This window comes from Bacillus sp. 17RED48 (assembly GCF_019837545.1).
GTDB lineage: Bacteria > Bacillota > Bacilli > Bacillales > Bacillaceae_G > Bacillus_A > Bacillus_A wiedmannii.
This window is the reverse complement of the sequence record NZ_JADAXG010000013.1, coordinates 1-56,628: the sequence shown is the minus strand read 5'-3', so window position 1 is coordinate 56,628 and position 56,628 is coordinate 1. Positions and strand designations below refer to the sequence as shown.

Genomic DNA, 56,628 nt, shown 5'->3' with positions numbered 1-56,628 from the left:
AAAATGAGGGGACGGAACTTTTAAATGATTATTTCCATAGGGTAAAGGTGTATCTTATAGAAGATGAAAATGAAAGAGAATCATATGAACACGAACTAATTAATGAGTTACTTCCATTGTTCAATGTTGCAGGGAACGACAGTATGCATAGAGATTTTTTAAGTCGCATTCGTTTGTTTATAAAAGAAATGATTTTAGAGCAAGGGGAGAAAATAAGAGAACTTGAAAAGCCAACAGATGAAGAGATAGTTCTTTTAGATGTTTATGATAACGTAAATAGTAAAAAAGTAGAATTTGATATTAATAAATTTGATATTAACGATTTATCGGGTGATAAATAATTTCTAAAAAACTAATGTTTATTAGAAATTGAAAGAAGGTGTGAAAACACCTTTATTTTTTTGTTTTAATCTCTAAAAACTATGCCAAAAAACAACTTCCAAGAACGAACGAATGTTAATGTTACCGAATCGATTAGTAAGGTTAATCCAAAACGGTAATCACCACCTATTTAGCATAATTTGTATTAATATCCCTGTTCGGGGGACAGTCAAAGATACCAAATCAATATGGAAAATAAAAAAAGTTTAGTTTAATAGCACCAGGCCTCTGTTATTTGTCGAAAATAAACGAACAAAAATAAATAAAAACACTTGATTTAAGTAACTTAAAACTTTAAAATAAAAGTAACTTAAATCAAGAAAGGAGCTACAATGCAAAAACATGGAGGGAAAAGAGAAGGCGCTGGTCGTCCATCTCTTGGAATTACAAAAAAAGTTTCCATTACTTTACCAGAAGAATCCTGGAAACGTATTGAAGATAGCGAAAAATCCTATTCACAGTTTTTCAGGGATGTAACGCTAAAAGAATTAAAAAAGTAAAAGTGTATAAGAAAAAGCCCTTCCCAGGTCTGCCAACTTAGTAAGGACTTTTCCAAAACCTATAAACTTTGATTCAAGAAAGGATGAATTGTGTTGACAAAACCCTTTTTAAAAATCAAAAGTGGTGAGTTAATTTTAACACAACCTCGCCACAAATTTAAATCCTTCAAAAAATTTTACTCACCTATTTCAGAATATTGCAAAAAAATAAACCGTTATTTTGGTATTGAAGAAAATGTTTCGGATCAGATTTGGTTTTATGGTTTCTTTGCAACCTCAATTTTTATGATGCTTTTCACTTACTTATTTTCGGGTATCCTATTTGGATTTTAGAAGGAAGGCATATGGAAGAACGCCTATTTTTAAAATCATCCCTCTAGAAAGGAGAGAAAGCATTGATCCAATCATTAAAAAGTACCATGCAATTTATTGGTTTGATCTTAATTAGTGCGTTGATTGCTGTCAGCTTAGTGAATTAGTCCTTTAAGAGAGAAAGGAGCAATCACATGGAAGATTACAAATGTAGGGCGTGTGGAGAGATTGCCGCCGAAGGATTTGCGTTAGGAAGACTATGTTATTACTGCATTGAAGAAGTTGTAATTCACATGAAAAAACAGATAGAAGAAAAAGAAATTTCTTGTACGCATGTAGATAATCAAACAATCGAAATTAAAGGAACAGATGAATCTATAACGGTTTGTCATGAGTGTGGAGAAGAATTATAAAAGGGAGGCAAGAAAATGAAAATTGGTGTATCTGTATGGAGAGTTCTTTGCAAAGAAACAAAGTTGAAATTACTTCAAAATGCTATGCAAGAGAGTAAAAGCCGCTTTACAAAACAATCCCTTTCCATTGCTATAAAGCAACAGAAAGGGGAAGTGTGATGAGTGATCGTATTGGTGAAGGGCACAAGAAATAAGATGCCTTCAAAAATATTTTAGCATGTTCGTTTAAGAAATAAAGGGGGAATTGAATGTGATGAAAACAGTCCAATTGTTGAAAAGTGAGGAATTTGAAATTGGTACAACAGATAAAAATGGGCACAAATTAAGACAGTCTGACTTTGTTGTCACACAAGATGATTTTGAAGGTATTAGTATCTGTCAAATCCTATACAACAGTATTGCAAAAGAGTTTGTGGCCATGAGTGATTCTAATTGGTGGATACCGTATCATGATTTATCTGTTGCAACAGAAAGGCTAGATTATGTCATTGCAAAAGAGTTTTTGGGTCTAGAAACATGCGGTACATATTGGGGTAAGAATCGTACGCCATTTATTAGAATGCCGATTGAATATTTCAATCCTGTTGAGGAATCCACTTTTATTCTAGAAAAATTAGGGAGGCAATATGACGATCTATTGAGTATAAAAGAAAATGGGTGCTGGTACCTAACAGTGAACAAGAAAATATATAGTGAAAAGCGTCTTGGGATAGCCGCTTGTTTAGCCGCAATTGATACCGTAAGAAACAATAAGTAGGGATTTGATTTTAAGGAAGAAATACAAATTCAAATTATAAATAGGGGGAATCAAAATGTTACATGCAGTTATGCAAGAGCAAAATTACTGGAAAGGCCAGAAACAGAAATTCCGAAAAAATAATAAGAAGTTATTAATTTCATTAGAACCACATTTGCATGAAAGACTGGAAGAGTTCGCATTGTATAACGAAAATTTAGATCAAATTGCATCGGAGTTAGTAACAGAAGGTTTAGACTATATCTATATGGAGGATATACCTGTAAGGCAATCTCATGCTTTTCAGCATTTTGTAGAAATTGAATTATCACCATTTCAGCAAAAACTCTTACAACAATTGGCGCTCAAACGAGGATGTTCAACTAGAAAAATGGCATATACAGTATTACATTTTATGCTCAAAACAAAGTAAAAGAATCCAATCATTAAAGAAGGATTCTTTCACCAGGTATTCGTTGGCAAATGACTTCACCTAAGGAATTGAGTCTCGTACACTCAATTCCTTTTTATGTTATAACAAATCCAACATATTGTTCAAGTATATTATTTGGAAGCCTTAACATAAGAGCGTTCTCTAATTTCAGCGCAAAGTTGATCCAATTGTTGTTCTGTAAATTCTTCTTCTTTTATGTCTCCAAATGTTGCTGAACCAAGAAATACTTCATCATCACAGTTGATGTCCCAGGATTCAAAAGGTTCTTCGCCTCTTGAAACTTTCTTAGTGAATCGCTTCCATTCACCATCAATGTTCACTAAATCATTCCAGGGTTTATTATGTAGTATTCGAAGCGTAAACTCTTTTTCAGAGTAATAGAAATCGTATATTTTCTCTTTTTCAATGAATTTGGACCAATCAATTTTAATTTCTTTTTCTTTCTCAGGTATCTGTCTTGGAGTCGTTTCTTGAAGTGTATACAAATGGAATGGGAATGAGACTAATTCTTCTCCTTCGATGTCTTCCATAATCCAAAAGTTATTTTTAATGTCACCAGCATAATATCGGTACCATTCACCGGTATGTGTTTTGAATACGTGTTCAGTATGGTTTTTTGTTTCTTTGTAGTATGTTTCTACAATACACATGTTTACAAAGCGTCTTGTAGTATCATATGTAATTGATGTACAAGGAAGTTCTTCTTCCCCTATAAACCACTTTGCTATTTTACCGTTACACTCAAATTCATATCCTTCATAACGTGCGAAATCTAAAGGATTAGAATAGTCGTTGGCGTATTTTTCTGAAGTGAATAATTCTTTTAATTCTAGGGCCGCTTTTAATGGTAGCTCATTTATTGATAATAACTTTTTGATGTCATTATCAATTTGAATATTATAAGGCGATAGAATTTTTTGGATTGCTTCTTTTAATCCTAAATCATCAAAAAACAAGCATTCATACTCATCTGGATTAAAAGAACTTTCAAGTACCAAACGATCCATGTCTGATGCATCTTCCATGTTAATCCATTTTTTAGGGTGTTGTAAGTCACCTTTTTTAATAAGATAGCCATTTAATTGTATATATGTTTGAATCTTTTCAGCAGGAAATACCACATAGTCATAATTAGGATTTTCTACTTCAAATATTCTTTTTCCATCTAGTAAAATTTCCATCGTATTGCCCCCTTATATTTTTATAATTTTCTATTTTATTTTACCACTTAATGGTGTCTTGGTACTTTCTTATACAAGTTTTTTTATAGGATATAAAGAGCATGTTTTTTTCAAAGGGTTTCTTTTATTTTTTTGTAGACAACAGATGACAACGTATATCAGACAATCAGTGATGAATATTATTTACCAAAGTAATTACCAAAGTGGATATCAACCTTATAACCAAAGAATCTATCATGATAGCACTATCAAAAGAAATCTTCGATTATCACATGTTTTTAGGGGATTTTGAGTTTTGTTTATAGTAGGAGGAATGGAATGAGAAAAAGGAGGGGGAACAATGAATAATTCTTATGAAATTATCGGTAATCAAATTAAATATTATTTGAGGGATGATCCAACGAGAGAATGGAACAACATACCTAGTCCGCAATTTCGAAGTGTGAAAGAAATTACAGAATGGTGTGGAAGTTCAACAAACGAAATTATGTGTGAGTGGGATGCGCTCAATCAAAATGCAATGAGCGTAACGGATACAACAGATTTCTTATATAGGTGGATTAGTTGGTATGTGACAGAACCCTTAAATAGTACAGCACAAGAAATACGAAAGTTACCAGATGAACTTGCGAGTTTCATAACACATGTACCTGTTGATACATTTGAACTCATTAAGAATACCTCTCATATGGTGTTAGATTGTATATGCTTTGTATTGGACTGGATACCAAATTTGTTAACGATATTCTTTTTTTAGGAGGGGAAACATGCTAAAGCGAAAAGAAACAATTTCTTTTCAAGCCTTTATGGATCAATCTTATAAGAAGAAAAAGCAAACAAAAATATATAGTATTGGCCCTATTAGTCCGTTCGCATTTTTTCATATGTCATCACCGCTTATTCATACGTATGTAGCCCTGGGAATAGTAGGCGGTCTTACAATTGGAGGTGTTTTGTTGGAAAAATACTTAGTACGAAATGATTATGTTTTTGCATCCAACCTCCTTTCTAATGGTCTGTATTACGGTGTAAGAATTGGAGGAATTGGGTTCATTGGTTATGTATTTATTCGCATTTTACTCATGTTATAAGGAGGGTTACCAATGAAAAAATGGTTAAAAAAGAAAAAATATAAATATCAGTTAGAAGAAGTATTTAAGAAAGCGAAGCTATATGATGAGCACATTACACGAGGTGGAAAGGTCCCCATTTATCCTACGATTCATGATGTTTACGAAGGAAAGGAAAGTGTACGGTACACTTTTACGCTACCTAATGGCGTTGATCCAGCCCAAATTCATAAGAAATGGTTCTGTTTTCAGCAGGTACTAGGTGAAAATCTCATGATTGAGGGGGATATAAAGAAGTTCGTACTCCATGTATTTCATTCTAATGCAAGTTTACAGCCTTACGGTTACAGTTATAAACAATGGCAACCATTATTGAGACAATATCGTCTTCCTGTGGTAGTAGGACGGGACCAATTCGGAAATGCAATTGTGTATGATATGGTGGATTCAAATACACCTCATTTACTGATTGCGGGAGAAACAGGAAGTGGAAAAAGTAGTATGGTGCGTGTGATTTTAGCCACATTAATTCAACATATGTCACCAGAGCATTTACATTTGTACCTGGGGGACTTAAAAAATTCAGAGTTTCATTTTTTTAGAAGAGTGAAGCATGTGAAGTATGTTTGCATGGAAGAACACGAAATGATAAGTATGTTATCAAAATTATGGAAAGAGGTATTGCATAGAAGAAAGATAATGGAAGAATATGAGCTGAGTCATATTGATGAATACAATCAAAGCACAAAAGATAAACCTTTACCCTATATTTTTATTGCTATTGATGAAGTAGCAATGCTAAAGGACGAAAAGGAATGTGTCACCATAATAGAAAAAATATCAGCTGTCGGCAGATCGCTTGGTATTTTCCTCATGCTAAGTATGCAACGTCCCGATGCAAAAATACTTGATGGTAAGTTAAAGCTCAATTTGACGGTAAGAATGGGCTTTAAATGTGCAGACTTAATTAACAGTAACATTGTGGGGACGCCTGGATCAGAAAATTTAAGTCAATCGGGCCAAATGATTTTAAAATTAGATGGTTTAAAAAAGGTGCAGGCTCCTTTTTTGGCATTGGACCAGGCAAAAGAAATCATAGAACCGTATCGTTTATCTAAAGGGCAAAGTGTACAAAAGGAAGAACAGGAGCATCGAGAAGATAAAATCTTTGGGGTGTTAGATGATGCTAACGAGTAGAGACAAGCAAATTATAGGCCATTTACAGCAATTTAGATGTATGTCACGTGATGATATTATTGATCTTCATTTTAGAAATGTGAAAAATGCAGTAACATGCTGTAATACTGTTACAAAGCGGTTAAGCCGCGAAGGGTATATTGATGTAGATACATCACAACGTCCATACGTGTATTTTCCTTATCCAAATACGATTCGTAAAGGAAGCCAAAAGATACGTCATTTTTTAGCGATTGTAGATGTATATAAGCAGTTATTACGAACCGAAAGACCGAAGATATTTCAAGTAGAACCTAAGTATAAGAAAGGATATATGGAACCCGATATATTTACCATTTGGCGTAAAAGCCCATTTTTTATAGAAGTCCAGAACTCCATTTATAATAAGGCTACGATCCAAACGAAAATAAAACGTTATGAATCGTATTTTCGTAGTATGGAATGGAAAAAAGAATCCTGGCAACCGAAACATAATATGGTATTCCCCTCACTTTTAATCCTTACTGACCTCAAATATCCAATCTCTAGTTCTAATTTCCGTATTTTTCAAGCACCCTCTATTCAGCATTTTCTTACACAAGTACAGCAACCTAAAGACATTTCGGTTCAAATAGGTTCAGTCAAAGCAAAATTATGAAAGCACAAGATACTGTTTCTTGTGCTTTTTACATATCCCAAAAATCATTAATTCTAGCGTGAGGATCAATTTTTCTAATAGTATGTAATAGTTTTTTCATGATTTCAGGTTTGGGGATATAATCTGTGTCTCTACATGCTTTACTAATTGTTTTTGTAGACACTTTAGATTTCTTTGCTAGCTCTTGTTGTTCAATTCCTTGCCGATCTAACCACTTTTTTAGTTTGGTCCTATTTTTGCGGAAAAACATTCTTCTCACTCCCATAGCTATAATTTTTTATTTACAATTATGGACAGGAATGAGAACTTACATACATCCCAATTTACCCTAAGGTAAATTAGAATGTAAAAAGGTTCGATTTATACATCATTCACACGAACGATTTATTGATAATTTCACTTGGAATGAGGTATACATACAATGCAAAGATTTGACTTACGCATCATACAACAAATCTTTGCAAAGCACTTTCCAAAGAAATTTAACTTAATCTGTGTCTAGAGAATATGAAAAAGGACTGTTTTGTTTTATTCGTATAAGATAAGTAAATGGAAAAGGAATAAATAGAAAGACTTTGGGCATATTACGTTTTGGGCATTGACTCAAAATTGTTATTGGAGTGGAAAAAATGATAGGTTTATTGGTTGTATTAGGTTGCACAATTATATTTTTTCTTTTAGCACAAATTCTCACTCCTTCATCTACTTATGATCCCAATACTGATTCACAACGGGCGAAATGCTCTAACAAATTAGAGAAGAGAGTATATGATGCATTGCGCTTCAAAGGTTATTATCCAATTGTGCAATATAAAGTACCGAATAAACGTTTTAAGTTAGATTTTGCTTTTTTTTCTCCAAATGGTTTAAAAATAGACGTAGAAATTGATGGACCTTTTCATCGAACGCCAGAAGGAGTCAAACGAGACAGTAGACGGGATAAATACATGAAAACAAACGGATGGAAAGTAATTCGTATTACTGACATTGCATTAAATAATGGGTTTGAAAAACAAATACTTTTGTTAGTGGCAACATTAAATGAAATAGGGATAGAACCTTCTAAGGAAACCGATTTTGTAATGTTAGAACAGGAATAAAGACGTATGATGAAAGTTACATCACACGTCTTTATTTTTTGAAAAGAGCCTAGACCAGAATCCTTGTTTTTGTTCTTGAGTGGATGCTATAAGTCTTTGTGATGATTCACGCATTTTATCAAAAGCTCGTTTTAAAGGTATATCAGTGCTATAGCACAAGGTGAATGCGTGGTTATTAAAGAATAAACTAAAGTAATGGGGAGACAGAAAAAGATACTTTAAGAATTAACAGAGTAATTAAATGGAATTAGGGATCCCTGTAACAAAGATCAAAATTAATATGTGATATAGTATCGATACAGGTACGATGAATCATTAAAGCGAAGACTAATAGAAAAGAATGTGGAGCTTCATGGGATTCCCTTGTAAGTATTAAGCAGAAATTGAGAGATGAAAAAATCTTGCTTGCAAGCATAATAAAAAGTGTACAATGGGTATTAAGGATTAGTAAAATGATAATGTGGTAAGAGTGTAGCGATACTATAATGGAGGTGGTTGAATGGAGAGAAAAGATGATGTTGTAAGTGAAGTGTACTTAAAAACAATTGATGTCTCCCGTATCACCAATCTAGCAGAAAGTACAATCAGAAAATATAGCTTAGAACTCGAAAAACAAGGCTATGAGTTTAATAAAGATGGCGATACAAGATTGTATCATACCGATGATGTAACGGTTTTTAATACTCTAAAAGAGATTAGAGAAAAAACTAAGGTTTCATTGAATCACGCTGTTAGTGTGTTGATGACACAGCAATCTCGTACGACACAGGGTGTAGCGCGTTCAGAAGTTGCTGTTACAAGGTCTCAGAGTGAAGAGGAGCAATACGCGCTACACTCTATATCGAGCGAAATTCGAAATTTCTTAGAGGATATCAAGACTGAGTTTATAAGTTTTCGAAAGGAACTTGAAATTGAACGTCAAGGCAATGATTTATTTAAACAAGAGCTTGAAGCAGAGCGTAAAAAAAATCAAGAATTAGAAAAGAAGCTGGATCTTATTATGACGGAATTAGAAAAACTTAATGCTAAAGCTGATATTTCTAACCAAGAACCCAAAAGGAAGAAACTATTTGGGATATTTTAAGTTTATACAAAACAAAAAGAGTTGCTCGTATGAGAGCAACTCTTTTTGTTTTAGAAATCTGGATCTTCTAAATCGTCTTCATCTAATGATCCTGTAATGTTAGTATTAGTTATTAATTGTCCCATTTGACCTACGTCTTTTAATAAATCGTCTGCCAGGGAATTATGGGTATTATCATCGCTTTGCATAAGAATAGCAGATACAGGAGCCACCTGGAGATCTGAAATGGTTTGTGTAATTTGTTTTATAGCGTTCATCATGTGTTCTTGATTTTTTGAGACTTTTAGAAGTTCTTTTTTTGCATCAAAGGGCTCTTTTTGTGCTAAGTCTTGTGCAACTAATTGAATAATATAAGTTGCAAGCTTTTTTGAGCGGGCCTTTTGTTCAAGGTGATTATAAACTTCTTCGCTCATATGATCTGTTCGAAGTCCAAAGACTGTTTGTTTCTCGGTCTTTTTAGTACGCCCCATAATGCGGCTCCTCCTTTCTGGCTATACTTATTTCTCTGTTTTTTGTAGCATTTCACCACGACTTTTTACTTCAAGACCATATAAATTTAATTTACGTGAATCTGGTAAGAAAATATGATTTGCTTGAGCAATTTCAGCTCCGTACATTTCTTCAATGACTTCATGAATGCTAGTTTCTAGTATTGGGGCAACACCACCGAAATAAACATATTTATAAACTTTATCAGCTGGTGCAGGCATTACATCTTGAATTTTTAAAATTAGAAACTTAGCAAACTCTTTTAAAGAAGAGCGAATTTTGTCCGTTAAATCTACACGCTGGCCAGTGTTTCCGTCAACTAATTCCATTTTTGGTTTTTGGAAATTGCTCACTATAAATGTTTCAAATGAACGTAAATCAGAGAATTTTTCTAAGAACTTTTCTTTTCTTAATTTTTCAATATGAGATAGATAAGATAATTTGTCTATCGGTTGCATTGAATCACGATTTTTAGGTGATTTTAAACCGGCTGGTGATAATACTAGATCAATCGTTCCGCCACCAATATCAACAAGTACTGTATCGTTGTTATCGAATTGTCTTGCTTCTTCACGATTTTCTAATTCAAAATTCTTTTTAATTGCTAAACGTGCAATTTCTCCTTCAATACGACAAGTTGCCTTTTCTATAGTTATTTTTAATGTTTTTTCCATTCCTGGTGTATGTATTGTAACTTCATGCTCTCCAGCAAATCGTTCTGCCATTGCATTTTGGGCTTCACTAAATTTGGCTGTTCGTTTCAGTAGCCATATAGGTAACATTGTTTGGAAATATTCAATTTCAACTGTATTGTCATCCGATTCGCGAGCTTCATTAATAGCATGATAGAAAGAAACAGCTGATAAAAACATTACGTAAGGGATAGGACTTGTAATTTTATCATGAAGTTTATTTACATGATTGTTAGCTAATGCATGTTTTGCAGCTTCGTCGCCAACTAAGAAGAATCGTTCAGTGTCTTCTCCTGGGATTGTTGTTGAAATAAGTAGGCGAGATAATAATTCTTTAGGATTAGTAATGGTTGCTACAAAATGAGAATCAGCTTCGTCTTTACTGATTTCTACAACGTTTGTAGGAGTTTCGATATAGAAACCATCAATTAAGTTCATATCAAGTGAGTTTCCAGAATCCTTATTCATCATAGTAATTTTCATTAACTATTCACTCCTTTAGTTATCTTGTTAACAATATAACATTTTTTCGTCTTTGTTGGAAGGTATTTTTCGGTATTAGTTAACAAAAGTAAAGTATTATTAGCCTTATATTTTTAAGGGTTTATCATGATTTATTTTTGCTATATTGCATTTATGTTAACTATAAAAAACATTGTTAACTTTTGTTTTAATGTATATGTATTCTTCACAAGATATATGTTTGTACCTGTAGGAAGTAAAAGCAAACCTTTCCTATCCAAAAGAGGTTTATTCTTTAAACAGTTGCTTTGATCAGCAATTGTATTAGTTGATTCAGCACTTATACCTAAAAATAAAGGGAAAATAGCATGATAAAACATTTTTACACCTTAGAATCACGTTATTATAAAGAAATTTGGTAGTCTTTAATTAGCCTTTAACTTAACCTCAAACTTAAGGGAGATGTATAGATGAACATTGGTAGACAAATACAATATTTTCGTAAACGGGATAATATGTCCCAAGAGAAGTTAGCAGAGAAGATTCATGTTTCCAGACAATCTATTTCTAATTGGGAAAATGAAAGAAACTATCCAGATATTCATAATTTACTAATGATGAGTATTCTCTTTAATGTCTCCCTGGATAATCTAGTTAAAGGAGATGTAAAGATCATGAAAGAAGAACTTCAAAAATCAACTTTCTTTAAGTGGAGTTACATCATGTTAGCATCAATGATTATACTTCCTATTTCTATTGCACCTGTATTTTACTTTTTTGGTTATTATGGTCTTATAATACCTTTGGTACTTACGATTTTGCTTATGTTTTCATTACAGCAAGTTGAAAACATAAAAAAAGAGCACAATTTAAAAACTTATCGTCAAATAGTTGATTTTATAGAGGGAAAACCTATAAGTGAAGTAAAGCCGAATATAAAAGACAAATTATTAAAAATAGGTTTGATGCTTGCAAGTGCTTTAATTAGTTATAGTTTGATTTATTTAGGATTGAGTGTATTTGGAAGATAACTTAAAAAACTATTAAAAGTCCTCCGGATTGTTTAACTGGAGGACTTTTGTGTTTACATAATTATCGTTAGCGGAAGTATAAGAAAATCACCTATGATGGTAGTCTATTTTTAAAATAGTAATGGAGTTAAATGTAATCATCTTAAAAGTGCATCTTAACAAGGCGCATTAAAATATGACGTTTTAATTTAACGCTTTTATGATTTCATCTACAAATATTTTATCGATTTCATGTCCTTGGTTCGTTTGTTCTGAATCCATAATTATTCCTTGTGATTTCTCTTTATCAATCCACAAATAGTATGTTTGAGTTGTTCCACTTAAAAAGTGAACATTTAATTTGAAATTTGGCTTGTGTGTACTGGATATATTTGAATGTGTATGCCCGATATGGGTGATAGCGTTCACGAATGCTCCAACATCTAATTGTTTTACGAATATGTAGGTTTTATCCCCCTCAACTTTAATATATTCAATAGACTTATCTTTTATGGAGTGTACTCCTTCACCGTCCTTCGCTGTATTATGAAGTATAATACCATCTTCTGACTGTTCACAATCTCTTAGCATATATGCTATATCATGTGTTTCTTGAGGAGTAACAAACTTATTACATATATCCTTTCTATAGTCGTTTTTGTACTTGTAAGTAAAAGTGAATTTTTCATTTTGATAAGTTACAGTTTGTAAAGTTGGTACTTTTGCTTCCTCGTCAGTTAAATAATTTTTAATTTGTATTTCATCATTTTTCTTATCTTTTACATTTTGAGAAAATGTTTCAAATCGTTCTAGGTTTCTAGATTTTTCTTTAGGTATATGTATAATAATCTCATTTTTGTTAGCTTCAGTGGATGCCTCTTCACCGCCATTACTACATGCAGTTAAAGCAGCGATCGATAAGCATAATCCTCCAACAATTAATGTTTTCTTCAAATTGAGTTCCTCCCTAAAAAATATTATAAATTTAATCATAACAATAAATCACTATTCTTATTAAAAAACTTAGTACCTCGAATAAGCTAAGTTTAGATCACATATCTCTAATCAGGTAATTAATAAACATGCATGTAAAGTTAACATAACGTCCTATTATCGGTAGCAAGAACAAAGGCGAATCCCTTCTGAGAGTAGGGATTCGCCTTTGTTCTTTTCTATAACGTTATGCATGATTTTATACATTCCTATTCTAAAGCGCCTTTTGGCTTCCCTATGTCTCCCTATTTTTTGCATAAAACTTTGTCTACTTTTAGCGTAGTTTTTTTCCGAAATGCTGGCGGTATCCCTAGAATGTGTCCCCTACTATGACAATTAGAGAAGTAATCACCCAAAAAAACCAAAGTTTAAACATTGGTTTTTTCATGCGTTTTTTCTCCTGAGAATACTTGTTGATTTAGGCAAACCAAAAGTACCCTTTCGAGTGCTCTCGTAATTAATTCTTAGATAAATCCACTTCATCTCTAAAATATATAAATGTATGATTTCTAGAACATAATAACAGATTAAGTTACATCATTTTTGTCATATTTTGTCGGATGTATAAAAAAGTCCCTAACAAATTGTTAAGGGGTGTGGCATTTACTCGCGATCTAGGGAGTCTACCCTAGCTGTGGATGATTAACTGCAAACGTTAGCAATGACATGAGCTTTCGTAGCAGTTAGACAAAGCGGATTATGGCACTTCTTTACACTAGTTAACACCTATCATACTAGTTCAATTTCACCAACCTAAAAAAGACCATCATTGCTGATAGCCTTTTTTAGGTAGTTTTAGAAAACGTAATTATAACACATGTATATTATGATTAACAAATAAGAGTTTTTCCTTAGAAACTATTACATAATTTATGTTTTTTTATACCATGCTTTATTAATACATTTAACCTTAGCAGATGCTGAAGATTTAGGTTTATCTAGTATAGCCATATTATTGAAACACCCTGTAATATTTAAACTCAATATAATTAATAAAAACAATAAAATTATTTTTTTCAAATCAATCACTTCTAACTCTGTTTTATCATCACTATTTTCATAAAACAAATATCATACTAATTTTACATTAAATTAAAGATAAAAAATATTCTTATATTTATGGGATTCTTTTTTTGTTCCTGATAATATTGTGTTAATTGAATATGGAAGGTGATTTAGTAAGAGTTTGAATATGTGAACCATTAGTTTACATGTATTATATTAATGGTTTCTTTATTGATTAGGGGTTTATATGTAATGATTTCTTAGAGGTGAATAATATGAATCTAGGTTCGCAATTGAAAAGGTTTCGTGAATCAAAAAGCTTTTCACAAGAAGAGGTGGCTCGAAAGGTTGGAGTGACTAGACAAGCTGTTTATAAATGGGAGAGCAATAAAAGTTATCCTGATATTGATAATTTGATTTTACTTAGTGAATTATATGAAGTAACAATTGATGAGTTAATAAAGGGATCAGAGGATGCTAGAGAGGAGTTAAATAAAAAAGATAAGGATGAGTGTGAAGATGATGAGGATGAAAATGATTTTGGCTTTTTTATAGGTATTGTTCTTATATTTATAGGCATTGAAGGAATTTCTTTATTTATAACTATATTGGGAATGCTGATAATGGTTTTTTATAGTGATGTAAAAAAGGCAATTATTACTGAATTTAAAATAAAAAGAAGACCAAACTAGAAAAATTCTAGTTTGGTCTTCTTTTTACTGCTGTTTATTCCAGAATTGAATGTATCTATGCAGGGCCTCAACGCTTTTTAATCCCAAAAACGCTTTAATTTCAATGGGCTTCATGCCATTCTGTAGGCATTTAGTATAAAACGGTTCCGTAGCATAGTTGGTGTTATATGGATTTCAGCTTGTTTCGCTTCTTTTTGTAACATGCGTTGTACAGCGATCCGAGTTAAAGCGGCGTGTTGATCGTTTTCATAGTCCCAGCGGAATGTTTGCGGGCCGTAATCAAAAGCCACAAAGAAGGGATCACCCGTTTGTTGGCGGGGCCCCAATAGAATGGCGCATTCCTTAATGGACTGCTGTCAATTTTAAGTAACTCTTGAACATCAGTAGGAGAATAAACTTTATCATGTTCTAGCGTCATAACGTTACACCTCCACTTTTTGTTATATAATTGATTAAAAGAATATACATAGGAGTGAGTTTATGGAACTTCAAAAACGTTTGGAGCTTATAGATCAATTAAAGACAGATGAACATATGAAGTTATTACTTGCTGGCATTAGGTCTATCGGTGGTTTAGATAAGCTATCTAGAGATTTGTGTAAACTGCATAAAGTAAAGAATGAGACAATAAATGAAAAAATTAGGAAATACAGTGGTAATTTAGTAGATGAATTTGAAACTATGTCGAATGATTTTTATGAGTCTGCTGTTAAAGAAGTTGTTGAATTTTTTGGTTCAAGATATGAAGATGATGACGAAGTTACAACCTATGTTTTTAATTATGGAAGAGGTCGATATGACATCGATAGTTTGATTGTAAAATTAAAATATTTGTACATTGAAATTGATCAAATACCTGAGGGATATGTGGGCTTATCTGCTAACAACGGTAAAGTAGTTCTTGTTCCTGAAAATGAATTTGATGCTATGTTTTTTGAGAATAAGAAGGAAAAATAGTATAAATTTAAGTTAACATTGCCCATCCTTCGGGGAATGTTAACCTTTATAGAACCAATAGCCGAAGGTTTTACGCATGGTGTGAGTCCCAATGGATTCTACACCGGCAAAATCTCCGGCTTTTTGTAGATGGAATACTTTTTTAACTCAATCTTATAAGTTGTAATTTTTATATGTTTTTGGTGCGAAATCTTTTGAGAAGTTTTGCACTTTTTATGGTATTTTATTGCCGTTTATTCCAAAATTGAACGTATCTATGCAGGGCCTCAACGCTTTTTAATCCCAAATATGCTTTAATTTCAATAGTTTTCATGCCATTCTGTAGCGCATTTAATATAAAACGGTTCCGTAGCATAGTAGGCGTGACATGAATTTCAGCGCGTTTCGCTTCTTTCTGTAGCATGCGTTGTACAGCGATTCGAGTTAAAGCGGCGGGCTGATCGTTTTCATAGTCCCAGCGGAATGTCTGCGGGCCGAAATCAAATGCTACAAAGAAGGGATCGCCTGTTTGTTGGCGTGGCCTTACAAGATTAGGAATCTTATTGTAATAGGATAAGGCAAGTTTTACATGCTCTTTTGAAAGAGTAATAGATCGCTTGTAGGCGTGTAGTCCTCCTGGGGTAATGGTATTCGTTCCAAAGTGTATATCATGCATGGATAACGTTAAAATGTCCTGGATAGATAGCCCATAGTCTAACATGAAGTGGATCAATAAAAGGTTACGTTCTAGAATAAACTTTCTTCCTGACGCCTGGTAGTCGGTTAACCCGTTATAACTACGCATGACGCGGAATAGCTTAGTAATTTCTTTGTCTGATGCAAAGTGTTTAGAAGTCAGTCCAGGAGGGGAGACGTCGCTTTTTAAATCCTGGGCCGCACCATGAAATTGTAAAAAGTTAATCAGAATGCCTCGTACACGTTTCACATTAGAAACCGACGCTCCACGTTCTTTTTTAAGCGCCTTTAAGTACCTATCTAATATATTTACATTAAAAGAGCAAAAAAACGATTCTGGAGGCAATTTGGCGTGTTTCTGAATCCAAGATGTAAAAAGTGTGAGATCGTAGCGGTATTGTTTAACTGTGGAGGATTTACGTCCATGTTTTAACAAATCAGAAAGGAAAACATCAACAGAAAGTTCCCAAGTCATGTTTATATACTCCTTTGCCCTAAAAATTGTGTACCTCAATTATATACGAGAACCATACAAACAAGCAATAGGGGATTCTAGGGCCAGGACATTGCGGGGCTATGCGGAGACATGTGGGCCTGGCTAGACAGGACGCGAGATTATGATATAGGGGGATATAGATGTGTTGGAATGAGCGGAAGGCGAATGATGGGCCGATGTTGAGGGAGGAGGATATGCGAGGAATGGGAATGGCCGCCGCCCGCCTACGTAGTTTTTTGAAAATCTGCCTGTCAACGGAATCTGATTCATAGCTGAATCAAGATACCCTTAACAGGAGAGCTTCGTTTTTCTTTTTCTTTATGCTTGTAGAATAAAGCTAGTGTTTATGTACAGTAACCTTAATTTGCACTTATGCCGAAATGATGCTGCGTTTCATCATGTATACATTACATAGACATCATATTTACATCACTTTGGGATAACATAGACATCAGTATTTTGGCTGTATGCTTAGTTAAAATTAAGATTGATAATAGATATACGATTATAATGATATGTAGGAATAGAAACGAATAAAGCTACTAATTAGTAATGTGTTTGTTCGGAAATAGGATGAATAACTGAAATACTGTATATTTATATATTAAGTGAAAAGAAGATTTTTATTTTCATATTTTAATCAATTTTGGGATGTTATGTAGAAGTTTATAAAAAAAAACTGCCGATATAGGAAACTCCTATAATTAAATCTTGTTTTAAAAAATTAAAACCATTAAATACATTAGGATTTATTTTTGCTCAATGAGCCTTACTCTCACAAGGGATTAGAAAATTTTTCTTATTTAATTACTGATTTAAAAGCAGGTTCAATTCGAGTTTAAATTTATAGTGGATTTGTTGTGAAAAACGCCCTTAATTTATAAAAGTATAATAGTTTGATAATATGTTTAATCTATTAAAATAAAGAAGGGCATGACAAAAAGCCTTGTTAGGTATGAATTTTTTGAACAAGGCTATAAAACAATTATTTTTTTGTAAAAAACGAGATTTACGCGTTTGGATCAAGCATCTTTTTGAATAAATCTAACGGGATTGTACTCTTATTTGATTTTCTCAATCCTATATTTCTTATGTTTTCTTGCGCTTGTTGCTGTCTACGCTTCCTATTTGCAGTTAACTGTTTTGTATAGATTTTCATGAAATGAGCGGGCGTACTTTCTTGTGATTTGTTTATCTCAAAAAACTGTACACAATCCTCAAAAGTCTTTCTTGCTTCCCAATCTACGTCTGGCGGCATACGCAATGCGATTGTATAAGCATCTTTTTCAGTAATATTTGTATCTTTACTTATGATATACATATAAAGTTTCTTTTGATCTTCGCTCATAAACTCATCCATTTCGCGGAATCGTAGTTCTAGCTTTTCACCCGATTTAGGGGCATTCATTGGCTGTTCTTTTACTTCTACTTCTTCATTTGTAGGAGCAACAGACTCCAATATATTTACTCCCTGGCATGTAGGTACAGTTGGCTTTTCGGTTTGATCTGTAGGTTTCTCCTGTTTTTTACTTAGTTTTTTAGATAGAAACTTTGTAAATGTAGAAAACATATCAATTGAAAACGCCCATTTTTGCTTAAAGTATTCAATGATTTTTAAATAATTGGTATTGAGGCTTAATATGTAAATAGATGGTGCCTTCTTACCATGACGTCTTGTTTTGATTTGATGGCATACCTCGAGGTCCTCTAACCACTTCAGAATAAAGTTGATGATCGGCACAGAAATACCCGACTTTTCACTGATTTGATTTTGTCTCATTTGAGAGTAGCCTTCTTGTACTAGGTAAGATAAAACAACTTCTAATGCCTTATAGCGGCGTGGTGTTTGTTCGAAGTATTCTTTAGTGGTTTTACCTTCATACTCGAACAGAATAATATCAATAGCTTTAATTACTTTTTTAACAGATTTATTGATAGCACCTGTACGAACATGAACAAGGTTTGGACTTAATTCTCGTTTTGCTGTACTTAGTAAAAAATTATTTAGTAGCATAAAAAAACCTCCTATTTTTCCACCACAAATAAACAGGAAAAACAGAGGTTTTATATTCACAATAGATATACGTTATGGTATAATTTTAGTATCAAGTTTGATACTAAAGAAAAACACATATAACTATAGTGTGAATTTAAAGCCCCTATCTCTTGGAGTTTTTAATTGGTTTGAGTTTGGCGACCTGATCCAATTAAAAACGTTGCGGTGGGGTTTTATTTTTTTATAATTAATGTTAAAAACTAATGACTAGGCTTTTGTTAAAATTATCTTGTTTAAAATTCATATCTTTAAGAACTATTTTACACATACTTTTTTTAAATATCAACTAGTAATAAGTTAGAAGTTACCAGCAAATACGAATAAAATTTTCTGAATATTAAGAAAATAATGTAGAAATACACAAAAATTCATACTGGAACGAAACTTTTTCTAATTTCTGTTAGAATATATTTACAGAAAATTCTTTTAATATATAAACCCTTTTGCATATTTATATATTAAAAGATGAGAGAGGGTGTGACAAGGGGTATGATTTTAGAAAAAATTCAAAAGGATTTAACTAATAGAGGTATTACAAATAGGCAGCTTGCTGATTTGTTAGATATTAGCCATTCTAAAGTGAATCAATCTATTTCAGGTAAAAGAGAATTTGACTTTTCTGTTTATGCAGAAATACTAAACATGTTATATCCCCATGATTATTCTTTTCGAAAGACAGAAGTGTTTAACTATTGTAACCAAGCTAAACGGAAAGTTAATTTAAGAGTAGCGTTTGAATATATAGACATGTGCGGTGAATTAGAATTATTAAATCATTTAATTGATCAAGAAAAACAATCAAATAATTTGTTGAATCGTAAATTTGCGAGTGCTTATGAATTACTTTATTTACGAAACGCAGATGAATTTAACCCGCGCGATTTTTTGAAATTGGTAAAGGGAGAAATGGGAAAGCAAAAAAATGCAGAGGATATAAGTAAAATTCCTATGGAGTTTGCTCTGATTTACGCTTTCTTTGATTCAAGAAGTTACAATTTAGTAAGTGCAAATATTGATGAGTTAAAGGTTGAAATTGAAAAAGTGAAAAATCCATTTTTAAAATCTTCATATGAATTAAGAACTATGGAGTTATTGGCCACATGTTTTCATAGGAATAATGAATTGGAGAGAGCAAGAGAATTATGTGATGATATGATTTCCAGAGATGGAAGAGTATCTTTACTTCCAAAGGCTACAGCCTATTGTATTATGGGTGAGACATATATATTAACGGACTACGAATTGTCTAAGTATTATTTAGACAAAGGGTTAAGTTTGGTGGTTTCACCAAGTAACCAAAAAATGCGTAAAAAACAACAAATGTTACAAACAACACTTGATTTTCTAAACATTCATTTTGAAAAGAATTTAGATCATATAAATCCTATAAATCCGACAGAAAGGGGGTATTTATACATAAAACAAAATATGAAACAAAAAGCAGATTCTCTTATGGAAGAAACTAAAAAACAAAATGGTTTTCTTACACCACTTCAACTTTTTGTTCAAGCTCTAGCAAGAGAAGATATGAGCTTAATGAGAGAAGCTTTATTGGCCTTTGAGCGAAATAATGATTTGTTCTATGCGGAACTTCCAAAAAATGTGTTAAAATAAATTCAGAGGTGGTTAAATATGAAGGGATGGGCAAAACGACTATATTTATTTGCCACGATAGCGGCTTTAACAGCACTTCCGATGCAAGGAAGTATCACTAAAATTTTACAATATATGGTAGACCCTGGCGGGGGAGCTGGGTGATTGATGTTAAAAATGACACTACAAAAGTAGTGTCATTTGTCGTTTAAGGAGTGGAACACTTGTTAGTGTGACATAAAGTTCCGTTCCACTTGTACATAAAAAATTTCGTAAAAGGGGTAATTAATTTATGAAAAAGAAGGATTTATGTAAACAAGTTGATTATGACTTTTTGGTGAAAGTATTGTCACAAACAGGTAATTATGTTGATTTGCATAGTAAATTACAGACTTATATTAAAGAAAATAGAAACTTTAAATCTAATATTAGACAAAAAGCTAATTAAAAAAGCAAAGAATTTATTTCTTTGTTTTTTTTAATTTATAACCTAGAAATTCCAGATATTCTAATAGTCCTTTTTCAATATCATTGCGTTCATCTTCTGGAAGATCGTCTAAGTCCTCATATAACTCTTTTGCTAAACGACTTATTTCATTTTTATTGACGTCATTATCGTTTCCTACTAAATAATCTACAGATACACCAAAATAGCGTGAAATTTTTACTAACATTTCATAACTGGGTTCATATCCAGAGTTTTCCCAATTCGATATAGTTGTTTGTGCAATTCCAAGTACTTTTCCAAGCGCGGTAGCACTAATGTTTTTCTTATTTCGTAACTCTCTCAATCTTTGTCCAAACATGGTTCCAACTCCTTTTTAACTTGTTTGATGTTAAAAAATATAAAAATTAACACGTTTAGTGTTGATTTTCGGCTTTAAGCCGAATACAATGTAATTAAGGGAAGGGAGGGTAAAAAATGCTAGCGTCAGAACAAAAAACCATTGTACGAGAATATAGGGAATCCAAAGGTTTAAGTATTAAGGAAGTTTCTAAAGGCGCTAAAATTCCAATTGGCACATTATATGATGTTGAAATTGGGAGAAGGAGTCTCAAAGATAACAAAGCTAAAAAAATAGCGGATTTCCTTGAAGTTCCGATTGAAAATCTTTTCAGACCAACATATTATCGTGCAATACCCATCACAGAATGAATAAACCTCATGTTATTGATTACATCTATTTTGTTCAATTCCTACTAAGTGTATTGTAAATGAAATTCGGCTAAAAGACGAAATAATTATGACTAAAGTATATTGTTCTATATTTAGAAAGGTAAAATTCTAAATATTCCGTCCTTTGAAAACTGAATAATCCTAAAGGAGCTGTAAAAAATGGTTTTGAAACGATCGTATCAAACACTACTACTCTTTACGAGTGTACTTTTATTTGTGATGAGCTTCTTGATTCCACTGAATCAAGCCAGTGCGGAGGTAATCGATCGAGAAAGATATCAGATGGATTGGGCCTATAGTCCGCAGTATGGGAAAGATGTTCGTACAGAGATTCTAAAGAACGCTAGTGGTCAAATCGCGTATTGTCTGGTATACGGTTTAAAATCCCCGAATGGAGAGGATTTACCTGAAGCGGGCAAAACAGATGATGTATCCTATCGCGTCTTAATGAATGGGTACCCACAGAAAACACCAGAAAATTTAGGGGTTTCCACTTGGCAAGAAGCTCACTATGCAACGCAATTAGCTCTTTGGAATGCACTTGGCCAGATTTCCGTTGATGAATTACAATTCAAAAATGCGGCTGTTCAAAAAGCGGCTAAAAACATTATTCATGCGGCAAATCAAAGCTAGGACACACAAGATGTCTGGATGAATGTCATTCCAACGGACAAACAAGAAGCGCAATTAAACGGTGAATATTTCGAAACAACAACATACACCGTTCAAACAAATGCAAAAAAAGGTACATTCCAAGTACAAATGAACAATGCACCACAAGGAACACGTGTTGTCACAGAACAAGGTGAAGGGAAAGAAACGTTTCAACTAGGAGAAAAGTTCCGTATCCAAGTACCAAAATCCTCTAAGAGTAGTGAACTATCTCTAAAAGTCGTTTCAAATCTAACAAATGTTCATGCAGTTGTATATAAAGGAACAAGTACAATTCAAGATGCTACTGTATTATTAGAGCGCAGTACAGAACAAGTAAGCACAGACTTACAAGTATTTTGGAAAGCGAATGGCGCTTTAAAAGTGATGAAAGTGGATGAAAACAAAAAGCCACTACCAGGCGCAGCATTTGAAATCGCAAACAGCAATCAACAAGTTATGGGAACGATTACAGCTGATAAAAACGGCATCGCTGAAATGGGTAACTTAGAACTTGGCACATATACTGTAAAAGAAGTAAAAGCACCTGTTGGATATGTGCTAGATGCTACACCAAAGCCTTTTGAAGTGAAAACAGGTGAAGTTGCTGTTGTTGAAATGAAAAATGTACAAATCAAAGGCAATATTGAAATTAAAAAGGTAAGTGACACAGGCAAGATTCTCCCAGGCGTTGAATTTACAGTATTTACGCCAGAAGGAAAGGCAGTCACAAAAGTAACAACAAATCAAGAAGGGATTGCGAAAGTAAATTCTCTTCCATTTGGAAAGTATTACTTCCAGGAAACGAAAGGATTAGAAGGTTACTTATTAAATCAAACAAAGTATCCTTTTGAATTAAAAGAACATAATCAAACACTTTCGTTTGAAGTGAAAAACGATCAAGTAAAAGGAAATGTACAGCTCGTAAAAGTAGATGAAGATGGAAAAACGAAATTAGAAGGTGCTGTTTTTATTCTAGCTGATGAAAAAGGAAAGAAGATCAGTGAGCATAAGACAGACAAAAACGGGTTAATCAAAATTGATAATATCCCATTTGGAAAGTACCAATTCATTGAAAAGACATCACCAGCGGGCTATGTGCTGGTAAAAGAGCCGATTCCGTTTAGCATCACTGAAAACGGGAAAACAATTGAGCTAATTGCAAAGAATACGAAGATTAGAGGATCAATTGAAATTACAAAAGTAGACGTAGCCGATGGAAATAACAAGCTACCAGGTGCAGAGTTTACGATCTATAACGAGCAAGGCCAGGAAGTCGTGAAAGGAAAAACAAACGAACAAGGCATTGCGAAGTTCGAGAAACTCCCAGCAGGAAAGTACACATACAAAGAAACACTTGCACCACAAGGTTATGTGTCACATGAAGAAACATTCTCCTTTGAAATTAAAACGGATGGTGAAATTATTAAGCACATCGTAAAAAATAAAAAGATTGAGGGTAGCTTAGAAATTACAAAAGTAGACGTAGCCGATGGAAACAACAAGCTACCAGGTGCAGAATTTACGATCTATAACGAGCAAGGCCAGGAAGTTGTAAAAGGAAAAACAAACGAACAAGGCATTGCAAAGTTTGAGAAATTCCCAGCTGGTAAATACACATATAAAGAGACATTCGCACCAGAGGGATATTTAATCAATGAAGAAACATTCTCCTTTGAAATTAAAACAGATGGTGAGATTATCAAACATGTTGTAGCAGATCAGAAAAAAGAAGTTCCACCAACACCAGAAACGCCACAACCAGAGCAACCGGAACAACCACAACCACAGCCAGAGAAACCACAATCAGAGAAGCCACAAACACCACAGGTCATTGAAAAACCTGTACCAACACCAGAGAAACCACAACATATTGTAAAACAACCACAACCGATGAAAGAACAACCTAAGAAAGTAGAAAGTCATTTACCAACAACAGGCGGCAAAACTGAAAATCCATATTGGAAATGGATTGGTATTACATTTGTCGTTCTTGGTAGCATCCTAACTATTTACGCATTTAGAAAACGTAAGAATCAAGAAGTATAAAACACTCTCAACTGATAAGGGAGGGCGGGATCATGTGCATATTTGATGTACATTATCAAATCAATGATAGGAAATATACGAAATCATATTTACTTGCATTGGTGGAAGATGGGTTTCAGTTGCGAAAAAAAATCCAACATGTTCTGTTTCAAGAGCACCAACAAGAAATTAAGATTCTTTCTACAGATTTAGAGGAATTAGATTTAGTAGCTTTATAAAAAACTGATACGAATGGAAAGGTGAGATTGCTATGTGTGGAACGTTTATTGGAAGAAGTGCACAAATCCCAGCATTTATAAAACCAAAATGGTATGACATGAGTAAGTCAAATTCCATTTTCATAGAGAATGAAGGGAACAAAATGAATCCTCAATTTGTATTTGGAGAAGAAAATAGAAATATCCTGGTACGAGGTGGTACAGGAAAAGGAAAAACAGGTTTGATGAAGCAACTTCTTACCCTTGTCATGGCGGATAATCAACAAGCGACTGTCTTAGATGGGGATGGAGAGTATAAAGAATACGAAAAAATGGGTGCTCAAATTATCACTTTTACATCAAAGGATTCTTTTCCAAGCACAACCGAAATAGAAACATGCAAACAATCGGATGTCGTTATCATAGATGAAGGATTAAGGTTATATTCCAACAATCCAGAGGGATTCACAAACCTTTTAGAAGAACTAGAGGAACTGAATGTAAGAGTTTTTGTGAGTTTTCAAGCGATACCAGAAGAGTTATTACAAAAATTTGATGTGTATTTAGAATTAGACCCACTCATCGCTTAAAACTATACAACATTTCTATTTAACGATATAGAATGATAAAACAATACAGGAGGTTTTCTTATGAAACCAATTAAGCACATGCGAAGTAAACGCGGTTTTTATATTGGTAGAGTTCCACATACAACACATACACCTTCAACAAATAATCGTACAAAAGAATGGACGGGAAGAATGGGAAAGAGCATGATTTTCTCTTCCCTCTTAGTCACATTAGACCCCTATAAAAAAGCGCACAAATCATAATATTCATGGGAGGAAGCAAGATGGGAAAACAAGCGTATCAAAATCGTCAAGAATGCTGGGAAACGTTCTGGAAAGAACAAGTAACGGTAGATGGTGAATTAGATATCGAACAAGTGAAGCAAGAACTCTTCAACTATAAAACACTCTTAGATCAAATTAATCAACCTCAAAACGGGATCATGCAACCTCAAATCTTGATTCAATTAGCCGCAGAAGAACGCACAGAAAAGCATCGTGAAAAGCTATTCGCCCTTGCATAAGGCCATTTCAAGGATAGAAAGGAAGTGAAGAAGTGGCGCACAGCAAGATCGACAAAGAAATTGAAAACTTCATAGAAAAGAACTGGAAAATGCTCTTAGGTATAGGAGCTGTTGCATTTGTCTGGTTTTCTAAAGAAAAAATCCTTACAGAATTGATGAAGCTGGTGCCAACCGTAGTCGGTGTGTTTCGCGGGATTGCCTTACTGATCCTGTTAGGAATTGTTATACGGATTGTCTTACATGGCATCTATTTATATCTAGAAAAGAAGCGGTATCGATACGTATTATTCATTCCGCACATAGATGATGAGGTCACACCAGATAAACTAGGGCAAATGATTCGGCATGTACATGGTTCGGGTCGAAAGCCTTTAGAACGTCTGTTAAAAGGTCGCGATTGGTACCGCATGACGATGTATCGTCCAGAGGGAGAAAATGAGCGTGTTCGCTTTTATGTAGGTGGTCCAGAAGATAAAATCAAACAGGTTGTGCAAGCCATACAAAGCGCCTATACCCACAGTGAAATTTATACCGTCCAAAAGGAAGAAATGCCATTTCCAACAAGAAAAGCGGTAGGAGGACGGATGGTATTAAAGAGAAAGCGGCTAGATGCCACATTATCACTAGCACGATATACACGTGATGTATTACCGATGTTAGGAAGTGCAATGGAAGAAAAGACATGGATTGATGTTGCTTTTACACCAGATAACGGGTATCAGCTGACAAAAGGGATTCGAAAAGCAGAAAAGGCAATTCGAAAGAAGAAAAAGCATGGGCTAGATGCTTTTGAAAAAGAAGAAATTCGTGCATTAAATAAACGGTTTGCAAAAAATGAAGTGGCATTTCAAGTATCTGTTTCATTTGCAAGTGATTATTATCCTGGTGTACCTGTTATTAAGCATTTAGGACATATGGTAGCAAGTGTTATGGCAGACGTTAATGAGCTTAGGTACAGACGTTTTAGACGCAGTATGCCAGCTGTACCACATCCCGTATACGGGAAAATGATTTGGACTGGATCAGAGCTATTAAACTTATTCCATCTTCCGAATGTAACGGGTGATAAAAACAGCAAGACAGAGCGAAACATTTTGTATCTAGATAAAGGTGAAAACATGATACCAAATGATTTATTGGCCGAAGGCATTTCAATTGGCCATGTGATGCATCCCTATATCAAAGATCGATTAGTAAAAATCCGAGAAGACTTTTTCAAGAATCATGGCTACATTACGGGGAAAGTTGGGTCTGGTAAAAGTACCATTGCTATGAGATTGATGCAAAGTGTTATTGATAAATGGCTAGAAAATCCGAATGAAGCGGGTGGATTATCTTTATTTGATCCGACAGAAGATTTGGCATATGTCGCAATGAATCGACTATTGAAAGCGGAAAAGGATGGGAAACAGGTTGATTGGAGTAAAGTTCATTTTATTCGCTTTCGAAATACAGATCATCCGCCAGCCTTGAATTTATTTCATCGTTTTCCAAATGAAGATATCCAAACAGTGGTTGAATCCATTATGGAAATGATTAAGTTAATGATTCAAGGGCAAGCACAACAAACAGAACGATTACTAAGAGCGATTATTGGGACGTTACTTTGTGATAAGAGTCAAATTCATACCATTTTAAGTATCCCACTATTCATTAGTGACGAACTGTTTCGAACAAAAGTAATTGCCAATTTACAAGGGCCAGAACAAAAATATTACTCGCACTTTTGGAAATATGAAGTAGGAAGCGCATTAGAAGACAGCACACAGGCGATTTTAAACCGATTAGATATCTTTCGCAATACGCTGTATTTAAAGCGTATGTATGGGCAAACGGGCTTTTCCTTAGAGATTCGCAAATGGATGGATGAAGGACATCTTATCTTTTATGATTTAGCGGGCATGGGAAAAGAAGATACATTACTGACAGTCGGTTACATTTGTAACCAATATCACCGTATCGCCCAACAGCGGCCGCATGGTTCCAAACTACATTTAGGAGTGATAGATGAAGCGCATGACGTTCCAGTACCCGTTCTTCCTAAAATTATTGCGAAGGATCGGAAGCATGGATTCGGACTATGGGTGATTACACAGCAAGTTTCGGGACAGTTAGACAGAGAGCTTACAGACATGTTAACCGAGGCGGGCGGAAACTACTTTGTATGTAGGCAAGGTCATAATTCCGCGAAAACGTTAGAGGGCATTATGCAAAAGCAATTCCGTACAGAGTATTTACAGAACCTTCCTAACTTAGTTGTAGCGATTCAAACGCAAGATTATATCAGAGGTGAGGCAAAAAATGTGTGGTGCACAATACGTGTTCCACCATTAGACCGCTATCTACCAAATGGAAAAGCGGCGAATTATAAAAATGAAAAAGAAATTCACGCATCAAATGAATGGACCAGAGCAAAGATTCATTCTTTAGAGAAACAAAATGGGAAAGCAGGATTAGAAATCGACAAGGAAATTGATGAGTTCCTATATGGAAAAGGCAAGTATCAACAAGCCGAAAAAGTCAATTTAACCAAAGAAGAACCTGTTGTGACATCGGGTCTAGATGAATTAGAAGAAAAAATTTCTTCCCAGGAAGAAGTGAAAGAACCTGTTTCAGAAACACAACCAGTCGAACTCACACATCAAGCGCAAATTATCCCATTCCGAAAACAAGCTACGACAACAATAGAAGTAAAGAAAGAAGATAAGCCAGTAAAAGAGCCTGTTATAACAATCGAAAAAGAACAAACAGTATCAATCGAAACGGAAAATGTAGAAATAAAAGAAGATACATCACAAGAAGAAGTGAGCATTTTCGATATGTGGGAAAAGGAGTAAGAGGCATGGGAAACATTTTATTTCAAATTCCAGATGAACAACTATTCATGAGTTTGCATACACACATCTACTTGGATATTGAGTACATTCATCAAAAGGTGTATGTGGATTATACAAAAAAATCTGTAACAAATCGTTTATATAAGCTAGAGCAAGCGGGCTATATCCGTTACGAGTATTTACCTGTTACCTCACCACGAAACCAGAAACGAAAATTTGCGAAACCACAACGAATTTATACGTTAACTCCTGAAGGAGTCGAGATGGTTCGTGGGTTTCGAGGGGAAGTACATTGGAAAAATAGTTGGTCCAAACGTTCAGCATCCTTTGTGTATCACAGTTTAATGTTAGCGAAAATTGAATGTGCCATGACATTAATATCTAAACGAGAAGGAAAGTTGGAACTAAAGGAATGGATCAATGAACCGCGGGCAACGTTTCAATATGCAAAAGGAAAAAATCGTGTTATACGCCCAGATGGGGTTGCGGTAATTGGATTAAAAGAAGCAATCGATAAAAACATCGGTGTATTCATGGAAATGGAACGATCTTATGGATCAAAAGAAGTATTAGAAAAAAAGATTATCCGTTATAACGACTTCATGACGCAAGAAGGAAAAAAGGCAGACTATCGGATACATGCTGGTATGGGATATGAAATACCGATATGGCGCCTGGTATTTGTCGCAGGTAGTGAAAGTAGGGAAAAAGAATTGATTCGCTACCTAAAAGGTGTAAGTAGTCCAGAAATTCCAGTGTATATCACACTGTTTCAAGATATATTACAAGACCCATTCGGGAATATTTATCGGAATATTCAAAATCCAAAAGAGAAAGTGAGGTTCTAAGAATGTGTTTCGGTTTATTTTATCGATAAGCGCTAGTGTTTTTCTGTTAATTGTCTTTTCGGATTGGTTATTTGAAAGAGTACCAGGATCAAGAGAAGCCTGGGAAGTGGTAAAAAGTAAGGTGGTGGAAATTTACTATACGCAAGGATGGGAAGGCGTGTTACTTCTCTTCCTGGTGGTAGTGGGAATATGGAAGATGGCCGATAGTCGATCATAAGGGGGAGATAAACGATGTTTACACATAAAAACACTTATGAAAGAGGAAATGTGGGAGAAGTTGAAGCTCAATTTCTAGTGGAAATCTATGAGGGAATGGGTTGTGAGGAAGTATATGAGATTTGCTTATCTCAAACAGATGTATATATGCAAAAGTTTTATCTGATGGAAAACGGAAAAATTATCGAAATAGAAATTGGATTAGATACAGATGAATTGGAATGGAAGTGTGATGGGGTAGAGCTTACAAAAGAAAAAGCAATATTAGAAATCGAGCGTGAAATCAGCTGTTATGACATGTTCGAACAAGCGAGGATAGACAAAGGTTGGATGTTCAAAGAAAAAGCACGCAAGTTTCTTACAGCTTTAAGAGAAAGGGAGAGTGCGTGATGGACGAATTGGAAGGTTTGGAGTTTGTAAGGGCGTTTCGAGCTACAGATGGAGCGTCCTTTGAAGTAGGGAGAGATGAAGAAAAACGGTATGTAGTTCATGCTAGATTTCCCTATATCACAGGCAGTCAAACGAAACTCAACAATTTTATCAATTATGCAAGAGATGAAATAAAAGATGAATCAACAGCGGTTGGCATGGCGTCATTTGCTTATGATTGCTACGAACGATCTTTACGCCAGTACCGAAATTGAAGGGGGGATGAATATGTTTCAAAAGGTGAAACAGTGGTTTGCAAAAACATTTGAAAGTAAACAAGGGAAGGCAAGGAAAGCTACAAAGATTCCTTCCTATAAAGGCCGTTTAATTGGAAAATGGGCCTTTTGGCTCCTGTTCTGTTGGATGTTGATTGTATCCATCACAACCGTAGTAAAAGGAAAGGGAGATACACAAGCAAAGGCCAGCACCATTCCAAAAGAAGTCACACAAAAACAAAACCTTGCCTCGCGTCCAGAAGCGATTGAATTTGCGCGCGGGTTTGTAAAGGAATACTTTACGTGGCAAAGAGGGGATGAAGGCAAGAAGAAGCGTTCAGAGCGCTTACAGTTCTATATACCGAAAACACTTGATCCACAAGTTGGTTTAGATTTTGCAAGTATGCAATGGGATTCCAATTTTCTATACGCAACTGTATTAAAGGTAGATGAAGTCACAGGAAAGGAAGCTAACGTTATTTTTAAAGTGAAATACAAATTAAGCCGCATGAAAGCAGATAATAGCGGGCCAGAGGATAAGGAGGTGATCCAACAAGTGTCGGTTCCTGTTCAGTCAGATGGAAAGGCTTTTGTCATTAGTGGATTCCCTCAAATTGTAAAGGTACATGAAAAAGCAGAAGTACCAGAAGGGAAAGAAGAGAAAGACCGAGAGGAAGTCCATGAACTCGCTGTAAAAGAAGACATTCGAGAATTTCTACCAACTTTCTTTAAATCCTATACAACCGCAACACAAAAAGAACTCGCGTATGTTTTGGCCAATACGGATATTAAAGGGTTAGAAGGAGCCATGAAATTTGAAAATGTACTTTCCTCTAAGATTTATCCAGGAAAAACAAAAGGCACGTATGAGGTACAAACAGAGGTATCAATGATTGATCCGCATTCTGAAACGAAAATGAAAACAGGTTACACGTTGTTTGTAAAACAAGATGGAAAGCAATGGGTTGTAAAAGACTTAAAAACAAAATAGGAGAGGGGCATGTATATGTTCAATATAAATCATTTTGTGTTAGGGATCGGGTTGGAAGGATTTTTCGAAATGATGAAGACACAAGGAACATACGCATTATATTGTGCGTTTATCATTGTTATCTTGATCGTAGCGGCAAAGCGTGCATGGGGAAAAGCGATCACGTTAATTGTTGGCGGCGGGATTGTTGTATTCTTCATTAACAAACCAGATGCATTAAAAACAATTGGAACGTGGTTAGGCGGATTGTTTGGCGTCTAAGTAAGGGATGGAAAGGAAGGGAGCTACATGAAAGAAAAAGGATCAAATTCTATTATTGTCTATTGTTTCGGAAGCTATATGAACTATATGCGAAGACAGTACGAAATTATGGGGTATCGTCTTCCGCGTGCGGTCACATGGAGGGCACTTGGTTATTTTGCGGCGGTAGAAGCGGGGCTTGTAGCCTTCCGCTTCCTTCCTCCCTTTAAATGGATATTTGGGGATATGATCGATCAAGTTTGGCTCATGTATTATGGTGTGATTCCTCTTTTCCTCGTATGGGGCGCAGATAAATATAAAACAGATGGAAAATCACTTTTCTCTTTTGTTCGGTCCTGGATCACATTTCGTTTACGTAAGCATCAAAGTAGCCGATTAGTGACCTTGCCAAAATTTAAAAAACATGTGATTCGTGGTCATGTGTGTGTGCAATATGATGTCAAAGATATACCAATCGTACATGTATCAAGTGAAGAAGAAGAGAACGACATACACGCTTATAACCTAACATTTTTACCCCAAAAGGAGGAAATGAAAGATGTTGAAAACGATGAACAGATCACCATTAAAGCACGTTGAAAAGAATTTAGCGTTTAGTACAGATGGAAAAGTATCCGCAGTATATGAAGTAGACGGATTCGAATACGATCATCAAGACGAAAGCACGAAAAAAGTATATTATCGCAATCAACTCGCTCTTTTTACCCATCAAGAATATGATATCCACTTGCTTGTGATTCCTCGTACAACAAATTCAGATGAAATTCTGGATGAACATATTTCCACTTTAAAAGGGCCAATGGCACCAACAGGACGCTTTCTTTTCAAAAAGGTAAAAGAATATTTACGAAATGCGGCCATTGCGAAAGAGAATATGGAATATCGCTTTTTCGTTTTAGTACAACTGAACATGGAACAGAAAGAAAGACAAATTCGTAACCCCGTCGTAGAAACATGGAAGTTTATGAAGAAGATAAGAGAAGGCTTTGCAGAGACAGCCCAAAACATATCGGGTATGAATGTGACAGATATTTTAGAAGAGGAAATCGAAAATTATTTAGAAGTAGAAGACGTATTATTTAGCCAGGTTAGAGGGGCCTTTCATAATACAAGACGTGCGAAACCGTCAACAACGCGCTTTTTATTCCATCATAACTTCAAACGTGGCATGAAAGAACTGAATCGGGATCAAAACTGGAAAGTAGGTTCTACGGTTACCTTGAAAAATGAAGAAGGAAAGGCGGTAAAAGTACGTCGGCCAGATTTACAAGAAATGGTGCACTTAACGGATACGGTGATTGATGAAAGCCCAGGGCGTTCTCTTATACTCGAAAGACAAAATGAAGAAGGAGAAATCGAAACCTCTCATGTTGCTTTTCTTGCGGCGAAAGATATGCCCGAAATATCGGCTTTTCCAGGTGGAGAGTGGATTTATCGCATTCAATCTCATTCATTAAAGTTTCCTGTTGAAATGAGTATTCGAGCGTATCATTTAGAAAACCAGATGGTTACCCAAAAACTTTCGAACAGTGAACTGGAATTAAACGATCAACGTCAACAAGCGATGGTAGGTGGTCGCACAACAGATTTAACAATTGATCGTAAAGCAAGAGGCGTCAAAATTGTAAAAGATCGATTTGAAACAACGGGAGCACCTGGATATGAATTAAGTGTACTGTTTTGCGTGTATGCTGAAGATGAGAAAACATTAAAATCACGTGTCAATACGCTCATTACAGAATATCGCAAAATGAAAATTGAATTGGTCAATCCATATGGAGAACAATTAGCATACTTCTATGAGTTCTTACCAGGCTCGAAGCGTTATAATACGGACTTTAAGTTATTTGTAGAGCCAGGTGTGCTTGCACAGGGCATGTTTGGGGCAACGACACAAATTGGCGACAATCAAGGGTTTTACATTGGAAAGACAAAGAAATTAAATCGTCCTGTTTTTATTCGTCCCGAACTAGCGGCGAAAGCATTAGATAACATTGTGACAGCATTTGAAAGTTTATCGGTTATGTTCGCGGGGCAAACAGGGAAAGGGAAATCGTTCCTAATGAACTTACTCGCTTTCTGGATTGTGATGAGTGGCGGAAGGGCATTTATCATCGATCCTAAGGGTGATCGCACAAGATGGCCCGAATTATTGCCAGGGTTCAATGAGGATACCTTGCAAGTATGGACGCTTGGGAAAAATAAAGAAGATGCGGGCTGTTTAGACCCATTCCGAATCAGCGCAACGATAGAAGATGCGAAGAGTTTAGCACTTGAAATTTTGACGTTCCTATCGGATGTAGGTTTAGAGGATATCCGATATGACTATTTATATAAAGCTATTGAACGAGTGGCGGAAAAAGAAGATGCATGTTTAACTTTGGTTCGTAAAGAGCTAGTGGAAATGAAGAAAGAACCTAACTTATTGCCAACTGAATTAGAACGGTTAAATGCCCTTACAAATCGTTTAGCGACTTTAGAAGGCATTCAGCTAGGAGATTTATTGTTTGGTAAACAAGGTCAAGATTACCGCGTATTAAGTCTAGAACGTCCGTTACAAGTATTACAAATTCAACATTTACGCATTCCGAAATCAGAGGAAAAGAATGAAAGTGTTACAGACAAATTATCTCGTAGTATCTTAATTGCATTAGCGGCATTTGGTAAATCCTTAATGCATTCCGATCGTAGTATTTTCAAAGTATACCTACAAGATGAGGCATCAAGTATTTTGAAAAATAAAGAGGGTGCGGCGTCTTCTGACAAAATCATTCGAGAAGGACGTTATCACAATATCGGCTTGTATTTAGGAACACAAAACGCATCCGATTATCAATCTGAAAATAAAGAGGTTGCAAATGTGGGTATGAAATTCTGTTTTGCATTGAAATACGATAAGGAAGCGGAAGAAATGTTACGTTACTATAACCTACCGGTCACAGAAGAAAATATCTTGATGTTACGTCAATTACGACGCGGCGAAGCCTTATTCCAGGATATTTTCGGCCGAACAGCGGTTGTAGAAATCGATCCTGTTTTCCAAGAATTAAAGACTGCATTTGATTCCTCTACAAAAACTGACGAAGAACGAGCGCAACAATTGGCGTAATTCGTATTACAATACAGATAAGAGTATTCTAAATTATCTGTATATGGAGGATGGAACGATGAAAAAATTACGTATGTTATCGGGATTATGTGTAGCAGGAATGTTGATGGTAACAGGTGTTGCGGGTTGCTCAAATGAAACGAAAAGCAATGCGAATCAACAAGAGAGTCAGAAAGAACGTGACATGAAAGAAGCGGATAAAGCCGCGATGGAATATGTAAGAGCTTATATTGAAATGGATTCAAATAAGATTAATGATTTGTCATATAAGAAATATGATTTAGGTAAAGATGAAGTTATGCATCCTGGTGCTAGCAAAGGAATGAAAGAACGATACGACTTATATCGATATGATTTGAAAGAAAGTGAAAATGAGTATTACTATCGTGTAAAGTATTTTGATCCTGTAGAAAACGCCCAAATGGGAATAAAGTTAAAAATGATAAAAGACAAAAAGGACGGAAAATGGAAAAATTACGAATGGAACTGGGATGGCCATAATAGTTTAGATTCTATTGTGGGAAGTATAGAACCAGTTCATGTTCATAAATGGGGGCAAAAGGAATGAAAAAACTTTTCTCTATTTGTATGATTCTTGTAATCTTTTTACTACCGTTAGGGCCTCATGTGGCCCTAGCGGAAGATACAAAAACAGAAGAAAAACAGGAACAAAAAGGAGCACGAATCTCTGAAAATCTATTTAGTGGGTATACAGATGGTATTTACAAAGATAAGTATTATGAAATTGATACGTACCAACCAAAAGAAGATGAAAAAAATGTATTTCAAAAGGTTGGCGGGTACTTGTTTGGCGATGATAGTGTAGGAAAAGACTTGCAAAGAATGTTATATACAACCTGTCAATGGTTTGGAAATATGGCCTTTCAGTTAAATGTGATTCTCGGCCAATTAACAATCTTTTTAGTCGATCAAGCGTTGAACCTGGATATTGTAGATGCGGTAGCGGATAAATTAGGAGCGGCTATGCAAAATATTGCGGGTATTGAAAAAGGCGGCTTTTTATCTTCTGGGCTATTCCCAGCAATTATCGGCATTGCATGTGTGTTATCAGCTTGTTACGCAGGCTATATCTTCTTTATTAAGCGCCAACCATCAAAAGGTTTAAGTGAGTTAGTGAAAACGGTACTTGTTATTGCCTTTATTGTTACGTACATTGGAAACGCAAGTACGATTTTAAAGAGTGCGAATACGATTAGTTCTGAAATTAGTGTGACGGTATTAGCGAAAGCAACGGGAACGGTTGCGGGTGATCCAGGACGTTCCAAAGCGGACGCGATCTTTTCAGTGAAAAAGCAAATTTGGGATTTGTTAGTCGAACGACCATATTTATTTTTACAGTATGGGGAAGATTCAAAAGAAAAATTAGGTGCTCAACGAGTAGATGAGTTGTTAGCGAAACCTCTAGGAAAAGATCGTGACGACTTGGTACAAAAAGAAGTGAAAAAAGGAAATCAAATGATGGTTATTTCCTCTGTAGGAGAGCGCCTTGTATTTACAGTTATGTACTATGTTGTGAATACATTCGCAGGTGTTCCAGTAATCGCGTTTTGCTTACTAATTGTAGCATTCCAATTATGGTTCCTTGTCATGAGTATTATTTCACCGATTGTTATGGCGGTTGCCCTATTGCCAGGACATCGACGCGTAATTGAAAGCTGGGCTTCACAATGGATTCGCCCATTGGCATTAAAAATCTTTATGTCTGTTATGCTGGTCATCATCTTTACAATAGCAGAACTACTATACGTATTACCAGAAGCGGGCGTTGCAGGGTATGTATCTACAATGATTTTTCAAATTCTTGTTTTTGTTCTTTGCTACCTGTTTAGAGGAAATATTGTTGCGGCCTTTAGTCGAGCACGTGGCGTGTATGAGACAGTCACAAATATATCTCTTATGACTGAAAACTTTGTAGATAAAGGAAAAGAGTACGCTGGAAATACAATGTCTTATATTGGAGACAAAATGGGAGCACATTTTAACAGCGCGGCTGAATTAGCGGCGGCAGGCGGCCAGCTAGAAAATGCAGGGACAGACGACGAAAAGGCAAAAGCTAACCCGTTAGCGCAAGCAAATATACCGAATGATTTACCAAATAATCAAGCGGAACAAGAAAAAGAAGAGAACCAAAAGAAAGGAAACCTTATTTCCTTACAGGATCGTGATAAAGATGGGAATTTACCACAGCAAGGAGAGGAAGGAAAAGAACAAACTTTACCAGGTGAGGAAGAGGCGCCAGTGCAACAAGACCTTATCAGCTTAGATAAAGAAGCATTAGAACAAGAAATGGAAGGACAACAAGAAGGAACAGAGGTAGAAGAATCAGAAATGGAGGTTCAACCAGAGCTTGTATCTTTAGAAGATGAGGAAATCCCAGCAGGGGAAGAAACACAAGCTGGTATGGAGGCTTATGAAGAAATTCAAACAGAAGTACCAGAACAAGAAGTACCAGAACAAGAAGTACCATTAGAAGAAATTCCGACTAATATAGAAGTACATGAAGATGTACAACAAGAAGTACCAGAACAAGAGGTACCATTAGAAGAGGTTTCAACTGATATGGAAGCATATGAAGAAATCCAAACAGAGGTACCGGAACAAGAAATACCACTAGAAGAAGTTTCAAGTGATATGGAGGCATATGAAGAGATTCAAACAGAAGTACCAACACAAGAACTTCCATTAGAGGAAATGTCACCAGATCATGAAACATTTGAAGAAATCCCATCCGATATCCCACAACAAGACATTCCAACAGGAGAAATTCCGATGGATATTTCAAGAGAAGAAATACAACCAGAACAGGACATTTCAACACATATTCCACAACAAGAAATTTCAACGCCAATTGAAACAGAGGCAAATGAACCTTTAATACCAGATACAATTCGTGCAGATGTAAATGAAGAAGGTGTCATTGTCCCTCATACACCAGAAACAACAAGTGCAGATATTCCAGATGCTATTCCTGCAGAAGTGAATGAAGCGGGGCAAATTGTCGCCAAAAAATCTGATATAGATGTCGAGTCAACTGTACAAGTATCAAACTCCTCTGACTCATTTATTCCAACGGAATCCGTTCCCACTTCTGATTTGGCACAAGTAAATGAGAAAGAAGTAAGCAAAAATGAGCCGATTCAAGAAAAAGCGGTAACGATCGATACGCCAGATATACAATATGGAGCTGTAGCCGCGGGAAGTGAAAACTGGATGCCTTCTACTGATCCACAAAACTTAGATAACTTAGATGATTTGGAGCCACCAAAAAAAGATGAGTAGAGTCCTAGACTTTTAGGACTTTACTATTTTTTTACGAAAAAGGGAGCGATATAGCTATGAAACACTGGGGATTAACATGCATGAAAATGGTGAGTATCAGTATTTTTCTTTGCATCGGGTGTTTGGGATGGATGAACATAATCATTCTTTTCATACAGAGAGAATGGCCGACAGATTTATTAGGATGGATTGGTTTAGGGTTACTTATTTGGTATACGCTCATTCTTCTTACTCTTCAAATCATCCATCGGGAGACACATTGTCGTATTGATGATAGGCCCAAACTAGCCTTTTTCATTTGGTTTGTAGGAATCGGTCATTTTGGATTATTAGACTTTATACAAAACCAGCAATCTACTATTTTAACGTTTCTATTTCATACTTTTGCGATCATACCGATTCTTTTTGCCCTTGTTTATGGGCTAATCGTTAAAAAGCATTCAAATCAATTATGATTCGTTGCGTAAGGGGGATGGATGATATGAGACCAGAAATAAAAGAAGTTGTAGACAAAACGATACAAGAAGATATTGCACAAGAACAAAAAAAGAAGAAGAAAAAGAAATCCTGGTTACTGACACTTCTTTTTGGAAGTTCTACTTTCACAATAGGATTGTTCGTCTGTATTGGATTTATTTTATTTATCGTTTTGGCGCAAGGCATTGGCAAAAAAGAAGAGGAAGCGCCAGCAACCATCCCAAGTAATGGAATGACGGTTTGTCGTCCAGGTGGAAAAACAGTGGCACCAGAAGAATTGCAACCCCACCTGGGCGGCGTTTTTACAGGGAATGCACAAGCCTTTTTAAATGCAGGAACACAAAACCAAATTGATCCCGTTTTACTAGCGGCCATTGCAAGATTGGAAACGGGTAATGGTACTTCTAATGCAGTAAAGAACTATAACAACCCTGGGGGCCTCATGGACCCTAGCAGTTCACAAATGAAAGGGTTTATGAAGTTTGCCACTTTGGATGAAGGAATCAACGCTATGGCGCGAAACTTATATAAAAACTATATCGGTATGGGGATTACAACAATAGAAGCAATTGGAGCGAAATACGCACCACCAGGAGCCGCAAATGATCCACATGGTACAAATGGTTTATGGCCCGTATTAGTAAAAAAATTTGTGGCGCAAATGGGCGGCCTTACTTTCAATTGTGAAGCGGGAAAACCAGGCGGCGTTGTAGATACTGGATCAGCAAGCTCACAAGGATTTATTCGTCCTATCGCTCAAACGACGATTACAAGCCCATTTGGCCCACGTTGGGGCACAATTCATAAAGGTATCGATTATTCTTGCCAGGACGGTGTCACCGCAATTGCCGCGTCGAAAGGTGGCGTTGTAGAGTTGGCGGAATTTGGCGCAGGCGGGAGCGGCTTCGGCGGGTACGTGCGCCCATAAGGGCATATAAGAATACGGGAACTGGGCAACCCGTAAGGAACTAGAGGTTAATGTAACTCCTTATCATCAGCAAACTTATCCTAAGAGGAAACTCAAGGGGGAGTACAGCATGTTTGCAACGCGTTAAGTTGCTAAGTTACCCAAGCACAACTGAAACGCTAGATGAAAAGAATTGAATGAGGATGAATGCTGGATTGCGTGAACGATAACCAGAGGACGCCTAGCGAAGCGCTAGACGGAAGGTAACTATAAAACGTCTAGTAGTCACATGTTGTCTATCACCGTATCCAATAGACAACTTTAACCTTAGTGACTATCCACTTGTAATTAACATGAAATGGTGAAAGTCGCATCCGACATCAATTCAAGCCTATGTTCTTATATGTCTAAATGGGGATTGCCTAAGTCAGAATGCTTAAAAGAGCTATGACATGTAGATGTTTGAATATCTGATAAGGCAACGGAGAGTCCGTAGTAGTCTGAGCAAGGGAAAGCCTTGTACATGGCGAAGGGACCAAATCATTCAGTCTTATTATAAATCGGAAAGGAGCGGAATGCTTCATGCAAATTCCAGAGGTCGTAATAGACAATTTAATGAAGAAATCTCAAAGTAATCAACAATATACATTTCAAAGGCTATATAGGAATCTATATAATCAACAATTTTTCCTAAAAGCGTATGGAAAGCTAAGTAAAAATCCGGGAAACATGACAAAAGGATCAGATCAGAAAACAATAGACGGAATGAGTTTACAACGGATAGAACGATTAATTGAACAATTGAAAAATCAAAGCTATAAACCAAATCCATCTAAAAGAATCTACATTGAGAAGAAAAATAGTGATAAAAAAAGACCATTAGGTTTACCATCTGTCGATGACAAGTTAGTACAAGAGGTCGTAAGAAGGATATTAGAAGCGATTTATGAACCTGTTTTTAAAGAGACATCTCATGGTTTTAGACCAAACAAAAGTTGTCACACTGCGCTAATTCAACTAAAAAAGAATTTCACTGGTGCTAAATGGTTCATAGAAGGTGACATCAAAGGATTCTTTGATAACATTGACCATCACATTCTAATAAAATTACTTCGCAAACGAATCAAAGACGAAAAGTTTATTCAGCTTATATGGAAATTTCTTAAAGCGGGTTACCTAGAAAACTGGCAATATCATCGCACATATAGTGGAACACCACAAGGCGGGATTATTAGCCCTATTCTCTCTAATATTTACCTACACGAACTTGATGTATTTATGGAGAAATTTATATATACATTCAACCAAGGGAAAAGCAGACGACGAACAAAAGAATACAGGGAATTCGAAAACAGGTTAAGTCGTCTAAAGAAAACAGAGAGTGAATGGGAAAAAATGACCGATGAAGAGAGGGAATCCAACATACGTGAGAGGGCTGGAATATATAAAGAACGTGAAAACGTCCCAGCCTTAAATCCAATGGATAATACCTTTAAGCGGATGAAATACGTCCGTTATGCAGACGATTTTATTGTTGGTGTTATAGGTAGTAAGAATGATGCTGAAGAGATAAAAAAAGAAATCAAAGAATTTCTTGATATAAATCTCAAGATAGAGCTATCAGAATCAAAAACTTACATCACAAATGCTAATAAGGAAAAAGCACGCTTCCTCGGGTATGACATTACAACACAGAATTCTTACAAGCGCAAAACCAGTAGGGGACATTACCAACGTTTTCAAGGAAACATCCTACTGTACGTTCCGTACGAAAAATGGGTACAAAAGCTTGTTGAGAAAAAGATGATAAAGATGGATGGGAAAGAATGGATATCACAATGTAGAACAGAGCTTATTTCGATAGACGATTTGGAGATTATAAATGTGTACGACAGTGAATTAAGGGGTTTTTATGAATATTACAAAATAGCAAATAATGTGAGTGTACTAAACAAAATGGCTTACTTTGTGGAATATAGCATGTACAAAACATTTGCAAGTAAATATAGAAAATCCATGAAGAAAATCATCGCAAAGTACAGCAAAAACGGCGAATTCACTGTTGAATACCAAACGAAATCAGGTATGAAAGAAAAACGTTTGATTAAATCGTTCAAAAAAGTCACGAAATTATCCGATTCAAAAGAAATAGATACAATCCCTAATACGCTGAAATATTCAGGAAGAACCAGTTTGATTGAAAGGTTACAAGCAGAGAAATGTGAATATTGTGGCGCTACTGGTGTGAAACTCGAGATTCACCACGTCCGAAAACTAAAAGATATCAAACGCAAGAAACAACTCGAGAAATGGGAAGAAAGAATGATATCAAGAAACAGACGGACAATAGCACTTTGTGGACCAGGTCAAGGAAATGACTGTCACAAAAGATTACACAAGGGAACTCTTCATTAAAAGAATGATAGTGAGCCGTATACAGGGAGACTTGTAAGTACGGTTCTGGAGGAGGGGTGACGGTAAACCTAGCTAAGCAATTAGTCAAGGCGACCGCTCCCTATCCAAACGGAAACGTAGTTGTAATCAATCATGGAAATGGATATTGGAGTCTATACGGTCATATGTCATCCATTACCGTACAGAAAGGGCAAAACATTGGAGTCGGTCAACAGGTAGGTGTTTGCGGAAGAACAGGGCAAGTAACAGGGCCACATTTGCATTTTGAAATTAAAACAGCCTTTAAATTTGGGCAAGTCGACCCAGCACCATATTTGCCGAAATAAGCGGAAAGAAAGGGAGGATTAGGGATGAAACAAGGAATCGTTGGTTTAGTCATACTTGTACTGGTGGGTATTAGTATATGGTTATGGAATCAAAATCGCACTTTACAGCATAAAGTTGAACAAACGGAAAAGAAATGGACGGAACAAGTAAAAGAGCTAAAAACAGAGAATCGAGCATTGGAAAAGCGCGTAACAGTTTTAACAGAAAATACGCAAGATAAAGGGCAAGAAGTAGCGAAACAGTTTGTAGAGCTGTTAATACAGAATGATAACAAGCAAAAAGAAAAGCCAGGATTTGAGAAGATCAAAGAAATGATAACAGGAGAAGCACGAAACAAATTGTTAAACGCGCCAGATGATGCACATAACCATATAGAAGATGATGGCTCTATGCATATCCAAACGAAAGCAAAGATAACAGATATTTACTACATCAAAACCGCTGATAATAAAGCGGATGTAACGGTTAAATATGATTATCTTGTAACGGTTGATGGAACAGAACAACAAGAAAAACACACCATGAAATTAAATTTATTATTAGAAGGTGAGAAATGGTTTGTAGAAAATTATGAGTTCCAAATCAATACAGGAATTGAAGGACCATAGGGAAAGGAATGAGGGGAGTTGGTGAATCAAAATATATTGCATCATATCGGGTATGAAATATTGCAAGAAACGTTTGTATTGATTCGAAATGTATTTTCCTATTCAAACCAAGATGAATCCAGTGTGACATATGTGCGAGAAATTGCGGATGCCTTGCATAATATTCCGCATTCAATTCAGAAACAACATGATAAATTCCTAGAATTTGAGTTCAAACTGTTAGAAGAAACATTAATGCAAATGGACTTTGGAAAGGTTGCCGCGCAAAACATTCCCTATTTTAAAATGTATGCGGCACGTGTACAGCAATTGTTACAGAAGCGCTATAAAGAGGTGTAATCGAGTGGAAATGGGGCGATAAAAAATGATCGTATTGGGAATTGGGCTGTCAGTTTTGCTGATAGCCTTTTTATTTATCCAGGTATATCCGTTCCAGGAACAAAAGTTAGAACAGAGAAAATATGATGAATATGGAATCTGGATCATTATTTGTACAGGGGTATGTCTCTATGTTTCGCATCATTTTTTACAGGAAAACACATGGCAATGGGGATTAAAAATCATAGGTGCAACTTTTTTTACAGGGTTTTCAATTGGATGTGTTGGAAAACAAAGTATATATGATTTTCAACATAAAAAGTTTCCCTTTCAGAAAAAATGACGCTTCAAATTCGTCTGTAATTAATTTTAAATTAGTTATTAATACATTTGGTATTGAATGAGGTTTCGTCTTTTATTCGGTGTTTTAAGTGGTTTAAATAGATTTTTAGAGAAAAAGGGGTGTGAGGATGATTTTTTTTAAGGTTATTGCATATATTTTGCTAAGTATAGGAGTTTGTACACTTGTTTTAGCAGGGATAGCGGCGATTGTAAAGAAACAAATGATAATCGCAAATATAAATCTATTATTGGCCATGTATTATTTTTGTTCGGGAAGTCTTCTGTATTTGTGCACGTTATGGGAAACACAAGATATTTTTCTACAAGCCTTTTTGATTCTAATTGTAGGAATTACGATCATCCGATTAAGAAAAAGCTGGTATGTACCACAAATGCGTACTCTACAAAAACTACAAGAAGAAGCGACAAGTAAGAACAATCTGTGAGGAAATCCAGAAAAAAGGAGTGGAGAAAACTTGATACATCAATATGAATTGAACTTTTCAGTGATGTATAGTGGCAAGGTAACAGACTCACAATCTACAATTATTCCAGCAAGTTCTTTAGAGGAAGCAAATGAAAAATTACAATCAGAAGTAAAGCGGCGATTAGGAAAATGTAGTATAAAAGTGAATTCGGCAAGTTTATTTGTTTCAGAGGAAGTTCAATATACAGTCTTACAAAAGTGAAAATCAATGTCATGCATAGAAAGGAGGTAATAAATATGTTATGTCCAGTATGTATCCAAAGAGAAGAAAGGGAAGTTGAAATGATCCCAATGTATGACGAACATCCAAATTTGATTCTTTTTTGCAGGAAATGCGATCATCGACATGAAAATGAAGAAGTAAGCCCTCTTCCTTATTGAAAGTAATAAATCGAAAAGTCTTGTTTCTGCAGCAAGACTTTTTGTTATTTTATGGGGCTGTTTTTACATGGAAATTCCTATTGTAAAAGGGTATTAAGTTGCGGTTTTGAGAGGCGTAAAATCTTTTGTTTTTTTGAGGGAGAAATCGCTAAGAAATGCTGAAATGACAGTGTTTTTTTATAATCCAGATATATGTACTTAAGTCTATGTGAATATCATTATGTGACAGATGGAGAAATTTTCGGAGTTATGGAGCATCAAAAATCTATTTTGGATACAAAACATAAGAAAAGAGTGCTTCTGCTGATTGAAAAGGCTAGATTATATGATGAAGTGGATAATTTTCAAGTGATTGAAAGTGTCTTGGGAAGGGAGTAGATTTTCTGTTATGATAGAAAAAGCAATGAATCAGCGAGGTGAAAGTAATGATTTTTTTATTTCGATTTGATGTGACAGACAGGGGAATGGATTTTATTCTAAATGAAGAAATAGCAAAAGATATGTATCCTGATTTGGAAGAAATGCTCCGTGATTTAGTGAAATCTTTATGCTCAATACTTGAATACTATAAAGTCTATAACAAAGAGAAAACCATCTTTTCAGGTGTCATTCACGATAATGGGGAAGCGGAGGTTACACTCAGTAAAGGTTTAGGAAAATACATTGATCTATATACCAAGAATCAAATTATCTTTGATCATGGAAAACTTATTACTGAACTTTGTACCACAATCATGGATCGGAGATCAGCAGAAGCACAATTAAAAGGTTTGATTAAATTGTAAGGATTGATGAGTGGTGAGTAGTTCAATGAAAGTACGAGTTAGAAAAGCTTTATACATACGTAGAAAAATAGAGCACTCATGGCTAATTTGTTGTATACTAAAGAAGCTCAAGCAAGAACTATATTATGCAGTTTTAGGCATAAAAAACGTCTTTTATCAGCACATAAAAGACGTTTTTTATTTGATCATTATAAATATAGCATGTCGTATGAGTAGTAAGACATGCCACTTTCAGAAAATGTGCTGATTGAGAAACGTATATTATCCCTACATAGCTTGTTGCGCAAACAGAATCCGCAAGTATATTATATCACAAATCAATGATGAAAAAGGGATGTATTTCACCATTTCTTGTATATTTTTCTAATTAGATGTATACTAAACATGGTTTCTTTTGTAAAATTTTTAGGTGTTTTTCAAGTCAATTTATGGTCGTTATCTAATCTATTGTATGTATCTGCAGTCGGGCTCTTATGTTCATCATAAGAGCCTATTTGCATGTTCAGTCTGCTTTTAGGTACAATGAAAAAAAGAGATTTTATCAGGCAGGGAGAGGAAATCCATGTCCAATCAATCATTAGTTAATTTACGTATTGATTTTGCATTCAAACAATTATTTGGTACATCGGGAAGCGAAGAAATTCTCATTACATTTTTGAACGCAATGTTAAAGAATTCGTTAGAATCACCCATCCAATCGCTTCAATTTGAAGACCCACATTTGCATAGGGAACATGAAGAAGATAAATTATCAATTTTAGATGTCTCCGCAACATTAAACACGGGAACTAGGATTAATATTGAAATTCAAATGAATAATCATCACGACATTCTAAAACGTTCCCTTTATTATTGGAGTAGATTGTATGCATCTCAATTAAAAAAAGGGAAGCCATATAGTTCCCTTCATAAACCATTACCATTAATTTATTGAACTTCTCAATGTTTAAAGAATATGAAGATTTTCATACGACGGGGAAACTGTGGAATATACAACAGCAGCAACTCCTAAGTGACGATATCGAAATTCATATCGTTGAAATTCCAAAATTGTTACAGCAGTGGCGTGAGGAAAAAGTAAACCCATGGGAGGATTCGTTTGTTCGTTGGTTATTATTGTTACCAGCCAATGAAGATGAGCATTTAACACATACATTGGAGGCGATTGCGATGAATCAGGATCCAATTTTACAAAAGGCGATGGATAAATGGGAACATATGAGTCAAGATGCTTCTTTTCGTAAAGAGTATGAAGCAAGGGAAAAAGCTTTGATGGATGAAGCGGCCGGTATTGCACATGCATTAAATAAAGGGATTCAACAGGGAAAACGTCAAATGATTCTCGGTATGCATCGATTACAAATCCCAATAGAAACCATTGCACAAGCAAGTGAACTAACGATTGAAGAAGTACAGAAAATCATAGAGCAAGCATAAAAGAGGCGGACTTTGGACCGCTTTTTTTTTTACGAAAAAACACAACAAAGACAGTTATGCCAGACTGTCTTTGTTGTGTTTGTGATTTTGCAAGCATTGGTACGTATATATCATATCAAAATGGCTTCTACCATACAAAAGAAAAGCCTATATGTATAGAGTGTGTTGTGTAAATAATCCCCAAAGGGGTAGTTAAGACGATTCGTGCTCTAGTCCGTCAGCTACCTCCTGGTTCACAATGGTGACCTATACGCCCATCTGCATATTTCCAACCTACACCAGGTTCGTTAATATGATGCCCTGTATCTCCATGAGCAGATTTAGAACCGCCACGATTGCCATGTTGGCTCATATAACCTGTATCACCATCTGCACTTTTAGAAAGTGTGTGATTCATTGTGATTGCCTCCTTTTCTAAATTATATCTTCATACTAGCATAGTCTCCAAGAGTGAAACATGTGAATTTATACAGAAAATACAAAAAAATAAATTTAATGTTTGTAATTTGAATAATTACATAATATTGTGAATTTGTAAGTAATTGATTATGTCTTTTTTATAGGAATATAGATATTCACTTTATATACATAAGGGAGGAAAATGTATGGTATATATAATTTGTATTGTTTTTATTTTAATATCAGGCAGTATGGCGTACTTTTTTTATAAAAAAACAAATGCATTACACACAGAAAAACAAGTGATGTTGCAAGAACATCAAAAGGAAAAAAACGATATAGAACATGATCTCAAGCAAGAAAATCAAAACCTAGAAGTAGCGTATAAAAATATTCTAATACAAGAAAAAGAAAAATACGAAACTGAAGTGGCAGAAATACAAGAAAGCATAAATGAACTAAATAATTATATTGAGGATATCCAAAAATATTCTCGGAATTCAGGTGAGATCATTACTCATCAAATTTTAAGTGAATTAAAAAGAACATGGGTTTCGAACGGGGCACTATCCGAAACGGATATGTATATTATTCCTAATGTATTTATTCCTTTTACGTATAATGGAAAAGTGAGAACACGACAAATTGACCACCTAATTTTATTACCAGTAGGAATTTATGTTGTAGAAACAAAGTACTGGCGAGGTAAAATTATCCATGGGTTAACAAAAAAACGTGCAAAAGATTTTTCGTTTTTACTTGATATGATTCCAAATAGCAAAAAAGATGCCCAAACTCTAGTATTTATTCCTTCTCAGTCGACTGATGAAACAGGTAAATTAGTAAATACAATTCAAGTTCGTTCTTATGGAGAACCGACTGACCAAGCTTCTAAAACCGCTGTCACATTAAATGAGTATTTGAATACCCACTTATCTTGGAAAGTTCCCTATATAACACCTGTGGTATATTTTGGTTATCCAAACCAAGGTAACAATGGGTTAATTGAATTAGCCAATGAAAATAAAGTAAATAGGTTCAATACCGCCGATAAATTGAAAAATTTTTTCAGGCAAGAATTGGTCAAATCACCTAAATTGAATGCTGTACAGTTACAAGAAATTAGATCTATTGTCGAACAGGTGAATTACCTAGAATCCGCAAGCCATGCTGAAAAATTAATCTCTAAACAACAGACAAATGGCTAAAATCATAAATCGGGGCTGATTTATATGTGGTTTAAAAATAAAGAAAAAGGACGTCTCTTACAACGATGTGAACAGTTAGAAATAGAGTTATGGGAATTACATAAAAAAATGCAGCAAGAACAACAAAATGTAGAATATACAATAAATAACCTAGTATCGAATCATGTAGTTTTAAAAAAATTCGAATTAAATAAACAGCACTATTTTATAACATGTTGTAAAGAATCTTATCAACAATTATTAAAGATAAACGGATTTGTTTCATTTAGGAATTCTCTTCAATCTGTTGCAACCAAGAAAGAAATTAATCGATATGAAGACTATGCCAAAGTGATACTTGGTTCTAAAATATATCAAGCTATAGACTTACATCTTTTACATTCAATATATATGTGTGATACGAAAATAGGAAGAGTAAGTATTCGTTACGATGGTTTGGATAATCACATATGTATTGGTGAGATAGAAATATTTAATCCCCATAGATTCAAGGGAATAGGAACAACAATAATTCAATATCTAATACATCTTGCAAAAGAACTTCAAGTACAAACTATTACTGGAACCGCTCGCCCTCTTGATGATACGATCTCACATAATAGATTATTATCCTTTTATAAAAAGAATGGATTTAAAATAACAGATTATGAACTGAGCAATTTTAGAATGGATATAAACCATGCATCATTTGGCCATATTCAAAAATAATCTAAAAAGTTAACAGAATTCCTATTCAATTAATGAAAATAACAAATGGGATCCAAAAGTAGTAATCGCTCTCGCGCCCAATATAAGATGCGTTAATGCTTTTTTATTGTTAAACAGACATAGAATATAGCAGCTTGCTGCTATAAAACGATAACTATGGAGGAATTACTTATGAATAATTTTTTTAAAACAAATGAAACAGACATTGGATGTAATAAGTTGAAATGTAAGGATTGCAACGGTTTTTACATGTTACGTTCAAGTGATTATGGTGAATTTGGTGGATGCACTAATTTTCCAAAATGCAAATCTAAAATATCTAAATCTAAGTTTATGCTATCTTTCATAAAAGAAAATGGAATAAATATTTACAAATGGGAAAAGAAATGTTGGAAATGCGGAAAAAATACAGATGTCTATTCATACTACTTACACCATCAACAATTAAAAAGTTCAGCAAATACTAGCGCAGTAGTATTTGCTGGTATCGGAAATCTTAAATCAGTTGATAATTATTTAACTAATAAATACCCATCAATTCAGATAAAATATAGCAAAACAACTAATTCTAGATATACAGCTAATACTTGTATTCACTGTAATGCACTTCAAGGGAAAAATTATGTTGTTGATGATCCTCATGAGATTTTCAATGATATGTACATTGAACAATGTATGAAAAAATATTTTGTTGAAAATGTTTCAGATCAATTATTAAATATTAAACCCGAAGAAATTGACAGACTTGAGATATTGTATATAAATTAAGGGTTTCTTTACTCATAGCGTGACATATTTTTTAGAGGAAATTGTGTGGAGAAAAGATGGGTTTGAAGTAGATTGTAAAAATGACATTAAGATTACAATGGATGTATTAGATTAAAGTGAGTTTTAAAAAGATGAAAAATATGGGGGAAGAGTTACATGGGGTCACCATATCAAAAAAAGAAAATTGTACGTTTAGACACAAAATAACCGGTACCTTGTACGTTAAGGAACCGGTTATTAATGTTGCAAATTTTTCATTAAACCTATTTATAATGAACGTAATTTATTTACATTGGCATACCTGGTAAAAACTTCGCTATTAATACAATAATTGCCGCTAAGAAGAATGCTTTAATAATGAATAGAATAATAATTGGAATCGATGCTTTCACTTTGCTTAATCCAGCTGTAATATGTAATCCGAGCCAAATTAAGACTAAATTCCATACATAGAATATTTCAATTGTATTACCAATTCCATATGCAAATGTACCTTCCGTAAATAATAACCCTAAACTCGTATATTGAGTCACTCCACTACCAAAGATTAAACTTAAAATTGTATTAATAAGTCCACCGATAATAAGGACAATGTTTGTATAAACTACAATATTCAATAAGGTTTTATAAGGCGTATCATTCCCAAAGAACATCATAAATATTTTATAAATAGCTGCTATGAAAAGTGTTCCAACCATCGCACTAGCAAAGCTCGATCCAATTCCAGAAATAATTTCTGATGTAAGTGAACTTTGTCCAGCAAGTTCACCCAATTCTTTTTTCATTTTAAGCATCTCAGGTGAGGTATGTATAACATACGCACTTAAACCACCTAGCATCCCTTGTAACAGTGCTACTAAGAAGAATACACCCCAAACTTTCTTACTTGTTTTCATTCTTTCAAACTGTAATCCAGGAGATGTAATCATTCCAAATAATGATGGCTTTTTCACACCTACATCTTGTATATTCATATTCGTTTCCATTATAGTGCCTCCTTTTATTTATATACCCCTCTTAAAGGATGATTCAAACAATTCAATTGAACAATGTGTATGAGCAATAGAGATACTTTTCTCTATTACTCTAGTAAACTATTCATAGCGAAGTGCTTCAATTGGATCTAATTTCGCAGCTTTATTCGCTGGAATTAATCCGAAAATAATACCGAGTGTCATTGAGAATAATACGCCCCCAACAACAACTTCCCATGAAACTAGTGGTGGCCATTTTGCGAATGTCGAAACGATATATGCTCCGCCATATCCAAGACCAATACCAATTAAACCGCCAAGAAGCGTTAACATAACTGCTTCAATTAAGAATTGCAACAAGATTTTACCACGTGTTGCACCAAGTGCTTTACGTACCCCTATCTCACGCGTACGCTCTGTTACAGATACGAGCATGATGTTCATAACACCTATCCCACCAACGACTAGTGAAATACCAGCAATCCCACTAATAATCATTGTCATGATATTCGTCATTTTTGAAATTCCTTCTTGAATTTCTTTTAAATTCATCACTTCATATTTACCCGTAAACTCACTTGGCTTACGACTATTTAATACATCAGCTGCCTTTTTCCCAGCATTATCTAGGTCGTCGACATTTTTTGCTTGAACAGAAATATTTTGAATTTCATCAGTTCCATATAATGTTGGCCATAATGTAAGTGGAATTAGAACTTCAGAATCCCCAGTTCCCAAAAAACCACCCTCGGCTTTATATACACCTATAATTTGCATTGGCTGTCCTTTTATTTCAATGATCTTGCCAACTGGATTTTCTTTTGAAAATACCTTATCTTCCACACCTGAACTAATCATAATAACATTATTTCCTTGCTCAACATCTGTATCATTTAAAGAACGGCCTTTTAATAATTTAATTTTATTTGCAGTGAAATATTCACTATCCAGTCCCTTAATATTCACCATATCTTTTTTATCATTGACATCAAGTGTTTCCATACTTGAATTCGTCTTAATCACATGTGTAATCTCTGGAATTTTTTTGATTTCAAAAATATCTTCTTCCATCAATTTAGGTTGTCCCATCGATTCCATACCAAATGGATCATTCATGTCAGCAGTATAGTGAATGGAAACTACACCACTACCAGCTCCAACAAATTGTGATTTCAATGTAGCTTCCCCACCCTGTCCAATCGCAACAACGGTAATAATAGAGCCCACGCCAATAATAATCCCAAGCATTGTCAGGGCTGAGCGTAGTTTATGAGCTAGAATAGAAGATAAGGCAATCTTTATACTATCTAGTAAACTCATACTGCACACCTTCTATCTTCTGTAATTTTCCCGTCTCGCAATACGATGCGGCGGGAAGAATACGCTGCTACTTCCTCTTCATGCGTAACCATAACAATTGTCGTACCTTCTGCATTTAACTTCGTGAAAATATCCATAACTTGCTCACCAGACTTCGTATCAAGTGCACCAGTCGGCTCATCGGCCATAATGAACGTTGGATTATTCGCAATTGCTCTAGCAATTGCCACACGCTGCTTCTGTCCACCTGATAACTCATTCGGTAAATGATGCACGCGGTCCGCTAACCCGACTTTACCTAACGCCTCTAAAGCACGCTTGCGGCGCTCTGCTTTCTTAATTCCACCATATACGAGCGGAAGCTCAACATTTTCCACCGCAGAAAGACGCGGAAGCAAGTTGAAGTGCTGGAACACAAAGCCGATATACTCATTGCGAATTAAAGCAAGCTTTGACTCGTCTGCTGTTAAGATATTCACGTCATTCAGCATATATTCGCCTTCTGTTGGACGATCTAAACAACCGATAATATTCATAAGCGTCGACTTACCAGAACCAGACGGTCCCATAATCGAAACGAACTCACCGCTCTGAATCGTTAAACTAATACCATGCAAAATCGGCACCGCCAATTTTCCTTGATAATACGTTTTAGCAATATTATTTAACGTAATCATTTCTCTTTCACTTCCATTCCGTCATACACATCGTCGGAAGGATTTTTAACCACCTTTTGCCCCACTGTTACGCCTTCTACAACCTCTGTCCAGTCTCCATCAGTAGAACCTTTTTTCACATTTTGTTTACGAAGCTTCCCTTTTTCCTCAACATAAACAAATGCATCATCGCCTTTTTCTACAATGCTTTTACTTGGAACAGCAATCATCGTCTTATTCTCTAAGTTTACTTGCAGAGAAACGTGGTAACCTGGAGATAAACCGTTTTGGCTATCAAGACTTGCTTTATATGTATATTGAGACATATTTTGAGTTGCCTCACCCATGCCGCCAGCTTGCGCCATCTCTGCGCTCGTTGGGAACTCACTTACCTCTGTAATCTTACCTGTCCACTTCTTCTTATTATTCGCTTTCGCAGTGACAGTGAATGTTTGATCGTTTTGAATTTGTGACTTCTGAAGCTCAGTTAACGTTCCTTGAATTTGGAACGGATCTTTAGAAGCAATTTGTAAGAATGCTTTCCCTTGACCACCTACCGCTTGAGATGAACTTTGCGCCGCATCTTTATCTAACTTTTGAACAACACCAGCAAAATTACTATAAATCGTAAGTTCTTTTTGCTTTTTACTTAACTCTTCTTTTTGTAACTTCCCTTTTTCTTTCTCAAGGTCAATTGTCTTTTGTCCTATCTCTAACTCACTTACTTGCTCGTCCATTGGATCTGTTACTTCTTTCCCAGCTCCGCTATCTTTCGCCTTCTTAATTTCTTTCTTCAACGAATCAATCTTCTTTTTTCCTTGATCGTAACGCATATCCGCCATCTTCTGATCAAGCTCAGCTTGCTTCATTTGAAGATTAATCTCTTCATTGTCATAAGAGAATAACTTCGTACCTTTTTCTACCTCTTGCCCTTCTTTTACCTCAATATCTTTCACTTTCCCTTTGGCCGGATCTGCATAGAAACTTTCAATATTACCAGGCTTCACCTGACCAGAAATTAACTTCGTATTATTCAGCTTACGCTCTGTCACTTTCTCAAAAGTTACAGCATCAGCACTTGTTGATGCACCCTTCTTCTTACCTTGCATAACAAAAATATTAACTGCTGCCACAATAACAATTAGTGCAATAACTCCGATGAGAATCCATTTTTTCTTTCTATTTTGTGTCACTACTTTATTAGGTAACATTTTTACACTCCTTTTATTAAACTCATTAAAAAAATAAGAAAAAATCAATTTTACAATTGATTTTTTCTTATTTTTTTTCGCTTACTTTCTCCATCCTACTCTTTAAACTAGGGTGAGTTTCAAACATATTATATGATTTCTCAGAAACTAAATAATTGTCTTTTAGACACTTCAAAGTACTTAAAGATATTTCATTCCCTACTATATTCGTAGCATATTGATCAGCTATATATTCTCTTCTTTGAGAAAACATGAAATGGATAATAATTAATCCAACATATATAACAATGATAATACTTAAAGCTATCCATAATACATTTATTTTAAACAACAGTGGAGATACAATCAAAAGTAATAGTGGTACCCCTGCTAAAGCAAATGCTAAAGACATCACGTTCTTTATTAAATGATTATTTAAAACATGACAGTATTCATGCGCAATGACAAATTTTAATTGTTCTTTGCTTAGCTTATTTATTAAAGAATGATGGACAATGATGGTTGGTTTAGATTTTATATATAATACAACCGCCCCTTTAACCAAGCTACTTTTAGTAAGAAAAATGTCTATTGTAGATTCTTTATCAATTTCTAAAAGAATGTTTTTCAGATATTCCACATCTTTTTGTGGATTCATTTTTTTAAATTTAAGCAAAGAAATAATAGGAACAATAACACCAAATGAAAATAATAGTAATGAACCATTCAGTAAATATTGTACTGTACCAGAATCAAAATTATATGGTATTACATTGAATTTTAGAAGTAATGTAAAGATTAATAAACATGTGGATATAATTCTCAATAAACCCACAATTACACCTCACTTATATAAATAATGGACTTATAAGAGTCTCTATAACCGCTGCTATAAAAATTAAAAATGCACCAAAAAATAATAAACATATATTGAACTTTTTACGTATGCAAAATTTTTCTTTACCTAAAAATGCTATATAAGCAGCAATAAAAAAACCTAGTATTTCAGGTATACCATGAATAAGTAGAGGGAGTAGAACATGTTCAAAATCTTGGTGTAGTCCACCTAGATAGAAGCCAAATACCCCTCCATTAATGATTAAATTAATAATCGTAGGAATTTTAAGTAAAAAAATACCCGTTAACAAAAGAAGATAAATTTTAAAATTATTAAAGAATATTTTTCCAAATGTTTCAAAGGAAATATAATTATGATGAATTTGATTTATATCTTTTACAAATTCTATACCTGAAAAATACATAACTAAGAATCCTAAAACAAATGCAGAAAAATAAATTAGTAAAACATTTGAAACAGCTTTTAAATATAAATGATTCAGTTTCCTCACCCCAATAGAGCAACAAGTAATAAATTAATGAAATACCATGTAATAAATAAAATCCAGAATGTTTTTTTGCTTTTGTTATATGTACTCACATACAAATAACACGCGATTGCAATAGCAATAATTTTAAAAGGATTTAATTCTTGTGTTAAATGCACTAAGATTTTATTTTCAGGTTCAAAAATACCATAAGCAGTAATGTAACCAAAGTCAGTAAATCCAAAAGTTAAGCTCAATATAAAATTAATTAAGGTTCCAAATAGGATTGGCAAATATGCAATAGTAGCTATAGAAAAAATCTCTTTACGTAGATGCTCACTCATAATTACTTGTAGCTTGGCTGTAAGTATGAAAAAGATATAGAAAACAAAAATAATTGCCAATGGAGCCGTTAACCCACTAATAAATGCTACCCCATAAAATAATTTTTGAACCTTTTCAGGATCTACGTTTCCTAATTTATTCATTATATTATTATTTAATAAAGCGCTGGCTAAAGCAATTATGCCACTAAAAATACAAACCTGAAATAAAATAAAGATATTTTTCATCTTATGTTCTTTAATAGTATTTATTATATTATGAGGGGTATGAATTCCTCGGAAAATTAAAATATAGTAGTAAAAAATATTGTAATAGCGTGCCATAAAATCTCCTCTAACTGTATAATTTTAAAAAGAGCTTCTATAATTTTTTATAGAAGCTCTTTTTTCATTACTATCTCTTATAGACCAGCAGTACCAGCAGCAACAACTGCACCAGCTAACCAAGCAGGAACTGTTACACCTAAAAGTCCAATTAGATAATGCTGTGCACCATAAACAGATGTAATAGTAGCTAACGATTCAGCTGCCCATGATGGAATGTTATATCCGTTTTTTTGTAGGACGTACATAACATCCCCAACTTCAAACATTGATCCTAGAAGAGCGACTGCTCCTACAGATAGTGCAACTGGTAATAACTTTTTCATAAAAAAACCTCCAATTAAATTATATTAATATAGTAATAATTAATTCCAATTCATTGTAACACGTATTTCTCAACCAAAAATATGTAATAATGCATATTTTGATTATTGATGGTAAATTTAACAAAAAGAAGAGAAATCCATAGGGTTTCTCTTCTTTAAGGTTATATATTCGATTCCTTAATTGCCACACAATCTTTACAATATAGTTGGCCTTCAAATTCTATCAATTTTTGTGGATTAACTAACCCTTTTGCTGGAAAAGGTATTAATATCCACGCCTTTTCATAAACATTTATTTCTTTTCCGCAAGACTTACAATTTTGTTTTTTACTTTTAAACATACTTTCTCCTTTTAACATATTTTTTGTTCAGGAACCTAAATGTAGGATACATAGAAACCTGTATTAAATGAAATGATGTATACCTACCATAAAAAGGTCATATACGAAATTTTAGCACGCTAAGTTATTAATGTTCAAATCTCTTTTGGTAGAAAATTAATTTTATACATTAATTAAGGATAAAGAAATATTCCTTAGAATGCAGTAATACGTAAATCTTATTTGTTATAGGTTTAAAGTTTTTTTAAGGGAAAAGGCACTTTCAAGTGCCCTCCTTCGAATAGAAACCCACTGTAATTTTAATAAAGTGTATCTGGATTCTTACCCAACTACCATATTACCAAAATTTTAACGGAAATATATGCTAAACAAATTTTGACACAAAAGAATCTGAATTTTATGCTCTCAGAAAAATTGGCTTCTATTCTATAAATTATTTTGTACGGTATTTAAATCATATTCTTTCATTATTTTATAGAAAGTATTTTTCTTCAGTTCAAGTAACTCCATAAATTGGACACCTGTTATTTCTCTATTTTTCCACTTTAGATAAGTTTCTTCTATTATACGTAGTTGCTTTGGATTTAATGTTGCAAGGGTAAGTTGAGGACGTCCTAAATGCTTCCCTTGAGATTTAGCGACAGCAATCCCTTCCGCTTGTCGCTGATGAATTTTTTTACGCTCTTGATCCGCAACATAGGAA

Annotated in this window: 64 protein-coding genes and 6 pseudogenes (1 of these 70 only partly in view); 50 read left to right on the top strand and 20 right to left on the bottom strand. The window is 34.7% G+C overall.

Annotated elements, in window-relative coordinates:
- The 7 genes from ILT06_RS29520 to ILT06_RS29490 all read left to right on the top strand — a co-directional run.
- Positions 1-341, top strand: the 3' portion of a protein-coding gene (locus ILT06_RS29520) for a GIY-YIG nuclease family protein (protein WP_222655815.1). It extends 199 nt beyond the left edge of the window; only the last 341 of its 540 coding nucleotides appear in the window; its start codon lies off the left edge, out of view; its stop codon occupies positions 339-341.
- Between the two features lie 372 nt (positions 342-713).
- Positions 714-881 (top strand): hypothetical protein, encoded by a 168-nt coding sequence (locus tag ILT06_RS29515; RefSeq protein ID WP_061139545.1) that lies wholly within the window; start codon positions 714-716, stop codon positions 879-881.
- Positions 882-974: 93 nt separating this feature from the next.
- Positions 975-1,214, top strand: coding sequence for a DUF3961 domain-containing protein (locus ILT06_RS29510; protein ID WP_222655814.1), 240 nt, complete (start codon positions 975-977; stop codon positions 1,212-1,214).
- A gap of 173 nt (positions 1,215-1,387) precedes the next feature.
- Positions 1,388-1,606, top strand: a complete 219-nt coding sequence (locus ILT06_RS29505; RefSeq protein ID WP_097982172.1) for a hypothetical protein — start codon at positions 1,388-1,390, stop codon at positions 1,604-1,606.
- Between the two features lie 15 nt (positions 1,607-1,621).
- Complete coding sequence (locus tag ILT06_RS29500; RefSeq protein WP_000690451.1) at positions 1,622-1,765, top strand: hypothetical protein; 144 nt, start codon at positions 1,622-1,624, stop codon at positions 1,763-1,765.
- 94 nt (positions 1,766-1,859) lie between these two features.
- Positions 1,860-2,363 carry a hypothetical protein gene (locus tag ILT06_RS29495; protein WP_222655831.1) on the top strand — a complete coding sequence of 168 codons (504 nt, stop codon included), beginning with the start codon at positions 1,860-1,862 and terminating at the stop codon, positions 2,361-2,363.
- A gap of 55 nt (positions 2,364-2,418) precedes the next feature.
- A complete protein-coding gene (locus ILT06_RS29490; RefSeq protein WP_088080436.1) occupies positions 2,419-2,775 on the top strand; it encodes a hypothetical protein in 357 nt (118 codons plus the stop codon).
- A gap of 131 nt (positions 2,776-2,906) precedes the next feature.
- Here ILT06_RS29490 and ILT06_RS29485 read toward each other — a convergent pair whose 3' ends face one another.
- Positions 2,907-3,977 (bottom strand): hypothetical protein, encoded by a 1,071-nt coding sequence (locus tag ILT06_RS29485; protein ID WP_222655813.1) that lies wholly within the window; start codon positions 3,975-3,977, stop codon positions 2,907-2,909.
- A 340-nt stretch (positions 3,978-4,317) separates the two neighbouring features.
- Here ILT06_RS29485 and ILT06_RS29480 point away from each other — a divergent pair, with 340 nt between their 5' ends.
- From ILT06_RS29480 to ILT06_RS29465, 4 genes are read left to right on the top strand one after another with little or no spacing between them, the layout of a single operon-like run.
- Positions 4,318-4,734, top strand: coding sequence for a hypothetical protein (locus ILT06_RS29480; protein ID WP_222655812.1), 417 nt, complete (start codon positions 4,318-4,320; stop codon positions 4,732-4,734).
- A 10-nt stretch (positions 4,735-4,744) separates the two neighbouring features.
- Positions 4,745-5,068 (top strand): hypothetical protein, encoded by a 324-nt coding sequence (locus ILT06_RS29475; RefSeq protein ID WP_222655811.1) that lies wholly within the window; start codon positions 4,745-4,747, stop codon positions 5,066-5,068.
- Positions 5,069-5,080: 12 nt separating this feature from the next.
- A complete protein-coding gene (locus ILT06_RS29470; RefSeq protein ID WP_222655810.1) occupies positions 5,081-6,244 on the top strand; it encodes an FtsK/SpoIIIE domain-containing protein in 1,164 nt (387 codons plus the stop codon).
- On the top strand, positions 6,228-6,881 hold the full coding sequence (locus tag ILT06_RS29465) for a replication-relaxation family protein (protein ID WP_222655809.1): 654 nt from the start codon (positions 6,228-6,230) through the stop codon (positions 6,879-6,881). The genes ILT06_RS29470 and ILT06_RS29465 overlap by 17 nt, the downstream gene beginning before the upstream one ends.
- Before the next feature lie 28 nt (positions 6,882-6,909).
- Here the strand turns inward: ILT06_RS29465 and ILT06_RS29460 are convergent, their stop codons facing one another.
- Complete coding sequence (locus ILT06_RS29460) at positions 6,910-7,131, bottom strand: helix-turn-helix domain-containing protein (RefSeq protein WP_000466107.1); 222 nt, start codon at positions 7,129-7,131, stop codon at positions 6,910-6,912.
- A gap of 379 nt (positions 7,132-7,510) precedes the next feature.
- On the opposite strand from ILT06_RS29460, the gene ILT06_RS29455 reads away from it, so the two are divergent.
- Positions 7,511-7,981, top strand: a complete 471-nt coding sequence (locus tag ILT06_RS29455; RefSeq protein ID WP_222655808.1) for an endonuclease domain-containing protein — start codon at positions 7,511-7,513, stop codon at positions 7,979-7,981.
- A gap of 499 nt (positions 7,982-8,480) precedes the next feature.
- The gene (locus ILT06_RS29450; RefSeq protein ID WP_222655807.1) at positions 8,481-9,065 is read left to right on the top strand and encodes a hypothetical protein; all 585 of its coding nucleotides are present in this window, start codon (positions 8,481-8,483) and stop codon (positions 9,063-9,065) included.
- Between the two features lie 50 nt (positions 9,066-9,115).
- Here ILT06_RS29450 and ILT06_RS29445 read toward each other — a convergent pair whose 3' ends face one another.
- Together ILT06_RS29445 and ILT06_RS29440 are read right to left on the bottom strand one after the other, a co-directional pair.
- On the bottom strand, positions 9,116-9,535 hold the full coding sequence (locus tag ILT06_RS29445) for a hypothetical protein (protein WP_222655806.1): 420 nt from the start codon (positions 9,533-9,535) through the stop codon (positions 9,116-9,118).
- Between the two features lie 27 nt (positions 9,536-9,562).
- Positions 9,563-10,729: a ParM/StbA family protein gene (locus ILT06_RS29440; protein ID WP_222655805.1), complete on the bottom strand. Its 1,167-nt coding sequence runs from the start codon at positions 10,727-10,729 to the stop codon at positions 9,563-9,565.
- Between the two features lie 449 nt (positions 10,730-11,178).
- Between ILT06_RS29440 and ILT06_RS29435 the strand changes: the two genes are divergently transcribed.
- Entirely contained in the window at positions 11,179-11,739 is a 561-nt protein-coding gene (locus tag ILT06_RS29435; RefSeq protein WP_222655804.1) for a helix-turn-helix domain-containing protein, read from the top strand.
- A gap of 183 nt (positions 11,740-11,922) precedes the next feature.
- Here the strand turns inward: ILT06_RS29435 and ILT06_RS29430 are convergent, their stop codons facing one another.
- Positions 11,923-12,672, bottom strand: coding sequence for a YhfM domain-containing protein (locus ILT06_RS29430; protein WP_222655803.1), 750 nt, complete (start codon positions 12,670-12,672; stop codon positions 11,923-11,925).
- A gap of 1,319 nt (positions 12,673-13,991) precedes the next feature.
- Here ILT06_RS29430 and ILT06_RS29425 point away from each other — a divergent pair.
- Positions 13,992-14,408, top strand: coding sequence for a helix-turn-helix domain-containing protein (locus tag ILT06_RS29425; protein ID WP_222655802.1), 417 nt, complete (start codon positions 13,992-13,994; stop codon positions 14,406-14,408).
- A 24-nt stretch (positions 14,409-14,432) separates the two neighbouring features.
- On the opposite strand, the pseudogene ILT06_RS29420 reads toward ILT06_RS29425, so the two are convergent.
- Positions 14,433-14,737 (bottom strand): annotated as a pseudogene (locus ILT06_RS29420) (tyrosine-type recombinase/integrase); the annotation flags it as partial.
- Positions 14,738-14,888: 151 nt separating this feature from the next.
- Here ILT06_RS29420 and ILT06_RS29415 point away from each other — a divergent pair.
- Entirely contained in the window at positions 14,889-15,365 is a 477-nt protein-coding gene (locus tag ILT06_RS29415; protein ID WP_222655801.1) for a hypothetical protein, read from the top strand.
- 223 nt (positions 15,366-15,588) lie between these two features.
- On the opposite strand, the gene ILT06_RS29405 is transcribed toward ILT06_RS29415, so the two are convergent.
- The gene (locus ILT06_RS29405) at positions 15,589-16,515 is read right to left on the bottom strand and encodes a tyrosine-type recombinase/integrase (protein WP_222655800.1); all 927 of its coding nucleotides are present in this window, start codon (positions 16,513-16,515) and stop codon (positions 15,589-15,591) included.
- A 1,030-nt stretch (positions 16,516-17,545) separates the two neighbouring features.
- Positions 17,546-18,550 (bottom strand): Replicase RepFR55, encoded by a 1,005-nt coding sequence (locus ILT06_RS29400; RefSeq protein ID WP_222655799.1) that lies wholly within the window; start codon positions 18,548-18,550, stop codon positions 17,546-17,548.
- A 531-nt stretch (positions 18,551-19,081) separates the two neighbouring features.
- Here ILT06_RS29400 and ILT06_RS29395 point away from each other — a divergent pair.
- From ILT06_RS29395 to ILT06_RS29390, 3 genes are all read left to right on the top strand, one after another.
- Positions 19,082-20,206 (top strand): AimR family lysis-lysogeny pheromone receptor, encoded by a 1,125-nt coding sequence (locus ILT06_RS29395; RefSeq protein WP_222655798.1) that lies wholly within the window; start codon positions 19,082-19,084, stop codon positions 20,204-20,206.
- A gap of 18 nt (positions 20,207-20,224) precedes the next feature.
- Complete coding sequence (locus ILT06_RS32750) at positions 20,225-20,350, top strand: hypothetical protein (protein WP_261784577.1); 126 nt, start codon at positions 20,225-20,227, stop codon at positions 20,348-20,350.
- A gap of 127 nt (positions 20,351-20,477) precedes the next feature.
- A complete protein-coding gene (locus ILT06_RS29390; RefSeq protein ID WP_222655797.1) occupies positions 20,478-20,633 on the top strand; it encodes a hypothetical protein in 156 nt (51 codons plus the stop codon).
- Between the two features lie 13 nt (positions 20,634-20,646).
- Here the strand turns inward: ILT06_RS29390 and ILT06_RS29385 are convergent, their stop codons facing one another.
- Positions 20,647-20,991, bottom strand: coding sequence for a helix-turn-helix domain-containing protein (locus ILT06_RS29385; protein ID WP_222655796.1), 345 nt, complete (start codon positions 20,989-20,991; stop codon positions 20,647-20,649).
- A 116-nt stretch (positions 20,992-21,107) separates the two neighbouring features.
- On the opposite strand from ILT06_RS29385, the gene ILT06_RS29380 reads away from it, so the two are divergent.
- From ILT06_RS29380 to ILT06_RS29250, 28 genes and pseudogenes are all read left to right on the top strand, one after another.
- Positions 21,108-21,341, top strand: a complete 234-nt coding sequence (locus ILT06_RS29380) for a helix-turn-helix domain-containing protein (protein WP_097982196.1) — start codon at positions 21,108-21,110, stop codon at positions 21,339-21,341.
- Between the two features lie 180 nt (positions 21,342-21,521).
- Positions 21,522-24,062 (top strand): annotated as a pseudogene (locus ILT06_RS29375) (SpaA isopeptide-forming pilin-related protein).
- Positions 24,063-24,094: 32 nt separating this feature from the next.
- Positions 24,095-24,280 (top strand): hypothetical protein, encoded by a 186-nt coding sequence (locus ILT06_RS29370; RefSeq protein ID WP_222655795.1) that lies wholly within the window; start codon positions 24,095-24,097, stop codon positions 24,278-24,280.
- A 32-nt stretch (positions 24,281-24,312) separates the two neighbouring features.
- Entirely contained in the window at positions 24,313-24,849 is a 537-nt protein-coding gene (locus ILT06_RS29365) for a type IV secretion system DNA-binding domain-containing protein (protein WP_002013900.1), read from the top strand.
- Between the two features lie 60 nt (positions 24,850-24,909).
- On the top strand, positions 24,910-25,092 hold the full coding sequence (locus ILT06_RS29360; RefSeq protein WP_000802606.1) for a hypothetical protein: 183 nt from the start codon (positions 24,910-24,912) through the stop codon (positions 25,090-25,092).
- A 20-nt stretch (positions 25,093-25,112) separates the two neighbouring features.
- A complete protein-coding gene (locus ILT06_RS29355; RefSeq protein ID WP_078205429.1) occupies positions 25,113-25,352 on the top strand; it encodes a hypothetical protein in 240 nt (79 codons plus the stop codon).
- A gap of 32 nt (positions 25,353-25,384) precedes the next feature.
- Positions 25,385-28,189, top strand: a complete 2,805-nt coding sequence (locus tag ILT06_RS29350; protein ID WP_222655794.1) for a type IV secretory system conjugative DNA transfer family protein — start codon at positions 25,385-25,387, stop codon at positions 28,187-28,189.
- A 5-nt stretch (positions 28,190-28,194) separates the two neighbouring features.
- Positions 28,195-29,037, top strand: a complete 843-nt coding sequence (locus ILT06_RS29345; RefSeq protein WP_222655793.1) for a replication-relaxation family protein — start codon at positions 28,195-28,197, stop codon at positions 29,035-29,037.
- A gap of 231 nt (positions 29,038-29,268) precedes the next feature.
- Positions 29,269-29,643, top strand: coding sequence for a hypothetical protein (locus ILT06_RS29340; protein WP_222655792.1), 375 nt, complete (start codon positions 29,269-29,271; stop codon positions 29,641-29,643).
- Entirely contained in the window at positions 29,643-29,897 is a 255-nt protein-coding gene (locus ILT06_RS29335; RefSeq protein WP_222655791.1) for a hypothetical protein, read from the top strand. Before ILT06_RS29340 ends, ILT06_RS29335 begins: the two co-directional genes overlap by 1 nt.
- Before the next feature lie 13 nt (positions 29,898-29,910).
- A complete protein-coding gene (locus ILT06_RS29330) occupies positions 29,911-30,888 on the top strand; it encodes a conjugal transfer protein (RefSeq protein WP_222655790.1) in 978 nt (325 codons plus the stop codon).
- 9 nt (positions 30,889-30,897) lie between these two features.
- The gene (locus ILT06_RS29325; protein WP_000281809.1) at positions 30,898-31,149 is read left to right on the top strand and encodes a TcpD family membrane protein; all 252 of its coding nucleotides are present in this window, start codon (positions 30,898-30,900) and stop codon (positions 31,147-31,149) included.
- A 27-nt stretch (positions 31,150-31,176) separates the two neighbouring features.
- On the top strand, positions 31,177-31,728 hold the full coding sequence (locus tag ILT06_RS29320) for a TcpE family conjugal transfer membrane protein (RefSeq protein WP_222655789.1): 552 nt from the start codon (positions 31,177-31,179) through the stop codon (positions 31,726-31,728).
- Complete coding sequence (locus ILT06_RS29315; protein WP_222655788.1) at positions 31,688-34,258, top strand: ATP-binding protein; 2,571 nt, start codon at positions 31,688-31,690, stop codon at positions 34,256-34,258. Before ILT06_RS29320 ends, ILT06_RS29315 begins: the two co-directional genes overlap by 41 nt.
- A gap of 58 nt (positions 34,259-34,316) precedes the next feature.
- Positions 34,317-34,826, top strand: a complete 510-nt coding sequence (locus tag ILT06_RS29310) for a hypothetical protein (RefSeq protein WP_222655787.1) — start codon at positions 34,317-34,319, stop codon at positions 34,824-34,826.
- Positions 34,823-37,558: a CD3337/EF1877 family mobilome membrane protein gene (locus tag ILT06_RS29305; RefSeq protein ID WP_222655786.1), complete on the top strand. Its 2,736-nt coding sequence runs from the start codon at positions 34,823-34,825 to the stop codon at positions 37,556-37,558. Before ILT06_RS29310 ends, ILT06_RS29305 begins: the two co-directional genes overlap by 4 nt.
- Before the next feature lie 56 nt (positions 37,559-37,614).
- A complete protein-coding gene (locus ILT06_RS29300; protein WP_002156599.1) occupies positions 37,615-38,013 on the top strand; it encodes a hypothetical protein in 399 nt (132 codons plus the stop codon).
- A 26-nt stretch (positions 38,014-38,039) separates the two neighbouring features.
- Positions 38,040-38,951: pseudogene (locus tag ILT06_RS29295) on the top strand (glucosaminidase domain-containing protein); the annotation flags it as partial.
- A gap of 573 nt (positions 38,952-39,524) precedes the next feature.
- Positions 39,525-41,357, top strand: a complete 1,833-nt coding sequence (locus tag ILT06_RS29290) for a reverse transcriptase/maturase family protein (protein WP_222655785.1) — start codon at positions 39,525-39,527, stop codon at positions 41,355-41,357.
- A 44-nt stretch (positions 41,358-41,401) separates the two neighbouring features.
- Positions 41,402-41,683 (top strand): annotated as a pseudogene (locus tag ILT06_RS29285) (M23 family metallopeptidase); the annotation flags it as partial.
- Between the two features lie 24 nt (positions 41,684-41,707).
- Entirely contained in the window at positions 41,708-42,292 is a 585-nt protein-coding gene (locus ILT06_RS29280; protein ID WP_222655784.1) for a hypothetical protein, read from the top strand.
- Between the two features lie 21 nt (positions 42,293-42,313).
- The gene (locus ILT06_RS29275) at positions 42,314-42,631 is read left to right on the top strand and encodes a hypothetical protein (protein ID WP_001073091.1); all 318 of its coding nucleotides are present in this window, start codon (positions 42,314-42,316) and stop codon (positions 42,629-42,631) included.
- A gap of 25 nt (positions 42,632-42,656) precedes the next feature.
- Positions 42,657-42,953 (top strand): hypothetical protein, encoded by a 297-nt coding sequence (locus ILT06_RS32960; protein ID WP_000636253.1) that lies wholly within the window; start codon positions 42,657-42,659, stop codon positions 42,951-42,953.
- Positions 42,954-43,080: 127 nt separating this feature from the next.
- A complete protein-coding gene (locus ILT06_RS29270; RefSeq protein ID WP_222655783.1) occupies positions 43,081-43,398 on the top strand; it encodes a hypothetical protein in 318 nt (105 codons plus the stop codon).
- A gap of 30 nt (positions 43,399-43,428) precedes the next feature.
- A complete protein-coding gene (locus tag ILT06_RS29265; RefSeq protein WP_016099513.1) occupies positions 43,429-43,641 on the top strand; it encodes a hypothetical protein in 213 nt (70 codons plus the stop codon).
- A 401-nt stretch (positions 43,642-44,042) separates the two neighbouring features.
- Positions 44,043-44,198 carry a hypothetical protein gene (locus tag ILT06_RS29260; RefSeq protein WP_222655833.1) on the top strand — a complete coding sequence of 52 codons (156 nt, stop codon included), beginning with the start codon at positions 44,043-44,045 and terminating at the stop codon, positions 44,196-44,198.
- Positions 44,199-44,245: 47 nt separating this feature from the next.
- On the top strand, positions 44,246-44,605 hold the full coding sequence (locus tag ILT06_RS29255) for a hypothetical protein (RefSeq protein WP_222655782.1): 360 nt from the start codon (positions 44,246-44,248) through the stop codon (positions 44,603-44,605).
- A gap of 562 nt (positions 44,606-45,167) precedes the next feature.
- Positions 45,168-46,042: pseudogene (locus tag ILT06_RS29250) on the top strand (Rpn family recombination-promoting nuclease/putative transposase).
- Between the two features lie 217 nt (positions 46,043-46,259).
- Here the strand turns inward: ILT06_RS29250 and ILT06_RS29245 are convergent.
- Entirely contained in the window at positions 46,260-46,439 is a 180-nt protein-coding gene (locus ILT06_RS29245; protein ID WP_016099516.1) for a hypothetical protein, read from the bottom strand.
- A gap of 208 nt (positions 46,440-46,647) precedes the next feature.
- On the opposite strand from ILT06_RS29245, the gene ILT06_RS29240 reads away from it, so the two are divergent.
- The 3 genes from ILT06_RS29240 (at position 46,648) to ILT06_RS29230 (ending at position 49,125) form a co-directional block, all read left to right on the top strand.
- Positions 46,648-47,649, top strand: a complete 1,002-nt coding sequence (locus ILT06_RS29240) for a nuclease-related domain-containing protein (RefSeq protein ID WP_222655781.1) — start codon at positions 46,648-46,650, stop codon at positions 47,647-47,649.
- Positions 47,650-47,673: 24 nt separating this feature from the next.
- Entirely contained in the window at positions 47,674-48,357 is a 684-nt protein-coding gene (locus ILT06_RS29235) for a GNAT family N-acetyltransferase (RefSeq protein ID WP_016099518.1), read from the top strand.
- Positions 48,358-48,528: 171 nt separating this feature from the next.
- Positions 48,529-49,125 (top strand): topoisomerase DNA-binding C4 zinc finger domain-containing protein, encoded by a 597-nt coding sequence (locus ILT06_RS29230; RefSeq protein ID WP_016099519.1) that lies wholly within the window; start codon positions 48,529-48,531, stop codon positions 49,123-49,125.
- Positions 49,126-49,412: 287 nt separating this feature from the next.
- Here ILT06_RS29230 and yknW read toward each other — a convergent pair whose 3' ends face one another.
- From yknW to ILT06_RS29180, 10 genes and pseudogenes are all read right to left on the bottom strand, one after another.
- Positions 49,413-50,111 carry a YknW family membrane protein gene (gene yknW / locus ILT06_RS29225; protein ID WP_222655780.1) on the bottom strand — a complete coding sequence of 233 codons (699 nt, stop codon included), beginning with the start codon at positions 50,109-50,111 and terminating at the stop codon, positions 49,413-49,415.
- A 108-nt stretch (positions 50,112-50,219) separates the two neighbouring features.
- A complete protein-coding gene (locus tag ILT06_RS29220; protein WP_222655779.1) occupies positions 50,220-51,419 on the bottom strand; it encodes an ABC transporter permease in 1,200 nt (399 codons plus the stop codon).
- Complete coding sequence (locus tag ILT06_RS29215; RefSeq protein ID WP_000631621.1) at positions 51,416-52,096, bottom strand: ABC transporter ATP-binding protein; 681 nt, start codon at positions 52,094-52,096, stop codon at positions 51,416-51,418. The genes ILT06_RS29220 and ILT06_RS29215 overlap by 4 nt, the downstream gene beginning before the upstream one ends.
- Positions 52,093-53,286, bottom strand: a complete 1,194-nt coding sequence (locus ILT06_RS29210; protein WP_016099459.1) for an efflux RND transporter periplasmic adaptor subunit — start codon at positions 53,284-53,286, stop codon at positions 52,093-52,095. Before ILT06_RS29210 ends, ILT06_RS29215 begins: the two co-directional genes overlap by 4 nt.
- Positions 53,287-53,353: 67 nt before the next feature.
- A complete protein-coding gene (locus tag ILT06_RS29205; protein WP_016099460.1) occupies positions 53,354-54,100 on the bottom strand; it encodes a M48 family metalloprotease in 747 nt (248 codons plus the stop codon).
- A gap of 13 nt (positions 54,101-54,113) precedes the next feature.
- On the bottom strand, positions 54,114-54,614 hold the full coding sequence (locus ILT06_RS29200) for a stage II sporulation protein M (RefSeq protein ID WP_151619222.1): 501 nt from the start codon (positions 54,612-54,614) through the stop codon (positions 54,114-54,116).
- Positions 54,611-55,258 carry a hypothetical protein gene (locus ILT06_RS29195; protein WP_016099462.1) on the bottom strand — a complete coding sequence of 216 codons (648 nt, stop codon included), beginning with the start codon at positions 55,256-55,258 and terminating at the stop codon, positions 54,611-54,613. Before ILT06_RS29195 ends, ILT06_RS29200 begins: the two co-directional genes overlap by 4 nt.
- A 77-nt stretch (positions 55,259-55,335) precedes the next feature.
- Positions 55,336-55,584, bottom strand: a complete 249-nt coding sequence (locus ILT06_RS29190; protein WP_000735360.1) for a hypothetical protein — start codon at positions 55,582-55,584, stop codon at positions 55,336-55,338.
- A 161-nt stretch (positions 55,585-55,745) separates the two neighbouring features.
- Positions 55,746-55,925 carry a hypothetical protein gene (locus tag ILT06_RS29185; protein ID WP_016099463.1) on the bottom strand — a complete coding sequence of 60 codons (180 nt, stop codon included), beginning with the start codon at positions 55,923-55,925 and terminating at the stop codon, positions 55,746-55,748.
- Positions 55,926-56,351: 426 nt separating this feature from the next.
- A pseudogene (locus tag ILT06_RS29180) lies at positions 56,352-56,628 on the bottom strand (recombinase family protein); the annotation flags it as partial.

Bases quoted from the DNA above. Each gene is read 5' to 3' on its own strand.
- ILT06_RS29515 (WP_061139545.1), top strand. From the start codon at position 714: ATGCAAAAACATGGAGGGAAAAGAGAAGGCGCTGGTCGTCCATCTCTT.
- ILT06_RS29505 (WP_097982172.1), top strand. From the start codon at position 1,388: ATGGAAGATTACAAATGTAGGGCGTGTGGAGAGATTGCCGCCGAAGGA.
- ILT06_RS29500 (WP_000690451.1), top strand. From the start codon at position 1,622: ATGAAAATTGGTGTATCTGTATGGAGAGTTCTTTGCAAAGAAACAAAG.
- ILT06_RS29495 (WP_222655831.1), top strand. From the start codon at position 1,860: ATGAAAACAGTCCAATTGTTGAAAAGTGAGGAATTTGAAATTGGTACA.
- ILT06_RS29490 (WP_088080436.1), top strand. From the start codon at position 2,419: ATGTTACATGCAGTTATGCAAGAGCAAAATTACTGGAAAGGCCAGAAA.
- ILT06_RS29485 (WP_222655813.1), bottom strand. From the start codon at position 3,977: ATGGAAATTTTACTAGATGGAAAAAGAATATTTGAAGTAGAAAATCCT.
- ILT06_RS29480 (WP_222655812.1), top strand. From the start codon at position 4,318: ATGAATAATTCTTATGAAATTATCGGTAATCAAATTAAATATTATTTG.
- ILT06_RS29475 (WP_222655811.1), top strand. From the start codon at position 4,745: ATGCTAAAGCGAAAAGAAACAATTTCTTTTCAAGCCTTTATGGATCAA.
- ILT06_RS29470 (WP_222655810.1), top strand. From the start codon at position 5,081: ATGAAAAAATGGTTAAAAAAGAAAAAATATAAATATCAGTTAGAAGAA.
- ILT06_RS29465 (WP_222655809.1), top strand. From the start codon at position 6,228: ATGATGCTAACGAGTAGAGACAAGCAAATTATAGGCCATTTACAGCAA.
- ILT06_RS29460 (WP_000466107.1), bottom strand. From the start codon at position 7,131: ATGTTTTTCCGCAAAAATAGGACCAAACTAAAAAAGTGGTTAGATCGG.
- ILT06_RS29455 (WP_222655808.1), top strand. From the start codon at position 7,511: ATGATAGGTTTATTGGTTGTATTAGGTTGCACAATTATATTTTTTCTT.
- ILT06_RS29450 (WP_222655807.1), top strand. From the start codon at position 8,481: ATGGAGAGAAAAGATGATGTTGTAAGTGAAGTGTACTTAAAAACAATT.
- ILT06_RS29445 (WP_222655806.1), bottom strand. From the start codon at position 9,535: ATGGGGCGTACTAAAAAGACCGAGAAACAAACAGTCTTTGGACTTCGA.
- ILT06_RS29440 (WP_222655805.1), bottom strand. From the start codon at position 10,729: ATGAAAATTACTATGATGAATAAGGATTCTGGAAACTCACTTGATATG.
- ILT06_RS29435 (WP_222655804.1), top strand. From the start codon at position 11,179: ATGAACATTGGTAGACAAATACAATATTTTCGTAAACGGGATAATATG.
- ILT06_RS29425 (WP_222655802.1), top strand. From the start codon at position 13,992: ATGAATCTAGGTTCGCAATTGAAAAGGTTTCGTGAATCAAAAAGCTTT.
- ILT06_RS29415 (WP_222655801.1), top strand. From the start codon at position 14,889: ATGGAACTTCAAAAACGTTTGGAGCTTATAGATCAATTAAAGACAGAT.
- ILT06_RS29405 (WP_222655800.1), bottom strand. From the start codon at position 16,515: ATGACTTGGGAACTTTCTGTTGATGTTTTCCTTTCTGATTTGTTAAAA.
- ILT06_RS29400 (WP_222655799.1), bottom strand. From the start codon at position 18,550: ATGCTACTAAATAATTTTTTACTAAGTACAGCAAAACGAGAATTAAGT.
- ILT06_RS29395 (WP_222655798.1), top strand. From the start codon at position 19,082: ATGATTTTAGAAAAAATTCAAAAGGATTTAACTAATAGAGGTATTACA.
- ILT06_RS32750 (WP_261784577.1), top strand. From the start codon at position 20,225: ATGAAGGGATGGGCAAAACGACTATATTTATTTGCCACGATAGCGGCT.
- ILT06_RS29390 (WP_222655797.1), top strand. From the start codon at position 20,478: ATGAAAAAGAAGGATTTATGTAAACAAGTTGATTATGACTTTTTGGTG.
- ILT06_RS29385 (WP_222655796.1), bottom strand. From the start codon at position 20,991: ATGTTTGGACAAAGATTGAGAGAGTTACGAAATAAGAAAAACATTAGT.
- ILT06_RS29380 (WP_097982196.1), top strand. From the start codon at position 21,108: ATGCTAGCGTCAGAACAAAAAACCATTGTACGAGAATATAGGGAATCC.
- ILT06_RS29370 (WP_222655795.1), top strand. From the start codon at position 24,095: ATGTGCATATTTGATGTACATTATCAAATCAATGATAGGAAATATACG.
- ILT06_RS29365 (WP_002013900.1), top strand. From the start codon at position 24,313: ATGTGTGGAACGTTTATTGGAAGAAGTGCACAAATCCCAGCATTTATA.
- ILT06_RS29360 (WP_000802606.1), top strand. From the start codon at position 24,910: ATGAAACCAATTAAGCACATGCGAAGTAAACGCGGTTTTTATATTGGT.
- ILT06_RS29355 (WP_078205429.1), top strand. From the start codon at position 25,113: ATGGGAAAACAAGCGTATCAAAATCGTCAAGAATGCTGGGAAACGTTC.
- ILT06_RS29345 (WP_222655793.1), top strand. From the start codon at position 28,195: ATGGGAAACATTTTATTTCAAATTCCAGATGAACAACTATTCATGAGT.
- ILT06_RS29340 (WP_222655792.1), top strand. From the start codon at position 29,269: ATGTTTACACATAAAAACACTTATGAAAGAGGAAATGTGGGAGAAGTT.
- ILT06_RS29335 (WP_222655791.1), top strand. From the start codon at position 29,643: ATGGACGAATTGGAAGGTTTGGAGTTTGTAAGGGCGTTTCGAGCTACA.
- ILT06_RS29330 (WP_222655790.1), top strand. From the start codon at position 29,911: ATGTTTCAAAAGGTGAAACAGTGGTTTGCAAAAACATTTGAAAGTAAA.
- ILT06_RS29325 (WP_000281809.1), top strand. From the start codon at position 30,898: ATGTATATGTTCAATATAAATCATTTTGTGTTAGGGATCGGGTTGGAA.
- ILT06_RS29320 (WP_222655789.1), top strand. From the start codon at position 31,177: ATGAAAGAAAAAGGATCAAATTCTATTATTGTCTATTGTTTCGGAAGC.
- ILT06_RS29315 (WP_222655788.1), top strand. From the start codon at position 31,688: ATGTTGAAAACGATGAACAGATCACCATTAAAGCACGTTGAAAAGAAT.
- ILT06_RS29310 (WP_222655787.1), top strand. From the start codon at position 34,317: ATGAAAAAATTACGTATGTTATCGGGATTATGTGTAGCAGGAATGTTG.
- ILT06_RS29305 (WP_222655786.1), top strand. From the start codon at position 34,823: ATGAAAAAACTTTTCTCTATTTGTATGATTCTTGTAATCTTTTTACTA.
- ILT06_RS29300 (WP_002156599.1), top strand. From the start codon at position 37,615: ATGAAACACTGGGGATTAACATGCATGAAAATGGTGAGTATCAGTATT.
- ILT06_RS29290 (WP_222655785.1), top strand. From the start codon at position 39,525: ATGCAAATTCCAGAGGTCGTAATAGACAATTTAATGAAGAAATCTCAA.
- ILT06_RS29280 (WP_222655784.1), top strand. From the start codon at position 41,708: ATGAAACAAGGAATCGTTGGTTTAGTCATACTTGTACTGGTGGGTATT.
- ILT06_RS32960 (WP_000636253.1), top strand. From the start codon at position 42,657: ATGATCGTATTGGGAATTGGGCTGTCAGTTTTGCTGATAGCCTTTTTA.
- ILT06_RS29270 (WP_222655783.1), top strand. From the start codon at position 43,081: ATGATTTTTTTTAAGGTTATTGCATATATTTTGCTAAGTATAGGAGTT.
- ILT06_RS29255 (WP_222655782.1), top strand. From the start codon at position 44,246: ATGATTTTTTTATTTCGATTTGATGTGACAGACAGGGGAATGGATTTT.
- ILT06_RS29245 (WP_016099516.1), bottom strand. From the start codon at position 46,439: ATGAATCACACACTTTCTAAAAGTGCAGATGGTGATACAGGTTATATG.
- ILT06_RS29240 (WP_222655781.1), top strand. From the start codon at position 46,648: ATGGTATATATAATTTGTATTGTTTTTATTTTAATATCAGGCAGTATG.
- ILT06_RS29235 (WP_016099518.1), top strand. From the start codon at position 47,674: ATGTGGTTTAAAAATAAAGAAAAAGGACGTCTCTTACAACGATGTGAA.
- ILT06_RS29230 (WP_016099519.1), top strand. From the start codon at position 48,529: ATGAATAATTTTTTTAAAACAAATGAAACAGACATTGGATGTAATAAG.
- yknW (WP_222655780.1), bottom strand. From the start codon at position 50,111: ATGGAAACGAATATGAATATACAAGATGTAGGTGTGAAAAAGCCATCA.
- ILT06_RS29220 (WP_222655779.1), bottom strand. From the start codon at position 51,419: ATGAGTTTACTAGATAGTATAAAGATTGCCTTATCTTCTATTCTAGCT.
- ILT06_RS29215 (WP_000631621.1), bottom strand. From the start codon at position 52,096: ATGATTACGTTAAATAATATTGCTAAAACGTATTATCAAGGAAAATTG.
- ILT06_RS29210 (WP_016099459.1), bottom strand. From the start codon at position 53,286: ATGTTACCTAATAAAGTAGTGACACAAAATAGAAAGAAAAAATGGATT.
- ILT06_RS29195 (WP_016099462.1), bottom strand. From the start codon at position 55,258: ATGGCACGCTATTACAATATTTTTTACTACTATATTTTAATTTTCCGA.
- ILT06_RS29190 (WP_000735360.1), bottom strand. From the start codon at position 55,584: ATGAAAAAGTTATTACCAGTTGCACTATCTGTAGGAGCAGTCGCTCTT.
- ILT06_RS29185 (WP_016099463.1), bottom strand. From the start codon at position 55,925: ATGTTTAAAAGTAAAAAACAAAATTGTAAGTCTTGCGGAAAAGAAATA.